Source organism: Halomonas cerina (assembly GCF_014192215.1).
Lineage (GTDB): Bacteria > Pseudomonadota > Gammaproteobacteria > Pseudomonadales > Halomonadaceae > Halomonas > Halomonas cerina.
In genome coordinates this window covers 1-56,777 of the sequence record NZ_JACHXP010000020.1, presented here as the reverse complement: position 1 = coordinate 56,777, position 56,777 = coordinate 1, and the positions used below count along the sequence as shown (strand labels likewise).

General features: G+C 66.6%; 53 protein-coding genes (1 of these 53 running past the window's edge). 29 read left to right on the top strand and 24 right to left on the bottom strand.

The window, feature by feature from the left end:
- Positions 1 to 113 carry the final stretch of a sigma-54-dependent transcriptional regulator gene (locus tag FHR94_RS16345; protein WP_183327241.1) on the top strand. It extends 1,270 nt beyond the left edge of the window, so only the last 113 of its 1,383 coding nucleotides appear in the window; the start codon falls outside the window, past its left edge; it ends in the stop codon at positions 111 to 113.
- Here FHR94_RS16345 and FHR94_RS16340 read toward each other — a convergent pair.
- The 3 genes from FHR94_RS16340 to FHR94_RS16330 all read right to left on the bottom strand — a co-directional run bounded on the left by FHR94_RS16340 (position 89) and on the right by FHR94_RS16330 (position 2,762).
- Positions 89 to 760, bottom strand: a complete 672-nt coding sequence (locus FHR94_RS16340) for a metal-dependent hydrolase (RefSeq protein ID WP_183327239.1) — start codon at positions 758 to 760, stop codon at positions 89 to 91. The two genes, FHR94_RS16345 and FHR94_RS16340, sit on opposite strands and share 25 nt — an antisense overlap.
- Positions 761 to 853: 93 nt before the next feature.
- Positions 854 to 1,405 (bottom strand): gamma carbonic anhydrase family protein, encoded by a 552-nt coding sequence (locus FHR94_RS16335; protein ID WP_183327237.1) that lies wholly within the window; start codon positions 1,403 to 1,405, stop codon positions 854 to 856.
- A 16-nt stretch (positions 1,406 to 1,421) separates the two neighbouring features.
- A complete protein-coding gene (locus FHR94_RS16330) occupies positions 1,422 to 2,762 on the bottom strand; it encodes a sodium-dependent transporter (protein WP_183327235.1) in 1,341 nt (446 codons plus the stop codon).
- Between the two features lie 107 nt (positions 2,763 to 2,869).
- Between FHR94_RS16330 and prlC the strand changes: the two genes are divergently transcribed.
- From prlC to lpdA, 6 genes are all read left to right on the top strand, one after another.
- Positions 2,870 to 4,918 (top strand): oligopeptidase A, encoded by a 2,049-nt coding sequence (gene prlC, locus FHR94_RS16325; protein WP_183327233.1) that lies wholly within the window; start codon positions 2,870 to 2,872, stop codon positions 4,916 to 4,918.
- 51 nt (positions 4,919 to 4,969) lie between these two features.
- Positions 4,970 to 5,215, top strand: coding sequence for a YheV family putative zinc ribbon protein (locus tag FHR94_RS16320; protein ID WP_183327231.1), 246 nt, complete (start codon positions 4,970 to 4,972; stop codon positions 5,213 to 5,215).
- A gap of 349 nt (positions 5,216 to 5,564) precedes the next feature.
- Positions 5,565 to 5,720, top strand: a complete 156-nt coding sequence (locus FHR94_RS16315) for a hypothetical protein (protein ID WP_183327229.1) — start codon at positions 5,565 to 5,567, stop codon at positions 5,718 to 5,720.
- Positions 5,721 to 5,756: 36 nt separating this feature from the next.
- The gene (aceE, locus tag FHR94_RS16310; protein ID WP_183327226.1) at positions 5,757 to 8,420 is read left to right on the top strand and encodes a pyruvate dehydrogenase (acetyl-transferring), homodimeric type; all 2,664 of its coding nucleotides are present in this window, start codon (positions 5,757 to 5,759) and stop codon (positions 8,418 to 8,420) included.
- A gap of 17 nt (positions 8,421 to 8,437) precedes the next feature.
- Positions 8,438 to 9,988, top strand: a complete 1,551-nt coding sequence (aceF, locus tag FHR94_RS16305; RefSeq protein WP_343064679.1) for a dihydrolipoyllysine-residue acetyltransferase — start codon at positions 8,438 to 8,440, stop codon at positions 9,986 to 9,988.
- 14 nt (positions 9,989 to 10,002) lie between these two features.
- Complete coding sequence (gene lpdA / locus FHR94_RS16300) at positions 10,003 to 12,108, top strand: dihydrolipoyl dehydrogenase (protein ID WP_183327224.1); 2,106 nt, start codon at positions 10,003 to 10,005, stop codon at positions 12,106 to 12,108.
- A gap of 273 nt (positions 12,109 to 12,381) precedes the next feature.
- On the opposite strand, the gene FHR94_RS16295 is transcribed toward lpdA, so the two are convergent.
- A complete protein-coding gene (locus FHR94_RS16295) occupies positions 12,382 to 13,455 on the bottom strand; it encodes a TAXI family TRAP transporter solute-binding subunit (protein ID WP_183327221.1) in 1,074 nt (357 codons plus the stop codon).
- 390 nt (positions 13,456 to 13,845) lie between these two features.
- Between FHR94_RS16295 and FHR94_RS16290 the strand changes: the two genes are divergently transcribed.
- Together FHR94_RS16290 and FHR94_RS16285 are read left to right on the top strand one after the other, a co-directional pair.
- On the top strand, positions 13,846 to 14,835 hold the full coding sequence (locus FHR94_RS16290) for a TAXI family TRAP transporter solute-binding subunit (RefSeq protein ID WP_183327219.1): 990 nt from the start codon (positions 13,846 to 13,848) through the stop codon (positions 14,833 to 14,835).
- Positions 14,836 to 14,945: 110 nt separating this feature from the next.
- Positions 14,946 to 17,135 (top strand): TRAP transporter permease, encoded by a 2,190-nt coding sequence (locus tag FHR94_RS16285; protein ID WP_183327217.1) that lies wholly within the window; start codon positions 14,946 to 14,948, stop codon positions 17,133 to 17,135.
- 89 nt (positions 17,136 to 17,224) lie between these two features.
- Here FHR94_RS16285 and sodC read toward each other — a convergent pair whose 3' ends face one another.
- Positions 17,225 to 17,755, bottom strand: a complete 531-nt coding sequence (sodC, locus tag FHR94_RS16280; protein WP_183327215.1) for a superoxide dismutase family protein — start codon at positions 17,753 to 17,755, stop codon at positions 17,225 to 17,227.
- Positions 17,756 to 17,921: 166 nt separating this feature from the next.
- Positions 17,922 to 18,764 carry a methylenetetrahydrofolate reductase [NAD(P)H] gene (gene metF / locus FHR94_RS16275; RefSeq protein ID WP_183327212.1) on the bottom strand — a complete coding sequence of 281 codons (843 nt, stop codon included), beginning with the start codon at positions 18,762 to 18,764 and terminating at the stop codon, positions 17,922 to 17,924.
- Positions 18,765 to 18,916: 152 nt separating this feature from the next.
- Here metF and FHR94_RS16270 point away from each other — a divergent pair, with 152 nt between their 5' ends.
- The 3 genes from FHR94_RS16270 to FHR94_RS16260 all read left to right on the top strand — a co-directional run bounded on the left by FHR94_RS16270 (position 18,917) and on the right by FHR94_RS16260 (position 20,768).
- Positions 18,917 to 19,855, top strand: coding sequence for an AEC family transporter (locus tag FHR94_RS16270; protein ID WP_183327210.1), 939 nt, complete (start codon positions 18,917 to 18,919; stop codon positions 19,853 to 19,855).
- A 91-nt stretch (positions 19,856 to 19,946) separates the two neighbouring features.
- Positions 19,947 to 20,303, top strand: a complete 357-nt coding sequence (locus tag FHR94_RS16265; protein ID WP_183327208.1) for a DUF6152 family protein — start codon at positions 19,947 to 19,949, stop codon at positions 20,301 to 20,303.
- Positions 20,304 to 20,309: 6 nt separating this feature from the next.
- Positions 20,310 to 20,768, top strand: a complete 459-nt coding sequence (locus tag FHR94_RS16260; RefSeq protein ID WP_183327206.1) for a hypothetical protein — start codon at positions 20,310 to 20,312, stop codon at positions 20,766 to 20,768.
- Positions 20,769 to 20,786: 18 nt separating this feature from the next.
- Here the strand turns inward: FHR94_RS16260 and ahcY are convergent, their stop codons facing one another.
- The 3 genes from ahcY to metK all read right to left on the bottom strand — a co-directional run bounded on the left by ahcY (position 20,787) and on the right by metK (position 25,269).
- Positions 20,787 to 22,193 (bottom strand): adenosylhomocysteinase, encoded by a 1,407-nt coding sequence (gene ahcY, locus FHR94_RS16255; protein WP_183327204.1) that lies wholly within the window; start codon positions 22,191 to 22,193, stop codon positions 20,787 to 20,789.
- A gap of 75 nt (positions 22,194 to 22,268) precedes the next feature.
- On the bottom strand, positions 22,269 to 23,957 hold the full coding sequence (gene ligB / locus FHR94_RS16250) for an NAD-dependent DNA ligase LigB (protein ID WP_183327202.1): 1,689 nt from the start codon (positions 23,955 to 23,957) through the stop codon (positions 22,269 to 22,271).
- A 91-nt stretch (positions 23,958 to 24,048) separates the two neighbouring features.
- Positions 24,049 to 25,269 carry a methionine adenosyltransferase gene (metK, locus tag FHR94_RS16245; RefSeq protein ID WP_183327200.1) on the bottom strand — a complete coding sequence of 407 codons (1,221 nt, stop codon included), beginning with the start codon at positions 25,267 to 25,269 and terminating at the stop codon, positions 24,049 to 24,051.
- A 323-nt stretch (positions 25,270 to 25,592) separates the two neighbouring features.
- Between metK and tkt the strand changes: the two genes are divergently transcribed.
- Positions 25,593 to 27,596 (top strand): transketolase, encoded by a 2,004-nt coding sequence (tkt, locus tag FHR94_RS16240; RefSeq protein ID WP_183327198.1) that lies wholly within the window; start codon positions 25,593 to 25,595, stop codon positions 27,594 to 27,596.
- A 70-nt stretch (positions 27,597 to 27,666) separates the two neighbouring features.
- On the opposite strand, the gene FHR94_RS16235 is transcribed toward tkt, so the two are convergent.
- From FHR94_RS16235 to FHR94_RS16225, 3 genes are all read right to left on the bottom strand, one after another.
- Positions 27,667 to 28,719 carry a class I fructose-bisphosphate aldolase gene (locus FHR94_RS16235; RefSeq protein WP_183327196.1) on the bottom strand — a complete coding sequence of 351 codons (1,053 nt, stop codon included), beginning with the start codon at positions 28,717 to 28,719 and terminating at the stop codon, positions 27,667 to 27,669.
- Positions 28,720 to 28,849: 130 nt separating this feature from the next.
- Positions 28,850 to 29,239, bottom strand: a complete 390-nt coding sequence (locus FHR94_RS16230) for an Hsp20/alpha crystallin family protein (protein ID WP_183327194.1) — start codon at positions 29,237 to 29,239, stop codon at positions 28,850 to 28,852.
- A 36-nt stretch (positions 29,240 to 29,275) separates the two neighbouring features.
- Positions 29,276 to 29,728 (bottom strand): Hsp20/alpha crystallin family protein, encoded by a 453-nt coding sequence (locus tag FHR94_RS16225; protein ID WP_183327263.1) that lies wholly within the window; start codon positions 29,726 to 29,728, stop codon positions 29,276 to 29,278.
- Between the two features lie 181 nt (positions 29,729 to 29,909).
- On the opposite strand from FHR94_RS16225, the gene FHR94_RS16220 reads away from it, so the two are divergent.
- From FHR94_RS16220 to FHR94_RS16195, 6 genes are all read left to right on the top strand, one after another.
- Entirely contained in the window at positions 29,910 to 30,275 is a 366-nt protein-coding gene (locus tag FHR94_RS16220; protein WP_183327192.1) for a CidA/LrgA family protein, read from the top strand.
- A complete protein-coding gene (locus FHR94_RS16215) occupies positions 30,268 to 30,978 on the top strand; it encodes an LrgB family protein (protein ID WP_183327190.1) in 711 nt (236 codons plus the stop codon). Before FHR94_RS16220 ends, FHR94_RS16215 begins: the two co-directional genes overlap by 8 nt.
- A gap of 71 nt (positions 30,979 to 31,049) precedes the next feature.
- The gene (locus tag FHR94_RS16210; RefSeq protein WP_183327188.1) at positions 31,050 to 32,093 is read left to right on the top strand and encodes a type I glyceraldehyde-3-phosphate dehydrogenase; all 1,044 of its coding nucleotides are present in this window, start codon (positions 31,050 to 31,052) and stop codon (positions 32,091 to 32,093) included.
- Between the two features lie 37 nt (positions 32,094 to 32,130).
- Positions 32,131 to 33,309 carry a phosphoglycerate kinase gene (locus tag FHR94_RS16205; protein WP_183327186.1) on the top strand — a complete coding sequence of 393 codons (1,179 nt, stop codon included), beginning with the start codon at positions 32,131 to 32,133 and terminating at the stop codon, positions 33,307 to 33,309.
- A 70-nt stretch (positions 33,310 to 33,379) separates the two neighbouring features.
- Complete coding sequence (gene fba, locus FHR94_RS16200; protein ID WP_183327184.1) at positions 33,380 to 34,444, top strand: class II fructose-bisphosphate aldolase; 1,065 nt, start codon at positions 33,380 to 33,382, stop codon at positions 34,442 to 34,444.
- Between the two features lie 332 nt (positions 34,445 to 34,776).
- Positions 34,777 to 35,058, top strand: coding sequence for a hypothetical protein (locus FHR94_RS16195; RefSeq protein WP_246390014.1), 282 nt, complete (start codon positions 34,777 to 34,779; stop codon positions 35,056 to 35,058).
- A 94-nt stretch (positions 35,059 to 35,152) separates the two neighbouring features.
- On the opposite strand, the gene FHR94_RS16190 is transcribed toward FHR94_RS16195, so the two are convergent.
- Entirely contained in the window at positions 35,153 to 35,443 is a 291-nt protein-coding gene (locus FHR94_RS16190) for a DUF4235 domain-containing protein (RefSeq protein WP_183327182.1), read from the bottom strand.
- Positions 35,444 to 35,592: 149 nt separating this feature from the next.
- Here FHR94_RS16190 and FHR94_RS16185 point away from each other — a divergent pair, with 149 nt between their 5' ends.
- From FHR94_RS16185 to FHR94_RS16175, 3 genes are all read left to right on the top strand, one after another.
- Complete coding sequence (locus tag FHR94_RS16185) at positions 35,593 to 36,165, top strand: COG4315 family predicted lipoprotein (protein ID WP_183327180.1); 573 nt, start codon at positions 35,593 to 35,595, stop codon at positions 36,163 to 36,165.
- 45 nt (positions 36,166 to 36,210) lie between these two features.
- Positions 36,211 to 37,242 (top strand): sodium:calcium antiporter, encoded by a 1,032-nt coding sequence (locus FHR94_RS16180; protein WP_343064678.1) that lies wholly within the window; start codon positions 36,211 to 36,213, stop codon positions 37,240 to 37,242.
- Between the two features lie 149 nt (positions 37,243 to 37,391).
- Positions 37,392 to 38,078 (top strand): HAD family hydrolase, encoded by a 687-nt coding sequence (locus FHR94_RS16175; RefSeq protein ID WP_183327178.1) that lies wholly within the window; start codon positions 37,392 to 37,394, stop codon positions 38,076 to 38,078.
- 135 nt (positions 38,079 to 38,213) lie between these two features.
- On the opposite strand, the gene FHR94_RS16170 is transcribed toward FHR94_RS16175, so the two are convergent.
- Entirely contained in the window at positions 38,214 to 39,974 is a 1,761-nt protein-coding gene (locus FHR94_RS16170) for an NAD-binding protein (protein WP_183327176.1), read from the bottom strand.
- 64 nt (positions 39,975 to 40,038) lie between these two features.
- Positions 40,039 to 40,422 carry a DUF6394 family protein gene (locus FHR94_RS16165; protein WP_183327174.1) on the bottom strand — a complete coding sequence of 128 codons (384 nt, stop codon included), beginning with the start codon at positions 40,420 to 40,422 and terminating at the stop codon, positions 40,039 to 40,041.
- Positions 40,423 to 40,682: 260 nt separating this feature from the next.
- Here FHR94_RS16165 and FHR94_RS16160 point away from each other — a divergent pair, with 260 nt between their 5' ends.
- A complete protein-coding gene (locus tag FHR94_RS16160; protein ID WP_183327257.1) occupies positions 40,683 to 41,057 on the top strand; it encodes a translation initiation factor Sui1 in 375 nt (124 codons plus the stop codon).
- Here the strand turns inward: FHR94_RS16160 and FHR94_RS16155 are convergent.
- On the bottom strand, positions 41,038 to 41,916 hold the full coding sequence (locus FHR94_RS16155) for an NAD-dependent protein deacetylase (RefSeq protein WP_183327172.1): 879 nt from the start codon (positions 41,914 to 41,916) through the stop codon (positions 41,038 to 41,040). The two genes, FHR94_RS16160 and FHR94_RS16155, sit on opposite strands and share 20 nt — an antisense overlap.
- Positions 41,917 to 42,015: 99 nt before the next feature.
- Between FHR94_RS16155 and FHR94_RS16150 the strand changes: the two genes are divergently transcribed.
- The gene (locus FHR94_RS16150) at positions 42,016 to 42,927 is read left to right on the top strand and encodes a nuclease-related domain-containing protein (protein WP_183327170.1); all 912 of its coding nucleotides are present in this window, start codon (positions 42,016 to 42,018) and stop codon (positions 42,925 to 42,927) included.
- A gap of 15 nt (positions 42,928 to 42,942) precedes the next feature.
- Here the strand turns inward: FHR94_RS16150 and FHR94_RS16145 are convergent, their stop codons facing one another.
- The 7 genes from FHR94_RS16145 to glnA all read right to left on the bottom strand — a co-directional run bounded on the left by FHR94_RS16145 (position 42,943) and on the right by glnA (position 50,334).
- The gene (locus tag FHR94_RS16145; protein WP_343064677.1) at positions 42,943 to 43,758 is read right to left on the bottom strand and encodes a ribonuclease T2 family protein; all 816 of its coding nucleotides are present in this window, start codon (positions 43,756 to 43,758) and stop codon (positions 42,943 to 42,945) included.
- Positions 43,759 to 43,787: 29 nt separating this feature from the next.
- Entirely contained in the window at positions 43,788 to 45,137 is a 1,350-nt protein-coding gene (locus FHR94_RS16140; protein ID WP_183327168.1) for a deoxyguanosinetriphosphate triphosphohydrolase, read from the bottom strand.
- A 75-nt stretch (positions 45,138 to 45,212) separates the two neighbouring features.
- A complete protein-coding gene (gene glnG / locus FHR94_RS16135; protein WP_183327166.1) occupies positions 45,213 to 46,625 on the bottom strand; it encodes a nitrogen regulation protein NR(I) in 1,413 nt (470 codons plus the stop codon).
- On the bottom strand, positions 46,618 to 47,664 hold the full coding sequence (gene glnL / locus FHR94_RS16130; RefSeq protein WP_183327164.1) for a nitrogen regulation protein NR(II): 1,047 nt from the start codon (positions 47,662 to 47,664) through the stop codon (positions 46,618 to 46,620). Before glnL ends, glnG begins: the two co-directional genes overlap by 8 nt.
- Positions 47,665 to 47,827: 163 nt before the next feature.
- Complete coding sequence (locus FHR94_RS16125; protein ID WP_183327162.1) at positions 47,828 to 48,010, bottom strand: hypothetical protein; 183 nt, start codon at positions 48,008 to 48,010, stop codon at positions 47,828 to 47,830.
- 69 nt (positions 48,011 to 48,079) lie between these two features.
- Positions 48,080 to 48,655: a DUF4124 domain-containing protein gene (locus tag FHR94_RS16120; protein ID WP_183327160.1), complete on the bottom strand. Its 576-nt coding sequence runs from the start codon at positions 48,653 to 48,655 to the stop codon at positions 48,080 to 48,082.
- A gap of 272 nt (positions 48,656 to 48,927) precedes the next feature.
- The gene (glnA, locus tag FHR94_RS16115; RefSeq protein WP_183327158.1) at positions 48,928 to 50,334 is read right to left on the bottom strand and encodes a glutamate--ammonia ligase; all 1,407 of its coding nucleotides are present in this window, start codon (positions 50,332 to 50,334) and stop codon (positions 48,928 to 48,930) included.
- 67 nt (positions 50,335 to 50,401) lie between these two features.
- Between glnA and FHR94_RS16110 the strand changes: the two genes are divergently transcribed.
- The 5 genes from FHR94_RS16110 (at position 50,402) to FHR94_RS16090 (ending at position 56,618) form a co-directional block, all read left to right on the top strand.
- Positions 50,402 to 50,707 carry a hypothetical protein gene (locus FHR94_RS16110; protein ID WP_183327156.1) on the top strand — a complete coding sequence of 102 codons (306 nt, stop codon included), beginning with the start codon at positions 50,402 to 50,404 and terminating at the stop codon, positions 50,705 to 50,707.
- Positions 50,708 to 50,880: 173 nt separating this feature from the next.
- Positions 50,881 to 51,414 (top strand): glycosyltransferase, encoded by a 534-nt coding sequence (locus FHR94_RS16105; protein WP_183327154.1) that lies wholly within the window; start codon positions 50,881 to 50,883, stop codon positions 51,412 to 51,414.
- Between the two features lie 149 nt (positions 51,415 to 51,563).
- A complete protein-coding gene (locus FHR94_RS16100) occupies positions 51,564 to 52,739 on the top strand; it encodes an endonuclease/exonuclease/phosphatase family protein (protein WP_183327152.1) in 1,176 nt (391 codons plus the stop codon).
- A gap of 141 nt (positions 52,740 to 52,880) precedes the next feature.
- Positions 52,881 to 54,731, top strand: a complete 1,851-nt coding sequence (gene typA, locus FHR94_RS16095) for a translational GTPase TypA (protein ID WP_183327150.1) — start codon at positions 52,881 to 52,883, stop codon at positions 54,729 to 54,731.
- A gap of 258 nt (positions 54,732 to 54,989) precedes the next feature.
- On the top strand, positions 54,990 to 56,618 hold the full coding sequence (locus FHR94_RS16090) for a thiamine pyrophosphate-binding protein (protein WP_183327148.1): 1,629 nt from the start codon (positions 54,990 to 54,992) through the stop codon (positions 56,616 to 56,618).
- 99 nt (positions 56,619 to 56,717) lie between these two features.
- On the opposite strand, the gene FHR94_RS20155 is transcribed toward FHR94_RS16090, so the two are convergent.
- On the bottom strand, positions 56,718 to 56,777 hold a 60-nt coding region (locus tag FHR94_RS20155), incomplete at its 5' end, for an IS3 family transposase (RefSeq protein WP_143748604.1).

The window sequence follows — 56,777 nt, the reverse complement described above, 5'->3', positions numbered from 1 at the left end:
GCCGGATCAGGGAAGCCTGCGAGCAGCTGGGACTGCCGCGCAAGACCCTCTACGACAAGCTCAGGAAGTATGCGCTCAGGGCCGAGGACTACCGCCAGAGACTCGAGCCCTGAGCCATCAACACCAGCAACGGCTCCCAAGGCGGCAACCAGGGCACCAGGCCGGCCGCCATGATCAGCATCAGCATGGCATTACACGGCTGACGGTAGACGAACAGCTTGAAGGCGGTACCGAAGGAGCGCTTGATGCGCGCGCCGACCAGATCGACGCTGTAGAGCTCATCGAGCAGCAGATGAATCAGGCAGCCCACGATCAGGGCCAGCCCCTGGGCCCAGGCCAGGCTCGCGTCTTGCGCCAGGAACTGATAACTGGCCGCGCTGACCGTCATGCCGCACAGCAGGGACGCCAGCAGCGAATGCCAGATGCCGCGATGAACGGAGAAGCGCTTGAAGACCCGGCTGAGGAGATAGCGCACGCCGACATAGAGCCCGCCGCACACCGCCAGCAGAGCACCCGGCCCGAGCCAGGGACGCAGCAGCAGGGCCCCGGCCACCACCGCCAGCACGGCCGCCACAGTGAAGATCAGGCGCACGGCACGGGAGTGGTCGGAGTCGATGTCCGGCAGGATGCCGCCGAAGGCGGTGAGCACCGCCAGCGGCAACGCCTCGCTCGGCGTCCAGAGTCCGGCCTGCCAGCCACCGACGGCCAGTAGCGCGCCGCCACCGACGGCGAAACTCAGGTGGGTACGAAAACCGGCCATGCGTGACACACTCGACAATAACACTGGATACAAATCCAGATTATGCGCAACATGGCGAGATAAAACAATCAGTTGCCAAACGGCGACAGTGTTTCAGCCGGCCTGGGCCGCCAGGTACTGGTCCTTCAGTTTGACGTAGTTACCGGCGGTATAGGGGAAGAAGGCCCGCTCCGATTCCTTGATCGGTCGCAACACCTTGGCCGGGTTGCCGGCATAGACATGGCCGCCCGCCAGTCGCTTGCCCGGGGTGACCACGGCGCCGGCGGCGATGATCACCTCGTCCTCGACTACCGCACCGTCCATGACAATGGCCCCCATGCCCACCAGGACCCGGTTGCCCAGGGTGCAACCATGCAGGATTACCCGGTGGCCGATGGTGACGTCGTCACCGATGGTCAGCGGGAAGCCGTCAGGATTGAAGTCGCTGGCGTGAGTGATGTGCAGCACGCTGCCGTCCTGGATGCTGACCCGCGCGCCGATACGGATGCGGTGCATATCCCCGCGAATCACCGCCATGGGCCACACCGAGCAGTCGTCGCCCAGCACCACATCGCCCAGTACCAGGCCGGCCGGGTCGAGATAGACCCGCTCGCCCAGCTGCGGGGTCGTGCCCTTCCAGGATCGAATGGCCATCGTCTCGCTCATCGTGTACCTCCAGTCATCAGATCAGTCCCGATGCCAATACTACCAGCGTCAGCGGGATCGACACCCAGCGCACCAGGATCCGCCAGGCGCGAAAGCCGCCTGTGCCGGCGCCCAGGGCCCTCAGGGCGACCGGCTCGGGCAGCACCCAGGCAGCGAAGACGGCGATCAAGAGCCCGCCCACCGGCAGAAAAAGCTCCGGTGGAATGGTGCTGACCAGCTCGAAGGGGTTCATGCCGAATAGCACTCGGACCTCGGCCAGGCTCGAGAAGGAGAGTACCGAGAGCATGCCCAGACCCCACACGGCCACCCCGACGACGGCGGTGGCCGCGATACGACCCAGCCCCCAGCCCTGCAGGGTGGCGACCATCGGCTCGGCCAGGTTGATCGAGGAGGTCCAAGTGGCCAGCAGCAACAACAAAAAGAACAGCGACAGCCACAGCGCCCCGCCGGGCAGTTCGGCGAAGGCCACCGGCAGGGTGACGAACATCAGCCCCGGCCCTTCGCCCGGGTCCATGCCCTGGGCGAACACCACCGAGAAGATGGCAATCCCGGCCAGCAGCGCCACGGTCACGTCCAGCACCGCCACCGCGGCGACGGCCCGGGGCAGGCTCTGGTGATCGGGCATGTAGGCGCCGTAGGCCATCAGCGCACAGGCGCCCACCGCCAGGGTGAAGAAGGCGTGGCCCATGGCCTGCAGCATGACCAGAGGAGAGAACGCCGAGAGGTTAGGCAGGAACAGCCAGGCCAGGGCCGAGCCGAAACCCTCGGTGGTGGCGGCGTGGCCGGCCAGCACCAGCAGCAAGGCGTAGAGTAGCGGCATCAGCAGATTATTGAGCCGCTCCAGCCCTTTGGCCACCCCGGCGGCGACCACCAGCATGGTCATCAGCAGGAAGAGGCTGTGGTTGAGGGTCAGCCGGGTGGGATCGGCGAGAAAGGCCGCGAAGCCCGCGCCGACCTCCTCCGCGCTGGCGCCAACGAAGCCGCCGCTGATCGACGCCACCAGGAACTCGATGGACCAGCCCGAGACCACCGAGTAGAAGGAGAGAATACAGAACACCGTGAGGGCCCCGAACAGCCCCAGCCAGCGCCAGTGAGGGGTGGCTCCTGCCTGGACCGCCAGATGCCCCAGTGACTGCATGGGACTGCGTCGCCCGGCGCGACCGATCAAAATCTCGGCCATCATCACCGGCAGGCCCAGCAGCACCACGAAGGCCACGTAGAGCAGCAGGAAGATGGCCCCGCCGTTCTCGCCGGTGATGTAGGGGAAACGCCAGATATTGCCCAGCCCCACCGCGGCCCCGGTCACGGCTAGTATGAAGGCGCGCCGGCTGCTCCAGCGCTCCAGGGTCTCGTTCATCATGCCACTCCGGCTTGGCTTGCAAGGGGCCGCAAGCCTAGCACATTGAAACCTGCCGCGGCCGCCCGCATCTAACCTTCCTGACTATCATCGGATCCGAGGTGCGCATGTCCCGCAACCCGTTGCTCGAACCCCATGAGCTGCCCCCTTTCGCCGAGATCCGCGCCGAACACGTGGTGCCGGCCATCGAGGAACTGCTGGAAGAGAACCGCACCGCCATCGAACGGCTCGTCGCGCAGGCTGCTGAGCAGGCGCCCACCTGGGAGAGCCTGGCGGCCCCGCTGGAGGCGCTCAATGACCGCCTCTCGCGGACCTGGTCGCCGGTCTCGCACCTCAACGGCACCATGAACAGCCCCGAACTGCGCGAGGCCTACCAGGCCTGCCTGGGCAAGCTCTCCGACTACAGCACCTGGCTGGGTCAGCATGAGGGGCTGTTCCAGGCCTGGCAGGCATTGAAGGACGGCCCCGCCTGGGTCGAGCTCGACGAGGGCCAGCGGCGCACCGTGGACAACGCCCTGCGTGATTTCCGCCTGGCCGGCGTCGACCTGCCCCCGGCGCAGAAACGCCGCTACGGCGAGATTCAGTCGCGCCTCTCCGAACTCGCCAACACCTTCTCCAACCAGCTGCTGGATGCCACCCAGGCCTGGTACCGGGATCTGCCCGATACCCGCCGGCTCGGCGGCCTGCCCGACAGCGCCCTGGCGACACTGGCAGCCAACGCCGAGGCCAAGGGGCAGGAGGGCTATCGCATCACCCTGGACTTCCCCAGCTTCTTCCCGGTGATGACCTACGCCGACGATCGCGCGCTGCGCGAAGAGGTCTACACCGCCTTCGTCACCCGCGCCTCCGACCAGAGTCCCCGGGCCGGGCAGTTCGACAACGCCCCGCTCATGGAGGAGATTCTCGCCCTACGTCGAGAGCTCGCCGAGCTGCTGGGCTTTACCACCTACGCCGACTATTCGCTGGCCACCAAGATGGCCGACTCCCCCGAGCAGGTGATCACCTTCCTCGAGGATCTGGCGGCACGCGCCATACCCCAGGCCCGAGAGGAGTACGCCGAGCTGGCGACCTTCGCCCGCGACACCCTGGGCATGGACGCGCTGGCCCCCTGGGACGTGGGCTACGCCAGCGAGAAGCTGCGCGAGGCCCGCTACGCCATCTCCGAGGAGCAGCTGCGCCCCTACTTCCCGGCTCCCCGGGTGGTGGACGGCCTGTTCCAGGTGGTCGAGCGGCTCTACGGGGTCCGCTTCGAGGAGGACCGGGAGGCGCCGCGCTACCATTCCGACGTGCGCTACTTCCGCATCATGGAGGACGACGCGCCGATCGCCGGCTTCTATCTCGATCTCTATGCCCGAGAGGGCAAGCGCGGCGGTGCTTGGATGGACGAGTGCCGGGTGCGCCGCCGGGACGGCGATACCCTGCAGCTACCGGTGGCCTACCTGACCTGCAACTTCACCCGCCCGGTGGGAGATACGCCGGCGCTGCTGACCCACGACGAGGTCACCACCCTCTTCCACGAGTTCGGCCACGGCCTGCACCACATGCTGACCCGCCAGACCGTCGCCGATATCTCCGGCATCAATGGCGTGGCCTGGGACGCGGTGGAGTTACCCAGCCAGTTCATGGAGAACTTCTGCTGGGAGCGCGAGGGCCTGGACCTGATCGCCAGCCACGTGGAGACCGGCGAGCCGCTGCCCGACACCCTGTTCGAGAAGCTGCAGGCGGCCAAGAACTTCCAGTCGGCCATGGGCATGGTGCGCCAGCTGGAGTTCTCGCTGTTCGACTTCCGCCTGCACCAGGAACTCGCCGCGCCTACGGCGGCCCAGATCCAGGCGCTGCTCGACGAAGTGCGCGACGCCATCTCAGTGGTGCCGCGAGCCAACTTCAACCGCTTCCAGAACGGCTTTGGCCACATCTTCGCCGGTGGCTATGCGGCGGGTTACTACAGTTACAAGTGGGCCGAGGTGCTCTCCGCCGACGCCTGGAGCGCCTTCGAGGAAGCGGGTATCTTCGACCCCGAGACCGGGCGGCGCTTTCGCACCGAGATCCTCGAGCGCGGCGGCTCCCGCGACGCCGCCGAACTGTTCCGCGCCTTCCGTGGCCGCGAGCCCAGCGTCGAGCCGCTGCTTCGCCACAGCGGCATTCGTGCCGCCTGACCAAACGTCACGCCGCCGGGATCCCCCGGCGGCCCCCTTTCAGGAGTCCCCATGGCCGTCCAGAAACGCTTTATCGCCGGTGTCGTTTGTCCCCGCTGCGCCGAGATGGATCGCATCCGCGCCTGGGAACAGAACGGCATCCGCTACCGCGAGTGCGTCAGCTGCGACTTCTTCGAGCAACTGCCCATCGAAGACGAGGTCCTGCCGGAGCTCGAGACCCGGGTCAACCGGGAACACGAGGAGCAACAGGCCTCCGACCTTCAGACCGTGAAGATCCTCGACCCCAAGGGCCACTGAGACCTCGCCACACCCTCTCCGCCCGACCAGCGACGCCGGCAACGTGCTGTCTGACCCAACACCGCCAGGCTTGCTGTGCGGACTTCCGCACAGCTGCCTGGCAGCAGGGTGCGAGAATCCGGAACATCCCCGCGCCACGCATCTCGATCAAGGTCGAGCACACAACTGCTATCCACTTGATGAAAGAGAAAGAATTTCTCCCCTCCCCCCATTGCTCTAGTGTTCGTTGAAAGTCGCATCCACTCGATGGCGGCTAGTCGCGACATAGCTGCCAGACTGATGCAGCAGGCTCACGGCCTTTCATGTCCGTCGAGAACATCACCAACGACAACAGCAATGGAGTCACACCATGCGTCTTCTTTCTCCCAAGTTGCTCGCCAGCACCCTGGCCGGCTCCCTGCAGGGGGCCGCCAAGCCGGTACATGAGCTCAACCACACGGTCGCCGCACGAGGTATCGCCAACATGAGCGCCTTCGCCGTGGTCGAGGCACGGACCGATCGATAACGAAAACAATGCCGACCCAACCAAGGGAGACGATCCATGGCCTTCGAAAACTACAATGACTTCGATCCACAGGAAACCCGCGAGTGGCAGGAAGCCGTCGACGTGGTGGTGGAGCGGGTGGGTCCCGAGCGGGCCACCTATCTGCTGCACAGGGCGGTGGAAGAAGCCTACCGGACCGGCGCCGAGGCGCCGGACACCACCCGCACGCCATACGTGAACACCATTCCGCCCCACAAGGAGGCCAAGCTACCCGGCGACGAGGCCTTGCTGCAGCGACTGACCGCCTATCTGCGCTGGAACGCCATGGCCATGGTGGTGCGTGCCAACAAGAAACCCGCCGAGCCCGGGGGGCATATCGCCAGCTACGCGTCTTCGGCGGTGATGTATGAGGTAGGCTTCAACCATTTCTGGCATGCCCCCAGCGACAATCACGGCGGGGACATCATCTACGTGCAGGGCCATTGCGCGCCGGGTATCTACGCACGGGCGTTTCTCGAGGGACGGCTCTCCGAGGAGCAGATGGAGAACTTCCGCCTGGAAGTGGACGGCAAGGGGCTCTCCTCCTATCCCCACCCCTATCTGATGCCGGACTTCTGGCAGGTCTCCACCGTGTCCATGGGGCTGGCGCCGATCATGGCCATCTATCAGGCCCGCTTCATGAAGTACCTTCAGCATCGGGGGCTGGCCGACACCGAGGGACGCAAGGTCTGGGCGTTTCTGGGTGACGGCGAGATGGACGAGCCCCAGTCCCAGGGTGCCATCGCCCTGGCCAACCGGGAGAAGCTGGATAACTTGATCTTCGTGATCAACTGCAATCTGCAGCGCCTGGACGGTCCGGTGCGCGGTAACAGCAAGATCATCCAGGAACTGGAAGGCAACTTCCGGGGCGCGGGGTGGAACGTCATCAAGTGTCTGTGGGGGTCGGGCTGGGACGAACTGCTGGCCAAGGACACCCAGGGGCTGTTGCGCCAGCGCATGGAGGAATGCATCGACGGCGAGTACCAGAACTTCAAGGCTAAGGGCGGTGGCTACATCCGCGAGCACTTCTTCGGCAAGTATCCCGAACTCAAGGAAATGGTCTCCCACCTGTCGGACGACGACATCTACTACAAGCTGATCCGCGGTGGCCACGACCCGCAGAAGGTCTACGCGGCCTACCACGCGGCGGTCAACACCACGGACAAACCCTCGGTGCTGCTGATGAAGACCGTCAAGGGCTACGGCATGGGCGAGGGCGGCGAGGGCCAGAACATCACTCACCAGAAGAAGAAACTGGGCGAGGATCACCTCAGGTACTTTCACAAGCGCTTCGACCTGCCCTTGAGTGACGAACAGGTCACCCAGGCGGCGTTCTTCAAGCCCCCCGAGGACAGCGCCGAGATGCAGTTCCTGCACGAGCAGCGCAAGGCGCTGGGGGGCTACCTGCCCCAGCGCCGGCGCAACGGCGATCTGCTCAAGGCGCCCCCCCTGGACATGTTCAAGCAAGTGCTGGCGGACACCGGTGAGCGCACCATGTCCACCACCATGGCGATGGTGCGCATCATGGTATCCCTGGCCCGGGACAAGACCCTGGGGCCACGCCTGACCCCGCTTGTTGCCGACGAGTCACGCACCTTCGGCATGGAGGGCATGTTCCGCCAGATCGGTATCTACGCGCCTGAAGGGCAGAAGTACGTGCCCATGGACGCCGAGGAGATCATGCCCTACCGGGAGGACCAGAAAGGCCAGATCCTGCAGGAAGGCATCAACGAGGACGGGGCCATGTCGTCGTGGATCGCCGCGGCCACCTCGTACAGCAACCACGGGGTCACCATGATCCCCTTCTACGTCTACTACTCCATGTTCGGCTTCCAGCGCGTCGGCGATCTGGCCTGGGCGGCCGGCGACATGCTGGCGCGGGGATTTTTGATCGGCGGCACCTCGGGACGCACCACCCTCAACGGCGAAGGGCTTCAGCACCAGGACGGGCACAGCCAGCTGTTTGCCCAGTTCATCCCCAACTGCATGGCCTATGACCCCACCTTTCACTACGAGGTCGCGGTAATCGTGCGCGACGGCCTCAAGCGCATGTACGAGGACCAGGAGGACGTCTTCTACTACATCACCACCCTGAACGAGAACTACCACCATCCGGCGCTGCCCGAGGGGGTCGAAGAGGACATCATCAAGGGCATGTACCCGTTCAGCAAGGCCGAGGGCAAGGGGCCGCGGGTCCAGCTGCTGGGCTGTGGCAGCATCCTCAACGAGGTGATTGCGGCGGTGGACCTACTACGCGACGACTGGGGCGTGGTGGCCGACGTCTGGAGTTGCCCGAGCTTCAATGAACTGGCCCGCGACGGCCATGCCGTCAAGCGCTGGAACCGGCTGCATCCCGGAAAGAAGCCGCGCAAGAGCCACGTCGAGCAGTGCCTGGAAGGCACCGAAGGCCCGGTCATCGCTTCCACCGACTACATCCGGCTGTTCGCCGACCAGATCCGATCCTTTGTCCCCCGGCGCTACGAGGTGCTGGGCACCGACGGCTTCGGCCGCTCCGACAGCCGCGAGGCCCTGCGCCGCCATTTCGAGGTGGATCGTCATTACGTCACCCTGGCCGCGCTGCAGGCCCTGGTCGACGAGGGCCAGCTCAAGAGCGGCAAGGTCCGGGACGCCATCGCCAAGTACGGCATCGACCCTGAAAAGCCCAACCCCCTGTACGCCTGAGCCGGAGGAGAACAACAGTGGCCATCCAAGAAATCAAGGTACCGGACATCGGCGACTTCACCGATGTGCCGATCATCGAGATCCATGTCCAGGCCGGTGACAGCGTCCAGGTCGAGGACCCGCTGATCACCGTGGAGTCCGACAAGGCCTCCATGGACGTGCCCGCGCCCCAGGCCGGCACCGTCAAGGAGGTCAAGGTCAAGGTCGGTGACACGGTCTCCGAGGGTTCGACGATTGTGATGCTGGAGTCGGAGGGTGAGGGTGGCTCACCCTCCCCCGCCGAGGGAGAGAAGGCATCGGCACCGTCCGGCGGCGGGGTGGAGGAGATCAAGGTCCCCGACATCGGCGACTTCAGCGATGTGCCGATCATCGAGATCCATGTCCAGGCCGGCGACAGCGTCCAGCCCGAGGACCCGCTGATCACCGTGGAGTCCGACAAGGCCTCCATGGACGTGCCCGCGCCCCAGGCCGGCACCGTCAAGGAGGTCAAGGTCAAGGTCGGTGACACGGTATCCGAAGGCAGCCCGATACTGCTGCTGGAGAGCGAGGCAGGAGCGGAAGAAAAGAGCGCGCCACCCGCCGACGAAGCAGAGAAGCCACCGCAACCGGCGACTGCCCCCTCCAGCGCACCTTCGACCGGCCAGATTGCGGATTTCAGCCGGGTTCACGCCAGCCCCTCGGCTCGCCGCCTGGCCCGCGAACTGGAGGTGGATCTGACCCGCGTGCCGCCGACCGGCCTCAAGGGCCGAGTCACCCAGGAGGACATTCAGAACTTCGCCAAGGGCGGCGCCCCGGCGGCGGCCCCGGCCGGTGCTCCGGCTGCCGGGGAGGGCATGGATCTACTGCCCTGGCCCAAGGTCGATTTCAGCAAGTTCGGTCCGGTGGAAACCCAGCCGCTATCACGCATCAAGAAGATCTCCGGTGCCAATCTGCATCGCAACTGGGTGAGGATTCCCCACGTCACCAACCACGACGAGGCCGACATCACCGACCTGGAAGCCTTCCGCGTGCAGTTCAACAAGGACAACGAGAAGGCGGGCATCAAGGTCAGCATGCTGGCGTTCATGATCAAGGCTGCGGTCGCGTCCTTGAAAAAGTTCCCCGAGTTCAATGCCTCACTGGACGGCGACAATCTGATATTCAAGCAGTACTACCATATCGGTTTCGCCGCCGACACGCCCCAGGGTCTGGTGGTGCCGGTGATCCGCGATGCGGATCAGAAGAGCGTGGCCGAGATCGCCCAGGAAATGGGGGCGCTGGCCAAGCTGGCCCGCGACGGCAAGCTCAAGCCCGATCAGATGCAGGGCGGCTGCTTCACCATCTCCTCGCTGGGCGGGATCGGCGGGCACTATTTCACGCCCATCATCAATGCCCCCGAGGTGGCCATCATGGGCGTATGCCGCTCCTATTGGAAGCAGGTCTCGCCGGACGGCAAGCAGTCGGACTGGCGGTTCATGCTGCCCCTGTCGTTGTCCTGGGACCACCGGGTGATCGACGGCGCCGCCGCGGCCCGTTTCAACGTCCATTTCGCCAGCCTGCTCGCCGATATGCGGCGCATCATCATGTAAGGGGAAACGACACCATGGCAATCGAAATCAAGGTGCCCGACATCGGTGACTTCAAGGACGTCGAGGTCATCGAGGTGCTGGTCAAGCCGGGCGATGCGATCGACATCGAGACGCCGCTGATCACCCTGGAGACCGACAAGGCCTCCATGGACGTGCCGTCCCCGCAGTCGGGCACGGTTGGAGAACTCAAGGTCAAGGAGGGGGACAAGGTCTCCGAAGGCTCGACCATTCTGATGCTGGAACCGGCCGAGACCGGGTCCCGGGTGGCGGACCACGACCCGCATCCAGCGGTCCATGAAAAAGGGGTTGGCTCCGCAGCGCCCGGCGATGCCGGCGGTGGTTATGGCGGCGGCAGCCTGGAAGAGGTTCGGGTGCCGGACATCGGCGATTTCGGTGATGTTCCGATCATCGAAGTGCTGGTACGCGCAGGCGACACGATCCGTGCCGAGGACCCACTGATCACCCTGGAGTCCGACAAGGCCTCGATGGACGTGCCCGCGCCCAAGGCCGGCAAGGTCAGCGAGGTGCTGGTGTCAGTCGGCGACACGGTCTCGGAAGGCACGGCAATCCTGATGCTGGAAGCGGAAGGGAAAGGCTCTGCCTCCCAACCCTCTGTCGCGCAGGGAACGGGAGAGAAGGCAGCCGCCGCGCCCGCCCCACAAGCGGCCACCCATACCGGCGGGGCCGATATCGAGTGCGAGATGCTGGTGCTCGGCGCCGGCCCGGGCGGCTACTCGGCCGCCTTCCGGGCCGCCGATCTGGGGATGAAGACCGTGCTGGTGGAGCGCTATGCCAGCCTCGGCGGGGTGTGCCTAAACGTCGGCTGCATCCCCTCCAAGGCGCTGCTGCATGTCGCGGCGGTCACCGACGCGGCCAATGCCATGGCCGATCACGGCATCGCCTTCGGCAAGCCGAAAATCGATCTCGACAAACTGCGCGGTTGGAAGGAAAAGGTCGTCGGCCAGCTCACCGGGGGTCTGGCCGGCATGGCCAGGGCACGCAAGGTCCAGGTCGTGCGCGGGGTCGGGACCTTCCTCGACCCGCATCACTTGGAAGTGGCCCTGACGACCGGCGACGGCCAGGAGCAGACCGGCGACAAGCAAGTGGTAAAGTTCGACAAGTGCATCATCGCCGCTGGTTCGCAGTCGGTGAAACTGCCCTTCATTCCCGACGACCCCCGGGTGGTCGACTCCACCGGCGCGTTGGAACTGACCTCCATCCCGAAGCGCATGCTGGTCATCGGTGGTGGCATCATCGGCCTGGAGATGGCCACGGTCTATTCTTCCCTGGGCACCCGCATCGACGTGGTCGAGATGCTCGACGGGCTGATGACCGGCGCCGACCGCGATCTGGTCAAGGTCTGGGAAAAAGTCAACACGCCACGCTTCGACAAGGTGATGCTCAAGACCCGGACCACCGCCGTGAAAGCCCAAAAGAGCGGCCTCAAGGTCAGCTTCGAGGGCGACAACGCCCCCGCCGAGCCACAGCTGTACGACATGGTCCTGCAATCGGTCGGGCGCAGCCCTAACGGCAACAAGATCGGTGCAAAAAACGCCGGCGTGGCGGTCGACGAGCGCGGCTTCATCAATGTTGACAAGCAGTTGCGCACCAACGTCGGGCACATCTTCGCCATCGGCGACATCATCGGCCAGCCGATGCTGGCCCACAAGGCGGTGCACGAGGCGCATGTCGCCGCCGAGGCCGCGGCCGGACACAAGAGCTTCTTCGATGCCCGACAGATCCCCTCGGTGGCCTACACCGACCCGGAAGTCGCCTGGGCCGGCAAGACCGAGACCGAATGCAAGGCCGAAGGCATCAAGTACGGCAAGGCGATTTTTCCCTGGGCGGCCAGCGGACGGGCGATCGCCAACGGGCGTGACGAAGGTTTCACCAAGTTGCTGTTCGACGAAGACACCCACCGCATCATCGGTGGGGCGATCGTCGGCACCCAGGCGGGGGATCTGATCAGCGAGCTGTGTCTGGCCGTCGAGATGGGCTGCGACCCGGTCGACATCGGCAAGACCATCCACCCGCATCCGACCCTGGGCGAATCGGTGGGGATGGCCGCCGAACTGTTCGAAGGCGTGTGCACCGATCTGCCGCCACAGAAGAAGCGATAAGGTGACTATCATCGGGCTGCAGTTCTGATCCCCCGGTGGTGGGTGGTGCCGTGACAGGCTCTTGCCCGGTACGACGCGGCGCCGCCCGGTTGCCCCACTGACGACCTGGCGGGCAGACGCCTGTCATCATCGAATGGCCAGGTACACGGTTGTGTGCCATCTGGCACGCCTCCCACTCGTCGTCATCCGGCCCGCCATCGGGAAGCAGGATTCCCTGGCAGCTATCGAGCGACATGGGCATCCTACTGGCTTCGTAAAAGGCTGCCGGGGCTATTATTGCTCGGCGCTCTCCTCGGCCCGGCCCCCCGTTTCGCCTTCCATTTCGGCCTCCTCTTCTTCTCCCTGCTGGCGCATCTCGGGCGGCATCATCGCCTCGGACACCTCGAGCCCCTGCTCCCGGTAATAGCGCACCGCGCCGGGATGGAACCAGATCACATTGTTCTTCTCCATGTGCTCCGGCCGGGTCTCGGCCGCTGCGGGGTGGATCTCCTGCATGGCGTCGTTGTCCTCGAGCACCAGTGCCATGAGTTCATGGACGAAACCCTCATCGAGATCCTTGTGGCCGATGGCGAAATTCCAGAAGGCCACCGAGGCCTGGGGGGCATCCATCGACGCATAGGTGTCGGCAGGGATCTCGTAGGGAGTCACCGGAAAGGCGTCCACCAGGGTCGCCTGCTGCTCCTCGGTCAGGCCGAACATCCGTACCGCCTGGCGACTCTCCACATGCTCGAAGGCCTGGATAGGCAGGCCGGCACAGAAGGCGAAGGCATCGCTGAGGCCGCCGAGCATGTAATCCGCCGACAGGCTGGCGCCGGCATACTGCAGGCGGACATCCTCAACCCCCAGTTCATCGAAGAACCGCTCCCAATAGGTGGCGCAGGTGCCGCCCATGGGTCCCACCCCGACACGGGCCCCACTGAGGTCATCGATGCTTTCGATGCCTGAATCGGCCTGGGTGACTATGTGGAAGGGGGTTCGGTACATGGGAAAGAGGGCACGCACGTTGCGCATCTTCTCACCATCGGCGAACTCGGCCTCGCCCTCCCAAAGCTCCTTTGCCGGCCCCAGGGTGACAAAGCCCAGCTCCGCTTCACCCGTGTGGACCAGGATCATGTTGTGGTAGGGCCCGCCGGTGGTACGCGTATCGGCGAGTATGTCGAACTCATCGGTGATGCGCGCGGACAGGCCGTGGCCGTAGATATGGTAGGTGCCGCCGATGGAGGCAGTAGCCACCCTGATCCGCTCCGGCCAGTCCGCACGTTCCTGGGCCATGGCCGTGGTCCCCCCGATCAGCAGGCCACCGGCCGCGACAAGGGTGGGAAGGCAGAAAACGCGTTCGTCAGTCATGGCATGTCTCTCGATTGAGGTGTGGATCACTTCTTTCCACAAACCTAGCTGACTATCTGGCCGAGTGCCGCCGACGCCTGACGGCACCCCTGGCGCGAGGACCTGTGCGGAAATCCGCATACCACGACACCTGCTCCGTGCGGGATCCCGGCCCCACTCGGCCGATCATGCTTCGACCAAGGTCGAAGCATGATCTCGCAACTGAATGAAATGCAAGATGTTCCAATAAATGGGCATGACCATTGCTGGATAATGGACGTTGATGCCACCCCGGCCAGGATCACGGCAGGTCCCGCAACCGGTGACCATACTGGGGGACGACGGCATGCAGCCCCGGGGCACGACCGCCCGGGCATTTAACAAGAGCACAACAGCAACAGGAGAGACATCATGCGTCTTCTTTCCACCAAACTGCTCGCCAGCACTCTCGCCGGCTCCCTGCTGGTGGCCGCCTCGGCCTCGGCCCAGTCCGACCGCAGCGACTGGCCGGAGAGCTTCACCGTGGGCACCGCCAGCCAGGGCGGCACCTACTATGTCTATGGCTCCGGCTGGGCCAACCTGATCGCCGACGAGTTGGGCATCTCCGGTGGCGGCGAGGTCACCGGCGGCCCGACCCAGAACCTGGCCCTGGTGCATGGTGGCGATGTGGCCTTCGGCCTGACCACCATGGGGCCGGCCGCCGACGCCGTGAAAGGCGAGAGCCCGCTGGCCCCGGGCGTGGCAATGGACAACGTCTGCGCGCTGTTCCCGATGTACGAGACACCGTTCTCCATCGCCGCCCTGGCCGACAGCGGCATCGAGTCGATCTCCGATATTCCCGACGGCGCGAGCATCGGTTTCGGCCCCGCGGCCTCCACCTCCGATACGTACTTTCCCGCCATCCTGGAGACCCTGGGCGTGGAGTTCGACCGTCGCAATGGTGGCTGGTCCGACCTCGGCGGCCAGTTGCAGGACGGCCTGATCGACGTCATCGCCTTCGCCGCCGGCATCCCGATCCCGGCCATCAGCCAACTCGAGGTGCAGACCGACGTCAACATCATCGAGTTCACCGAAGAGGAGCAGGCCAAGGTGTTAGAGGAGTTCCCGGTCTCCGCGTTCTCGATCCCGGCCAGCACCTACCAGACCCTCGAGGAGGATGCTCGCGCCGTCTCCATGTGGAACTTCGCTATCGCCGGCTGTGACCTGCCGAAGGACTTCGTCTACGAGGTCACCAAGGTCACCATGGAAAACAACGACAAGATGCGTAACGTACACCGCTCCGCCGAGACGACGGTCCCGGAAAACATCAAGTACAACACCGTACTGCCCTTCCACCCGGGTGCCGTGCGCTGGTACGAGGAGAACGGCTACGAAATCCCTGACGAGCTCAAGCTCGACTAGATTTTGTCCGAAAGGCCGGGCCGCCTAGCGCCTGACCCCATGCTCCGTGTCGCCCTCGGCACGGGGCGTGACCCGCTCCCCACCGTTCCCACATCAAGGGGTTTCCCCTCATGAATCACACACCCGAGAACCGCCCCGGCAACGAGGAACCCGTCGCCGCGGCGTCCGAGTCCGTTGCCGACGGGGCCGACGACGAAGTCGTCGAATCGAATCGACGCCTGTATGGCGGCTGGCGATGGTTACTGTTTGCCGGCCTGGCCATCGCCTACTGCGTCTTCCACCTGGTCACCCTGAACATGTTCCCCATGGAGACCTGGTCGTTCCGCATCATTCACATCGCCGGTGCCCTGATCCTTGGTTTCGGCTTCTATGCGGGGGCACGCTTCGCCGATCAGCCGGGGGCCCCCGCCGGACGCGTGCTCACCTCACTCGGCTATGTGCTGCTGGTACCGGCAGGCTACGCCCTGGTGCGCACCGTCATGATGTATCAGGAGATGCAGGCGGGGGCGATGCGCATCGCCCCCGAGGTGGAGACCTGGCACTTCGGCTACCCACTGATACTTGCCACCGCAGGGGCGATCGTACTCTCCTGGGGCCTGCGCGAGGCCCGCCACCGGATCAACCCGGCCGACCTGGTGCTGATGGTCTGCGCGCTCGCGGTGGCAGGCTACCTGCTGGTGATATTCAACAGCCCGCTGCGTGCCTCCACCGGCACCTCCTTCGCCCCGGTGGGCCTCACCTGGGCGGGCATCGCCGGCTCGCTGCTGATCCTCGAGCTGACCCGTCGCGTGGCCGGCCTGGCACTGGTGATCATTTCGGCGATCTTCCTGACCTATGTGTTCGCCGGCCCTTACCTGCCGGGCTTCCTCGGCTACCCGGGCCTCTCGGTGGGGCGCTTCTTCAGCCAGGTCTACACCGACACCGGCATCCTGGGTCCGACCACCGCGGTATCATCCACCTACATCATTCTGTTCATCATCTTCGCCGCCTTCCTGCAGGCTTCGAAGGTAGGGGAGTACTTCATCAACTTCGCCTTCGCCGCCGCCGGACGCGCGCGAGGCGGCCCGGCCAAGGTCGCGATCTTCGCCTCCGGGCTGATGGGCATGATCAACGGCACCAGTGCCGGCAACGTGGTCTCCACCGGCTCGCTGACCATCCCGCTGATGAAGAAAGTGGGCTACCCGGGCCGCAGCGCCGGGGCCATCGAGGCCGCCGCCTCCACCGGCGGGCAGATCATGCCGCCGATCATGGGCGCGGGGGCCTTCATCATGGCCGAGGTCACCGGCATCCCCTATACCGAGATCGCCGTGGCGGCGCTGATCCCGGCCATCCTCTACTTCCTGTCGGTCTACTGCATGGTGGACTTCGAGGCGGCCCGCAAGGGCATGCGCGGCATGCCCAAGGAGGAAATTCCCAAGTTCCGCCGCCTGGTCAAGCATGTCTATCTGTTCGCACCGATCATCATCCTGATCGCCGCGCTGTTCATGGGCTACTCGGTGATCCGCGCCGGCACCCTGGCCACCGCCTCGGCCGCCGTGGTGAGCTGGTTCTCGCCCAACAAGATGGGTCTGCTCGCCATCCTGCGAGCGCTGCATCTGGCCGGCACCATGGCGATCCAGATCATCGCCGTGTGTGCCTGTGCCGGCCTGATCGTCGGCGTCATCGCCATGACCGGCGTGGGCGCGCGCTTCTCCTCACTGCTGCTCGGTCTGGCCGGTGTCAGCCAGCTGTTGGCGCTGTTCTTCGCCATGTGCATCTCGATCTTGCTGGGCATGGGCATGCCCACCACCGCCGCCTATGCGGTGGCCGCCTCGGTGGTCGCCCCGGGCCTGATCGAGATCGGCATCCAGCCGCTGGTGGCGCACTTCTTCGTGTTCTACTTCGCGGTGGTCTCGGCCATCACCCCGCCGGTGGCGCTGGCCTCCTATGCGGCGGCGGGCATTTCCGGCGACAACGCCATGGGGACGTCGGTGGCCTCCTTCAAGGTCGGTCTGGCCGCCTTCATCGTGCCCTTCATGTTCTTCTACAGCCCGGCCATGCTGATGGAGGGCAGCTGGATGCAGATCCTGAGGGTGGGCGTGACCGCCACCCTGGGCATCGTGCTGCTGGCCGCTACCGTCCAGGCCTGGTTCTTCGGGCCGGTGAAGGCCTGGCAGCGCCTGGTGATGCTGGTCGGGGCATTATGCATGATCTATGGTGGCATCTACACCGATGTCGTGGGACTTGCCATCGGGGCAGTGCTGTTCATGATGCAGCGCGGTCGCCATGGCGGTGGTGGCCAACCGGTCTCCGCCGGCTGATCCGTCTCGTCCACCGGAGTGCGAAGGGCCCCGCCACTGGCGGGGCCCTTCTGCGTCCTGGTCGATGTCGGCGCTGGCTAGCGCCCTGCTCAGGAAGCGAGCACACCGCAGGCTACGCGAGCGCCACCGCCGCCCAGCGGCTTCGGCTCGTCGGCGTAGTTGTCGCTGCCCTCGTGGATCATCAGGCTACGCGCCTTCAGGTCGTCGAGACTGAGCCGAGGCGCTAACACCGGCAGCGTCGCCTTCCCGTCCGCGTTGACAATCAGCACCGGCAGATCACCGAGATGGCCATCGCCATAGGGACCTTCATGGCTCCCGGTCTCGTCGGGATCGTAGTGACCGCCCGCCTCGGCGGCTGCCGTCTTATCATCCGGCCCGCAGCTGGCGTTCTCGTGGACATGGAAGCCGTGGGGGCCGGGGGACAGTCCGCTCAAATCCGGCGTCAGCAGCAGGCCATAGTCGGTGTCCTCGAGTGTGACGGTACCGATGGCCTCCCCGACGCCATCGGCATTGACCTTGTTGATCTCGACCTCCTGGTGCTCGCTGGCCTGAGCCTGGCCGAGACCCGCGGCGAGCAGCAGGGAGGCAAGGGCTCCCGCAATCATATTGGCATGGCGCATCTGGCGTCTCCTGCTCCTGATTCCATGGACATGTCAGAAACAGGCTAGCCCCAGATCCGCCGGACCGCCAAGGCAGCGTCGGGCTCGGTGATCGAGGATCCGCCGTCCTGTTGAGGCCGGCGTAGAGAGGCAAGTGCAGCCCGGCGGCACGACCGCCCCGCCCGGTTCAGGCGGAGATATTATTCAGCACCTTCAGGGTCGGCTCGGCCTGGTTAAGGGTATAGAAGTGCAGACCCGGGGCCCCGCCGTCGAGCAGGCGCTGGCAGAGCCGCGAGATCACCTCCTCGCCGAAGGCCGCGATGGCCTCGCTGTCGTCGCCGTAGGCCTCGAGCTGCTTGCGGATCCAGCGCGGGATCTCGGCGCCGCAGGCATCGGAGAAGCGCGCCAGCTTGGCATAGTTGGTGATCGGCATGATGCCGGGCACGATGGGGGCCTCGACGCCCAGGGCGCGGGCCCGCTCGACGAAATGGAAATAGGCGTCGGCGGTGAAGAAGTACTGGGTGATGGCGAAGTTTGCCCCGGCCTTCATCTTGCGGGCGAAGTTCTCCAGGTCTCGGTCGAGACTCGGCGCCTGGGGGTGCGATTCCGGATAGGCGGCCACGGCGATCTCGAAGTGTTCGCCGGTCTCCTCGCGGATGAACTCGACCAGCTCGTTGGCATAGCGCAACTCGCCGATACCACCCATCCCGGAAGGCAGGTCACCGCGCAGGGCCACCAGGCTGTCGATCCCCTCCTCGCGGTAGCCCGTCAGCAGGTCGCGCAGCACCGCCTTTTCGCTGCCGATGCAGGAAAGGTGCGGCGCGGTGGTGATTCCGGACTCGCGCACCGCCCGTACGCTGTTGAGCGTGCGATGCTGGGTGGAGCCGCCGGCCCCGTAGGTGACCGAGAAGAAGCGCGGCTGGCGACGAGCCAGGGCATCGCGGGTGCGCATCAGCTTGTCGTGTCCGGCCTCGGTGCTGGGCGGGAAGAATTCGAAGCTGATCCCCAGCGGATGTTCCTGCGTGCTCATCGGCTCACCTTGTTGAAGCGTTTGCATGTTGGTGCCATTGTGCCGCCTCGCCTGGGCCGTCGACCAATGAAAGTTTCGCGCTGCTGCATCAATATGCTTCACGTTAGCGCCCGATAGGCATCGGGCCTCGTGTGCTCTGACAGGCAAGGATGATGACTGTAATCGACCCTAGCGCCCTGATGGGGCCTCTCTGGACTCTGCTGGCCTTCGTGGCGCTCGGTTGGCTGGCGGCCAGACGCCTGACCGTGGATCCGCGCCCCATTGCCACCCTGCTGATCTACCTGATCGCGCCCCTGACCTTCTTCCGCGCCCTGGTGCAGGGTGGCCCCACCCCGGCCGACCTGCTGCTCACCGCGAGCCTCTTCATCGCGGCAAGCCTGATCGCCCTGGCGGTGCATCGCCTGGCCCGACACCGTCTGGGCAGCGAGGAAAGCGCCCTGCTGGCCTTCTCCTCGGGGACCGGCAACACCGGCTACTTCGGCCTGCCGGTAGCGCTGGTACTGCTGCCCCCGACGGGCGTGACCCTCTATCTCTTCTGCCTGCTGGGGGTGACGCTCTACGAGTTCACGGTGGGCTTCTACCTCAGTGCCCGGGGACGCTTCTCGGTGCGCCAGAGCCTGACCCGGATCGCTCGCCTGCCGCTGGTCTATGCTTTCCTCGCCGCGCTGCTTAGCGAGACCGCCGGGCTCGAGGTGCCAGCGGCAGTCATGGAGGGTCTCACGGTCTTCCCGGCCACCTATACCCTGCTTGGCATGATGCTCATCGGCATGACGCTGGGCCGGGTCACGATCCACCACCTGGACTGGCGATTCATCGGCATCGGCGTGGTGATCCGCTATGGGCTCTGGCCGCTGCTGGCCCTGGCCGCCGTGATCGGGCTCCAGGCCATGATCAAGCTCTCGCCGGAGCTCGCCCTGGCCCTGCTGCTGATCGGCGTGGTGCCCATGGCCGCCAACGTGGTGGTGGTGGCCATGGAACTCGGCATCGCGCCGGAGAAGGGCGCGCTGGCGGTACTGCTCACCACCCTCGCCGCGCCCCTGCTGCTCCCGTTCTACCTGGGACTGCTGATGGACCTTGCCGGACTGCCATGAGGGGGCACAGCGAGGGTTGGACGGTCCAGGCCTTGCAACCGGCGCATGCCCCACTAGCCTGAGAGGAGAGTCGTCCCCGGAGGAGCCGATCATGCAACGACGACACTTCCTGCTGGCCACGGCGGCACTCGCCCTGCTGCTGGCCTTCTCCCAGGCCCAGGCCCACCACGGCTGGACCGGTGGCGAGACCCGCGAGCTCGTCGGTGTGATTACCGACGTCCAGCTAGGCAATCCCCACGGTGTGCTCATCCTGGACGTGGACGGCGAGACCTGGACGGTAGAGGTCGGCCAGCCCTGGCGCAACGACCGGGCCGGTCTGGGTGAGGGCGACCTCGCCACGGGCGTCGAGGTCCGCGTCTCCGGAGAACACTCCGGCGAGCGATTGCTCAAGGTCGAGCAGCTATGGATCGGCGACGAGCATTTCGTGCTCTATCCAGATCGCATCTGATGCCCCATGGCCGCGCTGCTGGCCTGGCTGGCGGAGACGGGTCCGGCCGTCTGGATGGGTCAGTCACGCTGGGGCTATGCGAGCGTTAACACCCTGCACGTGTTGGGCATCGCCCTGCTGGTCGGCGCGATCACCGCCCTCGATCTTCGCTTGCTGGGCTGGCAGCGCCAGCTTGCCCTGCCCGCCCTGGCCCGCCTTCTGCAACCGGTGGCCATCACCGGCCTGCTGCTGGCGCTGACCACCGGCACCCTGTTGTTTCTCGCCGACCCCACCGGCTATACGGCCATGCCGCTGTTTTGGATCAAGCTGGCCCTGGCCGTGCTGGCCATCGCCAATGCGCTGCTGCTCAATCTGGGGCCGGGCCTGGCCCACGCTTCCCTCCGACGTCTGCGCCTGGCCGGGGGCCTCTCCCTGGCCCTGTGGCTCGCCACCCTGGCCGCCGGCCGCTTCCTGGCCTTCGTCTGATCCGCGAGACGCAAGCCGCTAGTAGCGATAGTCACCCGGCTTGTAGGGCCCCTCGGCTGGCACCCCGGTGTAGTGCACCTGGGCCTCGTTCATGCGGGTGATCACCCCGCCGAAGCCTTCCACCATGTAGCGGGCCACCTCCTCGTCCAGGTGACGGGGCAGCACGGTCACATCGAGGGCGTCGCGCCGGTCCGATTCGGGCAACTCGGCGAAGCCTCCCTCGAAGAGGTGGATCTGCGCCAGCACCTGGTTGGCAAAGGAGCCGTCCATGATCCGAGAGGGATGACCGGTGGCGTTGCCCAGGTTCACCAGGCGCCCCTCGGAGAGCAGGATCAGGTAGTCGCGACTCTCCGGGTCGAACTTGCCGGGCTTGCTGTCACGATAGACCTTGTGGACCTGGGGCTTGACCTCCTCCCAGTGCCAGTGGCGGCGCATGTGGGCGGTGTCGATCTCGCTGTCGAAATGGCCGATGTTGCACACCACGGCGCCCTTCTTCAGGGCATGCAGCATGGCCGCATCACAGGCGTCGATGTTGCCGGTGGCGGTGACCACCAGGTCGATGCGCGACAGCAGGTCGCGGTCGATGCTCTCCTTGCCCCGGTTGAGGCCGTCGGCATAGGGGGAGACCACCTCGAAGCCATCCATGCAGGCCTGCATGGCACAGATGGGGTCGATCTCGCTGATCTTGACGATCATGCCCTCCTGGCGCAGCGAGGCCGCCGAGCCCTTGCCCACGTCGCCATAGCCCACCACCAGGGCCTGCTTGCCGGCCAGCAGGTGGTCGACGCCGCGCTTGATGGCGTCATTGAGGCTGTGGCGACAGCCGTACTTGTTGTCGTTCTTCGACTTGGTCACGGCGTCGTTGACGTTGATCGCCGGGACCCGCAGCGAGCCGGCGCGCAGCATCTCCTGCAGGCGATGCACGCCGGTGGTGGTCTCCTCGCTGATGCCGTGCACCGCGTCGAGCAGCTCCGGACGCTTGTCGTGGAGCAGGGCCGTCAGGTCACCGCCGTCGTCGAGCACCAGGTTGGGGGTCCAGCCGTCCGGCCCCTCCACGGTCTGCTCGATGCACCACCAGAACTCCTCCTCGGTCTCACCCTTCCAGGCGAACACCGGGGTACCGGCGGCCGCAACGGCGGCAGCGGCATGATCCTGGGTGGAGAAGATGTTGCACGACGACCAACGCACCGTGGCTCCCAGGGTGACGAGGGTCTCGATCAGCACCGCGGTCTGGATGGTCATGTGGATGCAGCCGGCGATGCGCGCCCCCTTGAGCGGCTGGGCCTGCCGATACTTCTCGCGGATCGCCATCAGCGCGGGCATCTCGGTCTCGGCGATGCGGATCTCGCGCCGCCCCCAATCGGCCAGCGAGAGGTCGGCGACCTTGTAGTCGGTGGCGGGCGCGGAAACGGCGGGCTGGTTCATGGATGGACATCTCCTTCACGGACGAAAAGCGTCTCCTCACTATAGGCAGTGAGCCCAGAACCGGACAACCAACGCTCAGAACCCCGCGACGCCGACCCGGGCCAGCCGCCGGGCCAAGGCCTGCACCTCGGGATGGGCGAAGAAGGCTACCAGGTCGCCGGCCCGCTCAGGCCCGACGCCCGGCTCGGCGCGCCAGCGGCGCTCACCGCGGGTGGCCAGCGACGCCCAGTTCTCGATGGCGGCGGGGGCCAGCCCCGGCGGTGGCCCCAGGGCCTCCAGCCAGGCGGCGAAGGGACGCTCTTGCGCCTGCGCGAAGGTCGCCTGCAGGCGTGCCGCCCGTATCTCGCCGATGCCGGGCACCGCCTCCAGCGCTTCCGCCTCCAGGGTCAGCCAGTCCAGCAGCCCCGTGACCAGGCCAGCGTCCATCAGAGACTGCCAGGTTCCCGGCCCCACGCCAGGCAGGTCGAGTCCCTCGGGCCCGCCCAGCCAGGTAAGCCGCTCGAGGAACTGGGCCTGGCAGCCGGGCGCGAGGTGCCAGCAGCTCAGGGCATGGTACGCTTCGGGGTCGGGTGGGGAGAGCGCCGGGCGTTGGACAGCGCGCCACACCACACCTTCCAGACGCGGAATGGTCAGGCCGGCCAGGACGATCGCCACCTGATCGCCAGGCCGGATATCCAGCGCCTGCCACCTGGCCAGCGACCCCACCGCCACCCGGCGGATCACCCGGCCGTCCAGTTCGACGGGCATCAGGTGCAGCAGCGGCGAGAGCCGCCCGGTACGGCCGATGCGAAACTCGACCCCGCGCACCTCGGCCAGGGCCTCCCGCGGCGGATGCTTCCAGGCCGCGGCCCAGACCGGCGGTTTGGCCTGCCATGTCGTGCCCGGGGAGCGGCCACCCTGGCGCAGCACGACGCCATCGGTGGCGAAGGGCAGCGGGCCGCGATACCAGGCCTCACGCCAGTACCTGACCTCCGCCAGGCCATCGACCGCCAGGGTGAGGGAAGCCGACGCCGGGAAGCCCAGACGCGCCACCTCGGCAAGGCGCGCTTCCATCGTGGCAGGGCCATCGGGCCAGTCCCAGACGAACAGCCCGATGCGGCTGGCCTCCTTCGCGTTGAGATGCTCGCGAGCCAGCAGGCCGGCCACCGTGCTGCGGGCCCCGGCGCTGCCCACCTCGGCCTGCACATGCTCCGTCAGGCGCAGGAAGTACTCGCCTTGCAGCACCAGGTCAGCGTCGGTGGGCAGGGTCTCCGGCACGGCAGGCAGACGCCGAGCCGTCGACGTCCAGTCCTGGCCGCGTCGTCCGTCGCCGCGACTGATGGCGCGCACCAGCCGACCGGCCTCGTAGACCAGGGTCACTGCCACCCCGTCGACCTTGGGCTGCAGCCAGATGTCCTCACGGCGAGCCAGCCAGGCGCGCACCGCGGCCGCCTCCGCCAGCTTGGCCAGGCCGGTCTGGGGCACGGGATGGCGGGCCTCGCCGGCGGAGCCAGTCACCGGTGGCAAGATCTCGGGCAGCACACCGGGAAAGCAGCGTCGCCAGACATCGAGGCGCACGCGGGCCTGGTCATAGACGGCATCGCTCACCGGCGAGCGGCCGTCATGGCGGTAAGCACGGTTCCATGCAGCCAGGCGGCCCTGCAGGGCCGTGAGCTCCCGCTCGGCACGGGAGGCCGACCAGTCCGGGCAGTCGGCCAGCAGCGGAGGCGACACGAGACACAGGAACAGGATGAGCCAGAGGAAGGAAGCGAGACGGCAGCGCATATCGAGGCCTCGAGGCAGATGTGCCTCGACCCTAGCAAAGGGCCCCGCACGGCGCTGCCGGCGGGGCCCTCAAGATGCCGTAGGCGATCGCCTACAGACCGGCGGCGGCGCGCAGCGCCTCGGTCCGGTCGGTCTTCTCCCAAGGGAAGGCGGTGAAGGTCTCGGTGTGGGTCTCGCCGTGGGTGTCGGTCCAGGTGTAGGAGGTCTCGAAGGGCTCACGACCGAAGTGGCCGTAGGCGGCGGTGAGCTGGTACATGGGATGCAGCAGATCGAGCATGCGAGTGATGGCGTTGGGCCGCAGGTCGAAGTGCTCACGGACCAGGGCGACGATGCGCGCATCGCTGATCTTGCCGGTGCCGAAGGTGTTGATCGATACCGAGGTGGGCTCGGACACGCCGATGGCATAGGAGACCTGGATCTCGCACTTCTCGGCCAGTCCCGCGGCCACGATGTTCTTGGCCACGTAGCGCCCCGCATAGGCGGCGCTGCGGTCGACCTTGGAAGGGTCCTTGCCGGAGAAGGCGCCACCACCATGGCGGGCCATGCCGCCATAGGTGTCGACGATGATCTTGCGGCCGGTCAGGCCGCAGTCGCCGACCGGACCACCGATCACGAACTTGCCGGTGGGATTGATGTGGTACTGGGTGGAGTCGGTCAGCCACTCGGCGGGAATCACCTGCTCGATGATCTCGCGACGTACCATCTTGCGCAGCTCCTCCTGGTCGATCTCCGGGTCGTGCTGGGTAGAGAGCACCACGGCATCCACAGCACAGGGCTTGCCGTGCTCGTCGTAGCGGAAGGTGATCTGGCTCTTGGCGTCCGGGCGCAACCAGGGCAGCAGGCCATGCTTGCGCAGTTCCGCCTGGCGTTCCACCAGCCGGTGGGCGTAGTGGATCGGCGCCGGCATGTAGCTCTCGGTCTCGTCGGTGGCGTAGCCGAACATCAGCCCCTGGTCGCCGGCTCCCTGATCCTCGGGCTTCACGCGATCGACGCCCTGGGCAATATCCACGCTCTGCTTGCCGATCAGGTTGAGCACCCCGCAGGTCTCGCCGTCGAAGCCGACGTCGGAGGAGGTATAGCCGATGTCGGTGATCACCCGGCGCACCAGATCCTCGAGGTCGACCCAGGCCGCGGTGGTGATCTCGCCAGCGACGATGGCCACGCCGGTCTTGACCAGCGTCTCGCAGGCGACGCGAGCCTGCTTGTCCCGGGCGATGAGGGCATCGAGCACCGCATCGGAGATCTGGTCGGCGATCTTGTCGGGATGGCCCTCGGAGACGGATTCGGAAGTGAACAGGGAGTATTCGCTCATGGCGTTCTCGGCCCTTTGTGTAGCAGCAGTCTGAAACCGCGAGGCACCGCGGCGCAGTCTAGACGTCGCCCGGCACGGTGCCACGGTCAGGGCAATGGCCGTCGCGGGCGACCGGTATCGAGGGCCCGAGTCTACACGCTGCTCCCGCACCTGGCACCCGCGATTTGATGCAGGGCGGCAAGTCGGCGACAATAGGCGCCCGAATTCGACTGCGCCGCTTCCCGTCCTGCGGCGCATCCCAGCCAGAATCCACGTCCGGCCACGCCCCCTGGCCAGACCGTGTCACCGCATACTATATCTGCCGCAGGCGAGGAGCTGACCCCATGCCGTCCCGTTTCGAACTGGCCAATGCCATTCGCGCCCTATCCATGGACGCCGTCCAGAAGGCCAAGTCCGGCCATCCCGGTGCGCCCATGGGCATGGCCGACATCGCCGAGGTGCTGTGGAACGACTACCTGCAGCACAACCCGGCCGACCCGCACTGGCCCGACCGGGACCGCTTCGTGCTCTCCAACGGCCACGGCTCCATGCTGCTCTACTCGCTGCTGCACCTCACCGGCTACGAGCTCGGCCTCGAGGATCTGCAGAACTTCCGTCAGCTGCACTCGCGCACGCCAGGCCACCCCGAACTCGGCTATACGCCGGGCGTGGAGACCACCACCGGCCCGCTGGGCCAGGGCCTGGCCAATGCCGTGGGCATGGCGCTGGCCGAACGTACCCTGGCCGCCCAGTTCAATCGCCCCGGCCACACCATCGTCGACCACCATACCTGGTGCTTCGTGGGGGACGGCTGCCTGATGGAGGGCATCTCCCACGAGGTCGCCTCGCTGGCCGGCACCCAGGGGCTGGGCAAGCTGATCACCGTCTACGATGACAACGGCATCTCCATCGACGGCGAGGTCGAGGGCTGGTTCACCGACGACACCGCCAGGCGCTTCGAGGCCTACGGCTGGCATGTGGTCCCCCACGTCGACGGTCACAACCCCGACGAGGTCAAGGCGGCCATCGAACTGGCGAAGCAGCATGACGACCGGCCCAGCCTGATCATCTGCCAGACCATCATCGGCTTTGGGGCGCCCAACAAGCAGGGCAAGGAGGAGTGTCACGGTGCGGCGCTGGGCGAAGAGGAAGTCGCCGCGGCGCGCGAGCGCCTGAACTGGCCCCATGCTCCCTTCCACGTGCCCGAGGCGATCTACCGGGGCTGGGATGCCACCGAGGCCGGCCAGACGCGCCAGGCCGACTGGCAGGCGCGCCTCGAGCGCTACGCCGAGGCCCATCCTGAGCTGGCCCGGGAGTTCCAGCGCCGGATCCAGGGCGAGCTGCCCACGGCGCTGACCAGCGAGGCGCTGATCGAGCAGGCCCAGGAGAAGGGCGAGACCACCGCCTCGCGCAAGGCGTCGCTGTCCTGCCTCAACGCACTCGGCCCGCAGCTGCCCGAGCTGCTCGGCGGCAGCGCCGACCTGGCGCCCTCCAACCTGACCGTCTGGGACGGCGCCCAGGCGATCTCCGCCGACGCCCCCGGCGGCAACTACCTGCACTACGGGGTGCGCGAGTTCGGCATGGGGGCGATCATGAACGGCATCGCCGTGCATGGCGGTTTCGTGCCCTTTGGGGCCACCTTCCTGATCTTCATGGAATACATGCGCAACAGCGTGCGCATGGCGTCGCTGATGGGTCAGCAGACGCTCTATGTGTTCACCCACGACTCCATCGGGCTGGGCGAGGATGGCCCCACCCACCAGCCGGTCGAGCAGCTCGCCACCCTGCGCTCGACGCCGAACCTCTCCACCTGGCGGCCCTGCGACGCCGTGGAGACCGCCGCCGCCTGGAACGCCGCCCTCAAGCGCCAGGCCGGCCCCACCGCCTTGGTGCTGTCGCGTCAGAACCTGCCCCACCAGGCCCGCCGCAAGCCGCAGCTAGCCGAGATCCAGCGTGGTGGGTACGTGCTGAAAGAGAGCGCGGGCACCCCCGAGCTGATCCTGATCGCCACCGGCGCCGAGGTCGGCCTGGCCATGGACGCCGCCGCCGAGCTCGAGGCCCAGGGCCGCGCCGTACGCGTGGTCTCGATGCCCTCTACCGACGTCTTCGACGCCCAGGACGCCGCGTACCGCGAGCGCGTCCTGCCCAGCGCCGTGACCGCGCGCCTGGCCATCGAGGCCGGTCACCGAGACCTCTGGTACAAGTACGTGGGCCTGGACGGCCGCGTGGTCGGCATGAGCACCTTCGGCGAGTCCGCCCCCGCCGGCGACCTGTTCCAGCACTTCGGCTTCACCGTCGACAACGTGGTGGCCGAGGCCAGCGCGCTGCTGGACGCCGCTGACGACTGATCGTTGCCTGGCACGGCAGAGACAAGGGCACGGCGTTGGCCGCGCCCTTTTTATGGCGCGATTGGCGCCGTCAGGCGAGGGTGACATCCGGTGACAGGTACACGTCCTGGATGGCATGGAGCAGCGCCACGCCCTCCTTCATTGGCTTCTGGAACGCCTTGCGTCCTGAGATCAGGCCCATGCCACCGGCGCGCTTGTTGATCACCGCGGTGCGCACCGCCTCGCCCAGGTCCGAGGCACCCTTGGAGCCGCCGCCGGAGTTGATCAGCCCCGCGCGCCCCAGATAGCAGTTGGCCACCTGGTAGCGGGCCAGGTCGATGGGGTTGTCCGAGGTCAGCTCGCTGTAGACCTTGTCATGGGTGTGACCGAAGCCGATGTCGCGGTAGCCACCGTTGATCTCGGGCAGCTTCTGCTTGACGATATCGGCCTTGAGGGTCGCCGCCATGTGGTTGGCCTGGCCGGTGAGATCGGCGGCCACATGGTAGTCGGTGCCCTCGTGCTTGAAGGCCGGGTTGCGCAGGTAGGCCCACAGCACCGTGACCATGCCCAGCTCATGGGCCCGTTCGAAGGCCTCGCTGACCTCCATGATCTGGCGGCGGCTTTCCGCTGACCCGAAGTAGATGGTCGCCCCCACCGCCACACAGCCCATGTCGAAGGCCTGCTCGACCCGGGCAAACAGGGTCTGGTCGTACACCGCGGGATAGCTCAGGGTCTCGTTGTGGTTGAGCTTGACCATCATCGGGATGCGGTGGGCATAGCGCCGCGCCACCGAGGCCAGCCCGCCCAGGGTCGAGGCCACGGCGTTGCAGCCCCCCTCGAGGGCCAGTTCGACGATGTTGGCGGGGTCGAAGTAGAGGGGGTTGGGAGCGAAGGAGGCACCCGCCGAGTGCTCGATGCCCTGATCCACCGGCAGGATGCTCAGATACCCTGTCCCCCGCAGCCGCCCGTGATCGAACAGCGCCTGCATGTTGCGCAGCACACGGGGGCTGCGATCGCTGTCGGTCATCACCCGGTCGACGAAATCCGCCCCCGGCAGGTGCAGCTGCTCCTTGGGGATACCGGTGCAGGTGTGTCCCAGCAGATCCTCGGCCTGGTCGCCCAGCAGCGTGGCAATGTCGGTCATGTCGTTCCTCTCCTTGGGTGCTCGAAGACGCTCTTCCTAGCGTAGCGGACGAGTCTGGCATGCGGGAGGCATGCCGGCCAACGCCGGCGCCCACCTCGTCAGAGGTGGGCGCCGGCGAGCCAGGGGCGGCTCAGGTCGTCTGGACCTCGATGCGCCGCCGCCGATGGACCTCCTTCTTGGGCAGTACCAGATGCAAGACACCATTGTCGATGCGCGCCTCGATGGCGTCGGCATCGATCTCCTGGCTCAGCGTGAAGCGGCGCGCGAAACGCTGCGCCCGAACCTCCGCATAGAGGGCACGCATCCCCTCCGGCATCTCGAGCTGTACCTCACCCTCCAGGCTCAGCACGTTGTTGTCCACCTCGATATGCAGCCCCTCACGGCTCACGCCGGGCATATCGGCGATCACGTGCAGGGCGTTGTCCTCCTCGAAGATGTCCACCGGCGGCAGCAGGGTCTCGAGTCGTGGCTCCCGCTCGGCCGGCTCCCGGGGAGCCTCATGCTTGGTGATATCGTTCATCTCTCACCTCCTCCCAGTCTCTGGGTACCGTGGCACTTAGGACGCCTGGACCTCGATCCGGCGCGGCTTGAGCTCCTCGCGCTTGGGCAGCACGATTTCGCACACCCCGTTGCGAAAGCGTGCCTCGGCCCGCTCGATGTCCAGGCCATCGGGCAACGCCACGGAGCGACTGAACTCCCCATGCGGTCGCTCGCGCCGGAAGTGGGTTTGCTGCGCCTTCTCCTCCGCCGCGGGCTCGCGCCGGCCGGCCACGGTCAGCACGTTGTCCTGGAGGCTCACGTCCAACTCCCCTGCCGAGAGGCCGGCAGCGAACACATAGACCCGCACGGCCTCGTCGGTGCGCCCGACGTTGATCATCGGGAAGCTGCCCCGCGGAACCGAGCGGATATCGGCAGGGCCTCCCTCGGGGAACACCTCGTCCATCAACTGCCGAACCCAGTCCAGGCCCTGGGGCCGGCCGATATCGAAACGCCTGAGATCTCCGAACATCACGAACACCTCCTAACGTCACAAGGACTTATGTCGCCAGTTGGTCATGACTCGGCGCCATGACCTACCGGTGGGGAGCGGCACACTTAAGCTGACACCGTCCCCGTAATCTGCACAATAGGAACGCTTCGGCGCTTTTCAAGTCCTCGCGCCGCCTTTGACATCGATGACAAGGAGTCCCATGCCGGCACTGCGCGGTTTTCTCTGGCTGCTCGGCTTTTGGCTGCTCGGCGAGAGCCTGGTGACCCTCTCGGGCCTGCCGGTCTCCGCCGGCGTGGTGGGTATGCTGCTGCTCACCGCCTGGCTGATGCTTCACGGCGGCGGATTCGACGACATCGCCGCCGCGGCGCGACCGCTGATCGCCATGCTGGCGATGCTGATCATGCCCGGCGTGGTCGGCGTCTTCTTCCTGCTCGACGCCGTCGCTAGCCAGTGGGCGGCGATCCTGGCGGCCCTGATCGGCGGCACCCTGCTCAGCGTGCTCACCACCCTGTGGCTGATGCGCCGCCTGATGGACGCGCCCCAGGAGGGACCGCACGATGCCTGAGCTGCTCGATCACCTGCTGGCCACCCCGATCCTGGCCATCGCCCTGACCCTGGCCGCCAACGTCGCGGGCATCCGCCTGCTCAGGGCGGTCGGCGCCCCGGCCTGGTGCCCCCCGATCCTGGTTGCCGCGCTGCTGCTGGCCGGGGTGCTGGCCGCCCTGTCCATCGACTATGCGGACTACCGCCGGGGCGCCGCCTGGCTGATGCTGCTGCTGGGTCCCGCCACCGTGGCGTTGGGCCTGCCCCTGCATCAGCAGATGCCGCAGGTCCGGCCCCTGTGGCGCCCGCTGCTGGCTTGCCTGCCCGTGGCGGCCCTGCTCGCCGCCGGCTATGCCGTGGGCATCGCCTGGCTGCTCGGCGCACCGCCCGAGATCCTCGCCTCGCTGGCCCCCAAGTCGGTGACCGCGCCCATCGCCATCGGCATCACCGAACAGATCGGCGGCTCGGTGTCGCTGATGATGGGGGGCCTGCTGGTCACCGGGGTGGCGGCCATCGGCTTCGTCGCCCTGTTCGCCCGACAGCTGGGCATTCGCGATGAGCGCATCCTCGGTCTGGCGCTGGGCCTCAACGGCCACGCCCTGGGCACGGTGCGCGCCTTCGAGATCGGTCCCACCGCCGGCGCCTTCGCCTCGTTGGGGATGAGCCTGACCGGCATCTTCAGTGCGCTGTTCCTGCCGCTGGCGTGGCGACTGGTCGGCCCCTAGAAGACGATCGAGGCGCAAATGCGCTAGAATCGCCGGCTCCTGTTATCCGGCTCGGAGTCATCGTCACCGCCATGGCCCATCGCATCGCCATCAACGGTTACGGCCGCATCGGCCAGTGCGTGCTGCGTGCCCTCGTGGAGCGCGCCGACCCGCATCTCGAGGTGGTGGCGATCAACGAGCTCTCCGGGCTCGACACCATCGCCTACCTGACCCGCTACGACACCACCCATGGCCGCTTCCCGGGCCGGGTCGAGGTCGAGGGCGACCGCCTGGTGATCGACGGCCGCGCGATCCAGGTGCTCTGCGAGCCGGACCCCGACCGCCTGCCCTGGGCCGCGCTCGGTATCGACCTGGTGCTGGAGTGCTCCGGCAGCTTCAAGGACCGCGCCACCGCCGAGCGGCATCTTGCGGCCGGCGCCGGGCGGCTGCTGTTCTCCCAGCCGGCGGAGAGCGATGTCGACGCCACCATCGTCTCCGGCATCAATGACCAGCGCCTGGCCCCCCACCACCGCATCGTCTCGGCGGCGTCCTGCACCACCAACTGCCTGGTACCGGTGCTCACCGTGCTCGACGAGGCACTGGGTATCGAGCACGGCGTGACGACCACCATCCACTCGGCGATGAACGACCAGCCGGTGATCGACGCCTACCACCAGACCGACCTGCGCCTGACCCGCTCGGCGATGCACTCCATCGTGCCGGTGGACACCGGCCTGTCCCGCGGCATCGACCGCCTGATGCCGCACCTCCACGGGCGTTTCGAGTGCCTGCACATGCGAGTGCCGACGATCAATGTCTCGGCCATGGACCTGTCGCTGTGCGTACTCACCGACACCGACGCCACCACCGTCAACGCCCTGCTGCGCGAGGCCAGCCGGAACCGGCTGGCCGGCCGGCTCGGCTATACCGAGGAGCCCATGGCCTCGGTCGACTTCAACCATGACCCCCGCTCGGGTATCGTGGACGCCACCCAGACCCGGGTGGCCGGTGGCCGCCTGATCAAGCTGCTCTGCTGGTTCGACAACGAGTGGGGCTTCGCCAATCGCATGCTCGACGTCAGCCAACGGCTGGCCGCCTTGCCTTCGGCGCGGCCGGGGGCCGGCGACGACGCCTGACACCCCTTCGGCTTTCCCAGACGAGGAACCTGCTTCCATGAACGTGCACAAGATGACCGACCTCGACCTCCGCGGCCAGCGGGTACTGATCCGCGAGGACCTGAACGTGCCCATCAAGCACGGTCAGGTAACCAGCGACGCCCGCCTCAAGGCCAGCCTGCCAACCATCCGGGCCGCCCTGGAGGCCGGTGCGCGAGTGATGCTGATGAGCCATCTGGGGCGGCCCACCGAGGGCGAGCCGGCCGAGGAATTCTCGCTGGCCCCGGTGGCCAACCGTCTGGGTGAACTGCTGGACCGTCCGGTGCGCTTGGTCAAGGCGTACCTTGACGGCGAGGTCGAGGTCGCCGACGGCGAGGTGGTGCTGCTCGAAAACGTGCGCTTCAACACCGGCGAGAAGCAGGACGACGAAACCCTGGCGAAGCAGTACGCCGCCCTGTGTGACGTCTATGTGATGGACGCCTTCGGCACCGCCCACCGCGCCCAGGCGTCCACCCACGGCGTGGCACGCTTCGCTCCGGCCGCCTGCGCCGGCCCGCTGCTCGCCCGCGAGCTCGAAGCCCTGGAGCAGGCGCTGGCCACGCCGAAGCGACCACTGGTCGCCATCGTCGGCGGCTCCAAGGTCTCCACCAAGCTCGAGGTGCTTAGCGCGCTGTCCGAGAAGTGTGACCAGATGATCGTCGGCGGCGGTATCGCCAACACCTTCATCGCCGCGGCCGGCTATAACGTCGGCAAGTCGCTGCACGAGCGTGAGCTGATCGACCAGGCTAAAGCGCTGATGGATAAGGTCGAAATCCCGCTGCCCAGCGATGTGGTGGTGGCCACCGAGTTCTCCGAGCAGGCCACCGCGGTGGTCAAACCTGTCGATCAGGTGGCCGACGACGAGATGATCCTCGACATCGGCCCCGACACCGCCGGCCGCCTCGGCGGCCTGCTCAAGGACGCCGGCACCATCCTGTGGAATGGCCCGGTGGGCGTGTTCGAGATCGACCAGTTCGGCAAGGGCACCGAGGCGCTGTCGCTGGCCATCGCCGAGAGCGCCGGCTTCTCCATCGCCGGCGGTGGCGATACCCTGGCGGCCATCGACAAGTACGCCATCGCCGATCGCGTCTCCTACATCTCCACCGGCGGCGGCGCCTTCCTCGAGTACGTGGAAGGCAAGACCCTGCCGGCCGTGGCGGCCCTGGAAGCCGCCTATCAGGCCGCCCAGGCCACGTAACCCAAGCGACGCTCAACCCCGATGACCGGCGCGGCCCTCGGCCGCGCCGTCCTTACGTAAAGGTAGGACCATGGCACTGATCAGCATGCGCCAACTGCTGGACCACGCCGCCGAACATGGCTACGGCGTGCCGGCCTTCAACGTCAATAACCTCGAGCAGATGCGCGCCATCATGGAAGCCGCCGACGAGACCGACTCCCCGGTGATCGTGCAGGCCTCCGCCGGCGCCCGCAAGTACGCCGGGGCCCCCTTCCTGCGCCACCTGATCCTCGCCGCGGTCGAGGAGTTCCCGCACATTCCGGTGGTCATGCACCAGGACCACGGCACCAGCCCCGCGGTGTGCCAGCGCTCCATCCAGTTGGGCTTCTCCTCGGTGATGATGGACGGCTCGCTCAAGGAAGACGGCAAGACCCCCGCCGACTACGACTACAACGTCGACGTCACCCAGCGCACCGTCGAGATGGCCCACGCCTGCGGTGTCTCCGTGGAGGGTGAGCTGGGCTGCCTGGGCAGTCTGGAGACCGGCATGGCCGGCGAGGAAGACGGCGTGGGCGCCGAGGGCAAGCTCGACCCTGACCAGCTGCTCACCGATCCGGAAGAGGCCGCCGACTTCGTCAAGGCCACCGGCGTCGATGCCCTGGCCATCGCCATCGGCACCAGCCACGGTGCCTACAAGTTCACCAAGCCACCCACCGGCGACACCCTCTCCATCCAGCGCATCAAGCAGATCCACGAGCGCATCCCCGAGACCCACCTGGTGATGCACGGCTCCTCCTCGGTACCCCAGGAGTGGCTGGAGATCATCAACGAGTTCGGCGGTAAGATCCCCGAAACCTATGGCGTACCGGTCGAGGAGATCGTCGAGGGCATCCGCCACGGCGTGCGCAAGGTCAACGTCGACACCGACCTGCGCCTGGCCTCTACTGGCGCCGTGCGCCGTTTCCTGGCCGAGCACCCGGCCGAGTTCGACCCGCGCAAGTTCCTCAAGGCCTCCGTCGCGGCCATGAAAGACATCTGCAAGGCTCGCTACGAGGCCTTCGGCACCGCCGGCAACGCCTCGAAGATCACCCCGATCAATCTCGAGCAGATGTTCGAGCGCTACGCGCGCGGCGAACTGGATCCGAAGATCCGCTGACCGACGCCGCGCCGAAGCGGCCGGCACGCGCCCATGCTAGCACCGGCAAGACGGCGGCACTCCGCCGTCTTGGCCTTTCCGCCCTCTTCCTTTCCTTGTCCATCGCGGCCGACGACCGGCCTCGGCGGTGAGGGCACGCCCACACAATAATGCTTATGTTGCATTGCAACATAAGCCAACGTATCATTGCCGCCTACAGCATGCCATGTGCACGGCACGCTTCCCCTACTCTCCCTCGGCTCCGGTACCTTCCCATGCTGCCAGCGTCTCTGCTTTATCACGGCGTGCCGATCACCCCCGCCGCGATGGTCGATATGTGGAGGGTCAGCACCATGGCCCTCGAGTTATGGACCACCTCGCTTGAGACGATCGCCATGCGGCACCGGCTCTGGCACACCCTCTCCCCTGCCAGCCCCCGGATGCTGCAGGAAAACCAGCGCATGGTCAGCGAGAAGCTGGAAGCCAGCCTGGAGATCGGTGTCGAACTACACCGGGCGATACTCGGGGCGGTGAATGGACGTCCCACCCCTTGGTGGGTGACGGGTCGCCGCACCCTGGGGCCCCTGCATCGTCGCACCACGGCCAACTCTCACCGGCTCTCCCGCGACCACTGAGGCCTGCAGCGCCCGGCCAGGCTTTCTTCCTGGTCTCACTCAGCACACGTCGCTGTGCCGACCTTGGCACCACCTCACCCAACCCCCGGCCGGATTATCGCCCCAGCCGCCGCAGGGCCCGCCGTCGATGGCCCGAACCGGCGGTCCGGCGCACGGCCTCGCTGCCGGCACGACGTCCCACGACCCGGGCCACGCCCATCAGGATACCGGTGGCTGCCCCCCACAGCAGCGCCTGGCGCCAGCCAACGTCCGGCTCGGCAGGGTTCGCCGGCGGTGCCTCGCCTACCTGTCGACGATACACCTTGGCCGCGCCCTTTCGGGCCATCACCCCGGCGGCCACCGCTGCCGCGGAGCTCGCCAGGGCCCAGAGGGTCTCCTGTTTCATCATCTGCCTCGCCATCCTCGAAGTGACTGGTCGGGCGGAGAGTCGTCCCGTTCTTCACCGTCTGCGCTTCATGCTAGCCCAACAAGCGCCTTGAAACCTGCCGCCCGAGCTACCTAGAGTGAAAGCGTATTCACCCGGGGGAGGTCGAGATGACAGCAAGTACGCTACCACGCTGCCTGGCAGCAACCCTGATGCTCGGCGTGGCCGCCCTGCTGCCGACTATGGTCACCGCACAGACATCCGGCATGGACGGAGACGCCGCAGGCGTGGCGGGCCAGAGCCCACAGGCCGCGACGAAGGACCTGCAGAGCCGGCCCGACCCTGTCGAGCAGGCCCGGCTGGAAACCCGCGAGCAGGCCCCCTTCGGGCGCTATCTCACCGACCAGGACGGCATGAGCCTTTACCTGTTCGAGAAGGACGAACGGCATGGGCAGAACAGCCTCTGCGACCAGACCTGTGCCATCGCCTGGCCGCCCTATGCGTCGAAGCAGCCACCCGAGGCCGGTAAGCACGTCGATGCCGACAAGTTGGGCACTATCACGCGCGAGGACGGCACCCGGCAGGTGACCTATGCAGGCTGGCCACTCTATTACTTCAGCGGCGACAAGGCGGCCGGGGATGCCCTCGGCCAGGATGTCATCCACCTGGGGGCCGAGTGGTATCTGCTGTCTCCCGACGGCGAGAAGATCGAGCAAGGGGAGCGCAAGAATCCCTCCCCCTGACGCGCCCGACCCCGAGGCTCGCCTGATACCCACAGGCGCCTGGCGGTGAGCACCTTGCCGCTGTGGGCCGCGCTGCTGCTGTTTGGCGGCTGCGCCCTGGTCATCGGCGTCGTGGGAACTCGCCTGACCGGGATCGTCGACGACCTGGCGGATCGCACCGGGCTGGGCGAGGCCATCGCCGGCGCCGTGCTGCTGGGCATGGCCACGTCGCTGGCGGGCCTGGTGGTGTCGGTCTCGGCGGCGCTGGCCGACCGACCGACCCTGGCGATGAGCAATGCCCTGGGCGGCATCGCGGTCCAGACCCTGTTTCTGACCATCGCCGACATCCTCCATCGGCGGGCCAACCTGGAGCATGCCGCCGCCTCCCTCGGCAACCTGCTCCAGGGCGGTTTGCTGCTCTGCCTGCTGGCGCTGGTGCTGGTGGGACGCTTCGCTCCAGAGTGGACCCTCTGGCAGGTACATCCGGTCACCCCGCTGCTGGTGATCGTCTACCTGTTCGGCCTGCGCCTGGCAGACCGTAGCCGCGATGACCCCATGTGGCGTCCCGCCCAGACTCGCGACACCCAGCCCGACGTGCCCGAAGCCGGGGCCAGGGAACGTCCGGCAGCGCCCCTCTGGCTGATCTTCATCGGACTGGCGGCGCTGCTTGGCGTCAGCGGCTGGCTGCTCGAGCGCAGTGCCGCGGTCATCGCCGTCGAGACGGGGCTCGGACAGTCGGTGGTCGGGGCCCTGATGACCGCGGTGGTCACCTCGCTGCCGGAACTGGTCACCTCGATCGCGGCGGTACGCCGCGGCGCCCTGACCCTGGCCGTGGCCGGCATCATCGGCGGCAACGCCTTCGACACCCTGTTCGTGGCTGCCTCGGACATCGCCTATCGGGGCGGCTCCATCTATCACGCCATCCCCGACTCGGTCTCGCTATGGGTGGCCCTGTCGCTGCTGATGACCGGCATCCTGCTGGTGGGCATGCTCCACCGCGAACGCCACGGCCCCGCCCATATCGGCTTCGAGAGCGTGGGCATCATGGCCTGTTACCTGGCCGGCGCCCTGGTACTGCTGATGACCGGCGAGGGATGAGGAAAAGGAGGGAGGAAGAAGGTTGCGGGCCCGCCACTAGGAAAACACTGTTCACAAAGTAAGGAAACTGGGCTTTAATGATGGCCAGGACGCTTCGGGTTCTGCAAGACTGACATTATATCCTGATGACCGTATCGTGAGGTCCGGTGATGCCACGCCCCCTCTGCCTGCTGTTCGATTGCGACGGCACCCTGGTCGACAGCGAGCCCCTGCTCGCCGCCGAGATGGAGACCAGTCTGACCGCCGCGGGTCTGCCTTTTCAGGCCAGTGACTATATGGGAGAGTTTCGCGGGGCACGCTTCCGACGCATCGTCGCCGAACTGGAGAGCCGACATGGCGAGGTCGACCCGGACCGGCTCGAGGTGCTGGAACGCGACATGCGCGCCAACCTCAACCGCCGCCTGGCCATCGAGCTCACGCCCATCAACGGGGCCACCGAGGCCCTCGCGGCCCTGGCCAGTCACCCCTTGGGGGTGGTCTCCAACGGCCCGGAAAACAAGATCCGCACCTCGCTTGAGGCCACCGGCCTGTCGGAGGTGTTCGGTGACCACCTGTTCAGTGCCTACACCGCCAATTGCTGGAAACCCGACCCCTGCCTCTATCGCTATGCCGCCGCCGGAATGGGCTATTCGCCCGAGGAGTGTGTGGCCATCGATGACGCCTTGGTCGGTGTGCAGGCCGCCCTGGCCGCCGGCATGACGGTGATCCATCTCAACCGCTTCCCGGATGCGGAGGAGACCCCGGAGGGGGCCATCATGATCAGCAGCATGTTCCAGCTACCTACCGTCATCTCGCGGCTGGAAGCCACCCGCGCCCTGGCGACCTCCCAGGCCTGATCTTCCTGGTCCTGACAAGTCCCCAAGCCAGGTATCTCGTGTCTCGCCCGAAGCCGCTGGACACGCCGAGGATGATGCGGGGGCATTGCCAGACTCATGCCCTAGGAGCCCGTCGCGCTCACGCGGCCGATGATGTCATGGCCGGGGCCGACGACCGTTCGACTTATGCTCGCTTCGATGACGCGTCAGCCTGTCTGCAAGCCATGCGAACACGTACCCGCGCGGTTCATCGACCCCCGTTACGACATACCGAAGCGTATAGGGGTTATGGAGGGTTGCCTGCAGCAACGGCTCTGCCCGATGGACACCGCAGAAGAGAACCTCGTCGCCGACGCCAAGCGAAAAATCCTTGTCCGGCAACATGATCGATTGCCCCGCCCGGCGAACGGCGAGTGCTTCGCAGGGGAGCCCTTCCGGGAAGGAGCGCGCATCGCGACACAGCGCCTCCAACGCCAAGGCCCCCCCGGCATCCAGGTATTCGATCACCGCCGGCGCTTCGCCCGGGACCAGCTTGACCGACCACAGGTGGGGAGGTTCCGCGCCCACGGCCGCCTGCAGACGGGCTACCAGTTCTTTCGTCAGGGCTGGTTCGCGTTCCGCGAGCCAGTCGATCAGCTCCTGGACGAGAGGCGAGATCAGCAGCTTCAGGATCCGGCGCGCTGTTGTCAGGCTGTGCTGGAGGACCAGGTCGGCGCGTGCGGCATCGAACGCGACCTGATTCTCATGACTGTTCTGACGCACGATACGGAACGCCTCCGGATTGAGCTCCGTCACCGCCAACAGCGTACTGAGATTGTCGGAATCGCGATTCGTCGCGGCGACGACCCCGGCCGCGTCGTCAATCCCCGCGGTCATCAAGGCCGAATGATCGGCGTGTGCCTGGACCATGACCGTATCGTCTCCCGCCCCTTTGGCGTCCACTTCCGGATCGATAATACGTACGCCGACGCCATGGGCCTGGAGATAGCGATGGATGCAGTGCCCCATCCGTCCGTACCCGCACAGAATCCAGTTGCCCCGCGGAACCTGTACCGGTACCCCGAGTTGGACGCCGCGTGCCCCCACGAACCACGCATTGAGGTTGTGCAACTGGGGGCGTGCGATCGCCCAGTAGAGGAGTTGGGCGAAGATCTCGAACGGGTTGACGACCGTGACATTGTCCAGCGCGCGCAGATTGGCCTCGTGACGGGCCGAGGTCGAACGACAGATGACCCGGAGCCGTGGATTCAGGTGCCGTGCCATCACCACGATCTTGAGATTGGCGTTGTCATCGTTCGTCAGCGCGACCAAGGCCCGGCAGGCGGGGTGTTCGACACCCGCGGCCAGGAGGTGTTTCGGCGCGCTGGCGTCCGCATGCAGTCCCGGCATCGCGACCGTATAATCGCGCACGCCCAGTGCCTTGATACGTTCCGGGTCGGAATCGAGTATCACAGCGCGCATATAGTGATCGCTCAGGCCCCGAGCCAGCAGACTGCCGGTATCGCCGAAACCGCAAAGGATGACGAAAGGTGCCACGTTGCGTTCGACCTTGCGCGCGAACCGGAACCTATCCATGGCCTGTATGAAATGGGGATTCTGAACCAGGCTAATCAGGGATCCGATCGCATAGAACCACGCGATGACGCCGGTATAAAGGCAGAAGATGGTCCACAGGCGCTGCTCGTCACTGAAGCCATCCGGCAGTTCGCCGAAACCGGTCGTGGTCGCCGTGTAGGTAAAGAAATAGAAGGCGTGGAAGAGATTCATGTACGTCGTCTCACCATCGACGACCCGGCCTGGCACCAGGGCCATGCCCATGATGCCCACCGAATACACGAACAGCAGCGCGAACAGCGGCCGGCGCATATAGCGCAGGACGATCATCGCCACACGATCGAGATCGGAGGTCTGCGTCACGCGTTCACCCCTCCTTCTGCCTGTCCCCGATCGCGGCCGCCATGCTGAACCGGTCCGCGCCGTGCTAGCGCCGCGAGAGCAGCGTATCGCCCACCAGGATCACCGCCGCGACAATGTTCGCGACCAGCGCTCCCGTTGCGATCGAGACGATATCGGCCATGTCTTCAGGCCTCAGTCCCCCCCCGCCACCGGGTTCTGCGACGATCCAGACAACGCGCGCCGTGATCAGCAGCAGGCCGGCAACCAGGCCGGACGCCAGCAGCAACGCCCCGGTCTGCGAGCGATCCCCCAGTTTCAGGCCGATCGCGACCAGATTGACGATGATGGCGAGCGTAAGAATCCAGACATTGTGGTGGGCGGGTGCCTCGAGACCACCCGCGACGAACGCGTAATTGAGGCTCAGGGTAAGGACGATAAAAAAGCCGAATACGACGCGTTCGAGATTCACGGGCCTGCTCCTGACCGGGACGCGCCGTCAGTATAGGCATGAGCCTTCGGTGACCGCGAACGCCACGCCGTGATGGGCCCGGGTAGCGACTGGATTTCGGCATCCGGCGTGTCCCGGGCTCGCCGAGGTGATGTCGTCCAGCCTGACCGACACCGGCCAGCCCCTCCCGCCACACCACCTGCGGACAGCTGCCGCGGATGCAGACCACCGATGGCGAGGCTATCATCGCCCGGACACTCTACGAACGCGAGGAGGCCGACATGGCATCCCTCAAGGACCAGCTCAGTGGCCTGGTCTACTCCACCGAGCACGGCGACCTGTGCCCCGACTGTGGCTACCCCATCGCTGACTGCCGCTGCGCCGAGGCGGCCGAGGAGGCTCGCCTGGCGGGCCTGGACGGCATCGTGCGGCTGCGCCGCGAGACCAAGGGACGCAAGGGCAAGGGGGTGACCCTGGTCGAGGGCGTGCCACTCAAGGCCGACGACCTCAAGATCCTGGCCAAGGCCCTCAAGAAGCGCTGTGGCACCGGTGGCGCTCTCAAGGCAGGGGTGATCGAGATCCAGGGCGACCAACGCGAGCTGCTCAAGGCCGAACTCGAGTCTCGTGGCTACACGGTCAAGCTGGCCGGCGGCTGAGCGCTGCGCCGTCCCCGGCCTCCAGCCTCTCGCACAGCGTTCCCAGGGCCTCCGCCGGGGCCTGGACCTTGAACGTATAGAGGTCATCGGCCCGGGTGCGCCCCCGGTTCAGACAGGCGATCGGCTGGCCATGGCGTGCCGCGGCACGCGCGAAGCGATAGCCCGAGAACACCATCAGCGAGGAGCCCACCACCAACAGGGCATCGCTGTCGGCCAACAGCGCGAAGGCGTCCTCCACCACCGCGCGCGGCACGCTGTCGCCGAAGAACACCACATCGGGCTTCCAGATGCCGTCGCCGCAGCGCATGCAGGTCGGCACCCGAAAGGTGGAGAAGTTGGTCTCTAGGTCGGCGTCGCCGTCGGGCCCCACCTCGGCCCGAGCGGCCAGCCAGGTGGGGTTGCGGGCCTCGAGGTCGGCATGCAGGGCGTCGCGCCGGCGCCGCGCGCCACAGCCCATGCAGCGCACCACATCGGCCCGCCCGTGGAGGTCGATGACCCGTCGCGAGCCGGCCCGCTGGTGCAGGCCGTCGACGTTCTGGGTGATGACCCCGGTGACGTGTCCCAGCGCCTCGAGCCGCGCCAGGGCCCGGTGAGCCGGGTTGGGCGCCGCTTCCTGCAAGGTTCGAAAGCCGATCAGCGCCCGGGCCCAGTAGCGCTGGCGCGCCGCGTGGCTTGCCATGAACACCTGGTGCTGCATGGGCGGTGGACGCTTCCAGTCCCCTCGGTCGTCACGGTAGTCGGGGATCCCGCTGGCGGTACTCACGCCCGCCCCGGTGAGCACCGCCAGCCGCGGATGGGCGGTGATGAAGGCCGCCAGGGCCCCCAGGTCGTGCTCCATTGCGGTCTCAGCCTGCTGCATGCCCTGCTCCTCGCCGAACGCCACACGACCAAAGAGCATGGCCCCCAGGGGGCCGGGTTGTCTAGAATAGGCCGGTCTCCCTGAGGGCAAGGACTGCCGATGGCCTGGCTGGAATACCTGCTTCCCCTGATCTTTTTGTTTCCCCTCGCCGCGACCGCCGTGATCGTGCTGGTCCTGCGCCACCTGCACGATGCCCGGGTGCGCTCGCCCTTTGATGCCCACCGCCTGCGCGAACCGGGCCAGGCCCTGCGTGATCGCCTCGATCGCGCCTTTGCCGGGCTCTTCCTCAACGGGGCACTGGGCCCCATCGTCACCCTGGCCCCACTGGTCTACGGCATGGGCCGGATGCTGTTCTCGAGCCGTCATGACTGGCTCGAGTGGGCCCTCTACGGGGCCCTGAGCACCCTGCTGGTGCTGCTGTTCTGCCTGCGGTTGATCCGCGACTTCCAGCGCATCCGCCGCCTCAAGCTGGGCCTGGCCTGCGAGCTGGCCGTGGGCCAGGAGTTGGAACGTCTGATCCGCCCCGAGGCCCACCCCTACGTTGTCTTCCACGACCTGCCCGGCGACACCGCCACCCTCGATCACGTGGCCGTCACGCCCCATGGGGTGTTCGTGGTCGAGACCCGCGCCCGCACGCCGGCCATCGGCCCCGACGGCCGCGAGATCGCCCGGGTCACCGTGGAGCCGGAGCGGCTGCGCTTTCCTGGCTGGAGCGAGCGCCAGCCCCAGCGCAAGACCCGTCAGGTCACCCGTTGGCTGGCCGAGTGGCTGGAGGCGCAGGTCGGGCGGCCGGTGCCGGTGAAGGGGGTGCTGGCGCTACCCGGCTGGGACGTCGAGGAAGGCGAAACCGAAGGTGACCTGCTGGTGGTCAGCGGCGAGGCCCTGGCGCGGCGGCTCGCCGCCTGCCGGCCGGGACGCCTCGATAAGGCCACCCACGATGCGGTGATCGCGGCCCTTCACCAGCGGGCCTCGCTGATGCAGAGTATGTCTCTCGCCGCCCCCGAGATCTGAGGCGCGCCAACCGGCTCAATCGAAGTCCGCGATGCGCACCCGGCCGGCGCAGCGGCCGCGCCCCAGCCGCACCAGGCTGTCGGCGGCCGGGAAGTCACCGAGCGCCTCGGCGTCGATGCCGAGGCGTATCTCGGTGAGCAGGCGATGGCCACGCCCGCCGCACTCCAGGCGCAGCGCCCGCCCGGTCCCCGTGCCGAAGGCCGCCTCGAAGGCATGGATCAGGTCGTTGCGCGCCACCTCCCCGCCCCGGTGGATCATCAGGTAGTCGACGAAGGCACTGGCGTTGACCCGCTCGACTAGGGTCACCGCGGCGGCGAAGTAGTCCGTCTCGGGCAGCGACAGGCAGGCGGCATGCTTGGCGAACTGGTAGCGGTCCAGGCAGCTGGCCCGCCCCGGCATGGCCGCGTCCAGGGCCTCGCCCAGTGCCTTCGATAGCGCGAGGGGCGGATGGGCCCGACAGAAGCCCCCGTCGGGCTGGGGCTGCTCGAGGAAGCAGCCTTCCCGCCACCAGCGGCGCCGGTCGGTGCCTCGCCCCCGAAACCGCGACGGCAACGACGGCCACAGGCCATGCAGCACGAACCCCTCCTCGGCCCCGTGGCGCAGGGCCGGCTCCCGGCACTCCCGTGGCGGTCGGCTACGGCTCTCACAGAAGCCCGGGTGCCAGGTCAACGCCAGGGTATAGTGGGCGAAGCCGTCGCGCTCCAGCCGCTCCAGGGAAGGCTCGGCGCTAGCCAGGCCGGCCCCGCCCAGCAGCCACGCCACGGCCAGCCACAGCGCTGCAAGGCCCCTTGCCGCGCGCCATCCCCGTCGGCGCTCATCGCCTGCTGCCACCACGGCTCTTCCTCCTCCTGCGATGATCCCTAGCGCTCGCCCCGCAGGCGCCCGCCCATCTCCTGGGCCAGGTCCACGGCATAGTGGTCGGTCATGCCACCGATGAAGTCGAGCATGCGCCGGTAGCTGTCGTAGAGCGACCAGGAGGGACGCGGGGTATTCTCGCCGATCAGCGCCAACACCCGCTGGTGCTTGAAGCTCGAGCGCCCGTGATGGTGCAGCTCGAAGGCGGCGCCGATGAAGGCCTCGAGCAGGATGCCCAGCGTCGTGTAGGCGCCGATCTCCAGCTTGGCCTTGCGCTCGTTCTGAAAGATACGCTGGCGGGCCAGCTGCTTGGCGGCCTTCACCCCCCAGTCCAGATCCGGGTGGCAGAGCTCCAGCAGGTCGCGCTCCAGGGTGCCGCCGAGCAGCGCCGCCTCGTGCTGCACGAACACTCGGCCCACGTCGTTAACCGCCCGCTCCATGGCCGCGCCCCGCAGGGCGGCGATGCGCCGCCGCTGGGAGACCCCGCCGGCCTGCATGGCGGCATAGTCGGCCGGCTCACCGCCGGCGATCTGGGTCAGGATCTCGGCCACCTCATCGAAGCGCAGGATGCCCATCTCCAGGCCATCCTCCAGGTCGAGCAGGGCGTAGCAGATGTCGTCGGCGGCCTCCACCAGCCAGGCCAGTGGGTGCCGGCACCAGCGGCCCGGCCCCCGAGCCAGCAGGCCCAAGTGCTCGGCGACCTCACCGAGCAGCCCCGCCTCACTCTGGTAGCAACCGTACTTGCCGGCGCTCCCGCCATGGGCCACCGTCCAGGGGTACTTGAGCAGCGTGCCCAGGGTGGCCGTGGTGAGGCGCATCCCGCCGCGGAACTGGTTGTACTCGATCTGGGTGACGATACGAAACCCCTGGGCATTGCCCTCGTAGGTCAGCAGGTCCTCGCGCTCGAGGGCCGAGAGCCCCTCGAGAAAGCCATGGCCGTCCGCCTCGGCGCGCTTGAACCAGTCGCGAATGGCATATTCCCCGGCATGGCCGAACGGTGGGTTGCCGATATCGTGCCCCAGGCAGGCCGCCTGGACGATGACGCCGAGATCGGCGGGCGTGATCCAGGCCGGCAGCCGTGGCCGCAGCAGCTCGCCGACGCTCATGCCCAGCGAACGGCCAACGCAGCCCACCTCCAGCGAGTGGGTCAACCGGGTATGGATATGGTCGTTGTCGGTCAGCGGGTGCACCTGGGTCTTGCGCCCCAGGCGACGGAAGGAGCCGGCAAAGACGATCCGGTCGTGGTCCTTGTGGAAGGGGCTGCGCCCGATCTCGTCGCGACCGCCCTCACGGCCGTCGCGGGTATCGTGAAGCCGGCCCGGATCGAGCAGCCGCTCCCAGCTCATCTGCATCATGGGCGTCCTCTCCTTGAACCCCCCATTCTGCCCCCGGGAGCCACGGCTATCCAGCGCCGGACAGGTTGCTGGGCCTCACTCCCCTTCGGCCAGCGCGGGCAATAGCGTCTTGAGCTTGCGGGTCAGGGTATTGCGCCCCCAGCCCAGGAGTTCGGCGGCCTCGCCCTTGCGCCCACCGGTGTGCTTGAGTGCCGTTTCGATGAGGATGCGTTCGAAATCCGGCACCGCCTCCTCGAGCAGATGAGTGTGGCCCGCGTCCAGCGCCCGATCGGCCCAGTCGCGGAAGGCGCTGCGCCAGTCGCCGGCCACCGCCTCGGCGCTGTCCACCTCGCGCAACTCCTGCGGCAGGTCCTCGATCAGCACCTCGCGGCCGGAGGCCATCACCGTCAGCCAGCGGCAGGTGTTCTCAAGCTGGCGCACGTTCCCCGGCCAGGCCAGGCGCGTGAGGTGCGCCTCGGCATCGGCCGTCAGCACCTTGACGTCGGTGGCCAGCTCCTTGGCGGCTTCGGCGAGGAAGTGACGTGCCAGGCGCGGGATGTCCTCGCGGCGCTCGGCCAGGGTCGGCAGGTGGATGCGAATGACGTTGAGGCGATGGAACAGATCCTCGCGAAAGCGCCCGTCTTCCACCAGTGTTTCCAGGTTCTGGTGGGTGGCGGCGATGATCCGCACGTCGACCTTCACCGAGGTATGGCCGCCCACCCGGTAGAACTCACCATCGGCCAGCACCCGCAGCAGGCGGGTCTGGGTCTCAGCGGGCATGTCGCCGATCTCGTCGAGAAACAGGGTGCCGCCGTTGGCCTGCTCGAAGCGCCCCTGGCGCTGCGCCGTGGCGCCGGTGAAGGCGCCTTTCTCGTGGCCGAATAGCTCGGATTCGATCAGGTCGCGAGGAATCGCCGCCATGTTCAGCGCGATAAAGGGCTTGCCGGCCCGCGGGCTGTGCTGGTGAAGGGCCCGGGCCACCCGCTCCTTGCCGGTCCCCGACTGGCCATTGATCAGCACCGTGATATGGGAATGCGACAGCCGGCCGATGGCACGAAACACCTCCTGCATGGCCGGCGCCTCGCCGATGATCTCGGCATCGAGCCCCTCGGGCACGCTGACCGGGCGTTGGCGCTCCCGGGCATGGGCCACCGCACGGCGTACCAGCGCCAGGGCCTCATCCACGTCGAAGGGTTTGGGCAGGTACTCGAAGGCCCCGCCCTGGTAGGACGCCACGGCGCTGTCCAGGTCGGAGTGAGCGGTCATCACGATCACCGGCAGGTCGGGATGAACCTCCTGGACCCGGGCCAGCAGATCCAGACCATCGATGCCCGGCATGCGGATATCGGTGACCAGCACATCCGGCGGGTTCTCAAGCAGGCGGTCGAGCACGCGGTCGGCCCGCTCGATGGTCTCGATCTCCAGGTCGGGCTGGGCCAAGGCGCGCTCCAGCACCCAGCGAATGGCGCGGTCATCGTCGACGATCATGACGCGGGCGACATCAGTCATGGCGCTTCTCCAGCGGTATCAGCAGGCGGAATTCGGTGTGGCCGGGCTCGGAATCGCACTCGATCAGTCCCTGGTGCTGGTGCAGGATCGACTGGGCGATGGAGAGCCCCAGGCCGCTGCCCTCGGCGCGGCCGGAGACCATGGGATAGAAGAGGGTCTCGCGCAGGGCGACGGGAATCCCCGGCCCGTTATCGATGATCGTCACCTCGCAGACCAGCCGGTGGCGCTCGGCGCCCAGGGTGAACTGACGCCGCGCCCGGGTGCGCAGTACCAGGCGTGGCGAGGCGGTGGTGGTCTCGGTCATCGCCTCCACGGCGTTGCGGGCCACGTTGAGGATGGCCTGGATCATCTGCGACTCGTCGCCGATCAGGTCCGGCAGGCTGGGGTCGTAGTCACGCGCGATCCTCACCTCGGGCTGCTCGACGGTCAGCAGCGAGCGAACCCGTTCCAGCACCTTGTGGATGTTCATCGGTTCCTGGTGACTGACCCGGTTGGGGCCCAGCATCGAGTCCACCAGGTCGCGTAGCCGGTCGACCTCCTCGATGATGATGCGGGTGAACTCGGTCAGCTGGGGATCCTCGAGATCACGCTCCAGCAGCTGGGCGGCCCCGCGGATGCCACCCAGCGGGTTCTTGACTTCATGGGCCAGGCCCCGGGCCAGCACCTTGATGGTCTCCTGACGGGTCTGCAGCGCCTCCTCGCGGGAGATCCGCAGCAGCCGGTCGCGGGGCTCCACCTCCATCAGCAGCTCATTGACGGTCAGCGGCGTCACCGTGTAGTCCACGGTTAGCAGCTCGCCGGTCGACAGCGTGAAGCGAGCCTCCCGCTGGGTAAAGGGATGGAACTCGTCGCGGGCCTTGCCCAACAGCTCGCCGAGGGCGTTGTCATGGCTCACCAGCGCGGGCAGGGGCTGTCCCCGTACCCGGGTCAGACTGATCGCCAGCAATGCTTCGGCCGCCGGGTTCATCCAACGCAGGCGCAGCTCGTCATCCAGCAGCAGCACGGCAGTAGTGAGATGTTCCATCAAGCGTTGATACATGGTGCGTTCCCGGCAAGAATCGGTCGAAGACTGGCCATAAAGTGGTGCAAGAAGCGCGCCACTTCAGCGAGGCGCGGCAGGGCGGCGCGACAGGGTGGATCGGTGCGGAAGCTTTGCACCATTTTAGTGCACCAGGCAGGGGCACGCACACCGGCAAGGCGGCTCAGGGCGCGTCGGGATTCCGATGATGGCGCAGGCGGGGGCGATGCTGGCGTTCCTGGCGATCACGATCGCCCTCGTCGCGCAGGCCGTCGCCGTTCTGCAGCCGCTCGGCGTACTCGAGGGCGCTGCCTTCCTTCACCCGGTCGGCATGGTCGAAGGCATTGAAGCCCCCGTCATCGCGCACCGGGGGCGGATGACAGGGCCTGAAAGAGCCGTCCGGACACCGCGGCCGGGGTGTCCGGCGCGGGGGCAGCTAATTGGCCGGGTTGTTGGGGTTCTGGGGCAGGTTGACGCTGGCCCGCTGCACATAGAGGGTCACCGGCTCGGTGCGGTGGCGTACGGCCCCACTGGCATCCAGCAGTTCGGCCTGCAGGGTGTGTTCCCCGCGGTTCAGGTTGTTGAGCAGGAAGGTATCGGTATGCATGGCCGACTGGCTGATGCGACCGTCGAGAAGCAGCCGCACCCGATGATCGTCGCGCAGTGCCGGCCGGATGCCGAGTTGCACCTGGACGTTGCCGGCGGCACCGGTAGGCAGGGTCGACTCGTCATCCGGCGCAATGATGCCGAAGCGATCATAGGGCATGAATGGCTGGCCGGGGGAAGAACGGGCCACCTCGCCGTCGCCACGCTCCGGCGGGGCCAGGGTCGTGGCCTCGGGGCTAGGCACCACGGTGAGTGGCTCGAGCTGAACCTCTTCGCCGCCACGCGCCGGGTTGTCGGTGAACACCACATTGCCTTGGGCGTCGGTGGTCCGATAGATGGTCTGGGCCTGCGCCGACGACAGACCCAACGCCAGCCCCGCCACCAGCACCATGCATCGCTTATCCATGCCGCGTTCCTGCCTTGTCGGAGGGGAGCAGCGACGCCCGGTCGGCGGCCACTGCCGGATAGGATAAGCCTAGCCCAGAAGCCCCGCGCGAGGAACGGGCATACGGCGCCCCCGCCACACCTGACCGCAACACCGGCCTAGCCGGGCGTCGTGACGCTGGCATGAATGCCCCAGGCAAGGCCGCAGAGGCAAGGGCAGCCCCAAAGACAGGAGGCCCGCCATGGGCGGACCTCCTGAGCTGACGTGGCCCCGGGACGAGGTCCCGGGCAGGATCAGCAGCTGTAGTACATGTCGAACTCGACCGGGTGCGTGGTCATGCGCAGGCGCTCCACATCCTCGCCGAGCAGTTCGATATAGGCATCGATCATCTCGTCGGTAAAGACGCCCCCCTCGGTGAGGAAACCGCGATCGGCGTCCAGCGCCTCCAGGGCCTGGTCGAGGCTCGCGGCAACGGTCGGGATGGACTTGCCCTCTTCCGGCGGCAGGTCATAGAGGTTCTTATCCATGGCGTCGCCGGGGTGGATCTTGTTCTTGATGCCGTCGATGCCGGCCATCAGCATCGCCGCAAAGCACAGGTAGGGGTTGGCGGTCGGGTCCGGGAAGCGCAGCTCGACACGCTTGCCCTTGGGGCTCGCGGTATAGGGAATACGCAGGGACGCGGAACGGTTGCGGGCGCTGTAGGCCAGCATCACCGGCGCCTCGAAGCCAGGGACCAGGCGCTTGTAGGAGTTGGTGGAGGCGTTGGCGAAGGCGTTCAGGGCACGGGCGTGCTTGATGATGCCACCGATGTAGTACAGCGCCATCTCGGACAGACCCGCGTACTCGTCACCCGCGAACTGGTTCTGCCCTTCCTTCCAGAACGACTGGTGGACGTGCATGCCGCTACCGTTATCGCCCACCAGCGGCTTGGGCATGAAGGTGGCGGTCTTACCATAGGCGTGAGCCACGTTGTGGACCACGTACTTCATCTCCTGGAGCTCATCGGCCTTCTTGACCAGGGTGTTGAACTTCACGCCGATCTCGTTCTGGCCGGCGTTGGACACCTCATGGTGGTGCACTTCCACGCTCTGGCCGATGGCTTCCAGGGTGTTGCACATGGCACCGCGCAGGTCATGGAAGCTGTCCACCGGCGGCACCGGGAAATAGCCGCCCTTGACGCGCGGGCGGTGGCCTAGGTTGCCGCCCTCGAGCTGACGATCGGTGGACCAGGCACCTTCCTCGGAGGTGATCTTGTACATGGCGCCTTCGATATCGGCCTTCCAGTGCACCTCGTCGAAGATGAAGAACTCGGGCTCGGGACCGAAGAAGGCGGTGTCGCCCAGGCCGCTGGACTGCAGGTAGGCCTCGGCACGCTTGGCAATGGAGCGCGGGTCACGCTCATAGCCCTGCATGGTGGCCGGCTCGATGATATCGCAGCGCAGCACCAGGGTGGCATCCTCGGTGAAGGGGTCGAGGAAGGCGGTACCGTCTTCGGGGCGCAGGATCATGTCGGACTCGTTGATGCCCTTCCAGCCGGAGATGGAGGAGCCATCGAACATCTGACCATTCTCGAAGAACTCTTCGTCGACGTCACGAGCCGGGATGGTGACGTGCTGTTCCTTGCCGCGGGTATCGGTGAAGCGCAGGTCTACCCACTTCACATCGTGTTCTTCGATCAGGGCGAGCGTCTTGGCAGACATGGTGTCCTCCACTGTGAGTTTGGCTCGGTAACATAAGGATGATGTACGGTGCCGGTCAGGCCAGCGAGTGTTGTATCACGCCGCAGGCTTACTGCCCACGACCGCCATGCACGAACATGGCGCTGCCCAAAAGAAAGCAGGGAGCATGCCAGGATTGCACCATACTGGCATAAAAAATATTAAATCATTGATATATATCAATAAAAAAACATTCCTCTCTGAAGAGACATTGCCGAAGAGGATCAACGATCATGTCCTGTTCGGCCATCTCATTCCTTTTTTGCACCCTTTATGTGCAAAAAACGCCACCCTGCACCACGACAATGCACCAGGATATCGCCACGCTTTTCACTTAAGCGATCACTTAGATTAGCTGATGCCGTGGTATGGTCCCGAGTTGGATGACCCGATGGGGCATTTTCATCCTGGCCGATGATGGAAACTTATTCATACTGAACACTACGCTTCTTTACACGCCTGGTCCGCCGCTGCGCGCCCGGCGTCGGGTAGTGCCCGCTCACCCAGCATCGGAGTCCGCCTTCCCTCATGTTCATCAGCCTGGTCATGGACGCCCGCACCTCGGGGGCTCGACTCCCCCGTCAGCTCGACGCCCTGCGCCAGGCTGCACGGCAGTGCCCGCATCGTTCGGAGCTGCTGCTGGTGGATGACACCAGTGATCCGCGCCTTCCGGTGATGGCCAGTCGTCATGGGGCGCGCTTCACCGACTGCGAGCCCGGACCGCTGGGTAGTCGCCTGAACGCCGCCTTGAGCCTCGCCCAGGGAACGGTGATGGTGTTTCCCATGGCCCCGGAGCGCCTGCCGGCCGGCTGGTTGAGCGAACTGGTCGAGGGCCTGGCCGACCAGACCCTGGAGGCTGTGGTCCTGACCCGGCCCCTGCCGCAAGCGCTGAGGCTGCTCAACCACCTGCTGGGTCATCAGCAGGCCGGTACCCTGGCGGTGGAGCGGAGCTGGCTCGAGCGCATCGGCGGTTTCGACACCACTCTCGACGAGCACGCCCTGCCCGACCTGATCGCCCGCCTGCACGCCTGCCACGCCCGGATCCATACCCTGGCCAAGTGAACACGTGAAACCGCCGGCTGTCGCCGGACACAAGACGGTTTATATTGATGATGCGTTTGCTTCGGCGTGTTGGGGCAGCGGCGCGGCGGTCGACACCAGTACGACCGGGGCTGCGCCGGTCGCCGCTGCCGCGCGATTGATGAGGTGCCATGGCTGCAAAGCTCCTCCTCTGGACCACCCGCGTGCTGACGCTGCTGATGGTGGTGGTGAGCGTACTGCCGATGATCCCCAGCGGTCAGTGGTGGGCCCGGCTGTGGGAGTTCCCGCGGCTTCAGCTGGCTTGGGCGCTGGTCGTGCCACTGGTGCTGCTGGCGGTGCATGCGTGGTGGAATCGGCCGCGGCCAGAGCACGCGGCGTGGGTGGCGGTGATCCTCGCGACGGGGGCCTGGCAGCTGTCGCACATCCTGCCGTTCACGCCGGCCTGGTCAACCGAGGTCCCCGCCGCCGAGATTCAGCCCGGCGGGGCCCGGACGACCCTGAAAGTGCTGAGCGCGAATGTCACCTACACCAACGACCGCTACCCCGAGGTACTGGCGATGGTCCGACGGGAGGACCCGGACCTCCTGCTGCTGATCGAGGTCGATCGCGCATGGGCCGAGGGGCTGGCACCGCTGGACCAGCACTACGCACATCGGGTTGGGGAGGTCCGCAGCGAGGGGTTGGGGATCGTGCTCTGGTCGCGATTCCCGCTGCTGGAGCAGGAGGTCAAGCACCTGGTCTCCGAGCGCCGGCCGTCGATCTTCGCGACCGTGGACGTGCCGGGTATCGGGCCGGTACGCTACGTCGGCACCCACCCCGTCCCGCCGGGGCTCCGGGACCGGATCGCCCACAACGACGAGACGACCGAGCGGCGGGACAGCCGGGTCCGCGACGCGGAGCTGATGCTCGTTGCCCGCCACATCCGGAGAGACTCAGACAACCGCTGGATCGTCACCGGGGACTTCAATGACGTCGCGTGGTCCGACAGCACTCGGCTGTTCGCCGATCTGAGCGACCTGAAGGATCCCCGCCGCGGCCGACGGCTGTTGAGCACCTACCACGCGAAGCGGCCGCTGTGGCGATACCCGATCGACCACCTGTTCGTCTCCGATGGCTTCCATCTGGTCGACCTGAGCCGGGTGAGGGTGCTCGGCTCCGACCACTTCGCCGTCACCGCCACCCTCGCCGTCGCGAGGAAGGACCACGCGAAGCCGAAGGCCTCCGCCGAGGAGCAGCAGCAGGCCCGGGAGATGGTCGAAGAGGGTGCCGAAGACGCCGCCGAACACGGCGTCAGCTCGACGCAGGCGGGTCAAGGGGGGCCAGGGTCGAAGGGGTCGCCCCCCTAGCGCAGGGGCGTACACACAATATCCGCTACTCCCAGGCGCGGGCAGTCTGTACAATGCGCCGCCTACATCCCTGCCCCGCGCCTAGGGTACTTAACAAAACGTGTACATAGGTGCGTATATTATATTGGTGAGACACACCTCATGAGCACGAACGCAAGTCATACAGATATCAGCAGTCTTCGCAACATCGCCATCATCGCTCACGTCGACCACGGCAAGACCACCCTGGTCGACAAGCTGCTCAGCCAGTCCGGCACACTGGACCGCAAGGCCGAGGGGCAGGAGCGCATCATGGACTCCAACGACCAGGAGAAGGAACGCGGCATCACCATCCTGGCCAAGAATACGGCGATCGAGTGGCAGGCTCCCGACGGTCAGGACTATCACATCAACATCGTCGACACCCCCGGACACGCCGACTTCGGCGGCGAGGTCGAGCGCGTGATGTCGATGGTCGACTCGGTGCTGCTGCTGGTCGACGCCGTCGACGGCCCCATGCCGCAGACCCGCTTCGTCACCCAGAAGGCCTTCGACCAGGGCTTGAAGCCCATCGTGGTGGTCAACAAGATCGACCGTCCGGGCGCCCGCCCCGACTGGGTCATCGACCAGATCTTCGACCTGTTCGACAACCTGGGCGCCTCCGATGAGCAGCTCGACTTCCCGATCATCTACTGCTCGGCGCTCAACGGTATCGCCGGCCCCGAGCCGGAGGAGCTGGCCGAGGACATGACCCCCATGTTCCAGGCCATCGTCGATATCGTCGAGCCGCCCAAGGTCGAGCTCGACGGCCCCTTCCAGATGCAGATCTCCGCGCTGGACTACTCGAGCTACGTGGGCGTCATCGGCCTGGGCCGCATCACCCGGGGGGCGGTGAGACCCAATCAGCAGGTCGTCGTGGTCAGCAAGGAAGGCAAGGAGCGCCGCGGCAAGATCGGCCAGGTGATGACCCACCTAGGGCTCGAGCGGGTGCAGACCGAGCAGGCCACCGCCGGCGACATCGTCTGTATCACCGGCATCGACAACCTGGCCATCTCCGACACCCTGTGCGACCCGGCTGCCGTGGCGGCATTGCCGCCACTGTCGGTGGACGAACCGACTGTCTCCATGACCTTCCAGGTCAACGACTCGCCCTTCGCCGGCAAAGACGGCAAGTTCGTCACCAGCCGCAATATTAAGGACCGCCTCGACCAAGAGCTGATCCACAACGTCGCCCTGCGCGTCGAGCAGGGCGAGACCCCCGAGAAGTTCATCGTCTCCGGCCGCGGCGAGCTGCACCTCTCGGTGCTGATCGAAACCATGCGTCGCGAAGGCTTCGAGCTGGCCGTGGGCCGCCCCGAGGTGATCATCCGCGAGATCGACGGCGAGAAGCAGGAGCCGTACGAGGAGGTGATCATCGACTGCGAGGAGCAGCACCAAGGGGCCATCATGGAGGAGCTCGGCTACCGCAAGGGCGAGATGACCAACATGAACCCCGACGGCAAGGGTCGCGTGCGCCTGGACTTCATCATCCCCGCCCGCGGGCTGATCGGCTTCCGGGGTCAGTTTTTGACCCTGACCTCCGGCACCGGCATCCTCACCAGCCGCTTCGACCACTACGGTCCGCTGCGTCCCGACGCCGCCATCGAACGTCGCAACGGGGTGCTGGTCTCCATGGTGTCCGGCAAGGCCCTTGCCTATGCCCTCTACGCCCTGCAGGAGCGCGGCAAGCTGATCATCGACCACGGCACCGAGGTCTACGAAGGCATGCTGGTGGGCATCAACAACCGCGCCAACGACATGGTGGTCAACCCCACCAAGGGCAAGAAGCTCGACAACATGCGCGCCTCGGGCAACGACGAGAACATCGTGCTGACCCCGCCGGTGAAGTTCAGCCTCGAGCAGGCCATCGAGTTCCTCGACGACGACGAGCTCGTCGAGATCACCCCCCACCATATCCGACTGCGCAAGAAGCACCTCACCGAGAACGAGCGCAAGCGCGCCAGCAAGAAATAAGACACCCCCACCGATCGCGAAATAAGCATGCCCACCCGTCACGCGGCATGACCGAGGCCATGGCTACCGACGTCCTTGAGACAATCCATGCTGGCAAGCGGAGCAGCAGTGATATCGGGCTCGGGTGGCGGGCTACTTGACGGTTGCCGGCTCTGGCCTGAACATGGTCGCGGAGAAGGCGGACAACCGCGATAACGAAAATCCTGCGTCGGGCCGATCTGCCGACCTGCCAGCAGGCAATAGCAATGGTCACTGCACATGTCTGACGAAAAAACCTACGCCTACCAATCGATTGCGCAATCCATTCTGGACCACGGCGTCGATACATTGTTCGGCCTGATGGGTGACGCGAACCTCTTCATGGTCGATCACTATGTGCGATCGTGCGGAGGTACATTTGTCCCCGCCGCCTTCGAGGGCAGCTCGATCCTGATGGCGCTGGCCTATACCCATGTCTCGGGCCAGGTCGGCGTGGCAACGGTGACGCATGGACCAGGCCTGACCAACTGCGTCACCGCACTGACCGAGGGAGCCCGCGGCAACATCCCGATGGTTCTGCTATGCGGCGACACCCCGGTGATGAACCCCCAACACCTGCAGAGCATCGACCAGCGCGAAGTGGTCACGGTGACCGGGGCAGGATTTGAACAGATGCGCTCTGCGCAGACTGCGGCGGAGGATGTCGCCAACGCCTTCCACCGCGCCCGTGTCGAAAGACGCCCCATCGTGCTGAATATGCCAGTCGAGTTCATGTGGGAGGAGGCTTCGCACCAGAAGGTCGTGTATCCGGTCTTCACCACCCCGGCCTATGTGCCTGAAGGCGACGACCTCGATGAGGCGATCGGCATGATCGCCTCCGCCCGACGCCCGGTCATCCTGGCCGGGGCCGGCGCGACCGGCGCCCGCGACAAGCTGATCCGCCTGGCCGACCGGCTGCAGGCGCCGCTCGCGACCACGCTCAAGGCCAAGGGCCTGTTCAATGGCCACCCCGGCAATATGGATATCTTCGGCACGCTCAGCACGGATGCGGCCTATGATGTGATCGCCAAGGCCGACTGCGTGATCGCCTTCGGCGCGAGCCTGCACTACTTCACTACCGACCGCGGCAAGCTGATGGAGGGCAAACGCGTCGTGCAGATCAACGACGACCCCGCCGCGATTGGACGCAATTACCACCCCGATGCGGCACTAGTGGCCGATGCGGGGCTGACCGCCGACAACATCGTCTACTGGCTTGACGAGGCCGAGATCGAGCCGAGCGGCTTCACCGAGGAGCTGGACGCGGCGACGCTCACCGCCCATTCGCCGGGACAGGCTGACAAGGCTCCGGCAGGCTGCGTCAATTACATCCATGCACTCGACCGGCTGGAAGAGGCACTGCCGAAGGACCGCATCCTGACCACCGACGCCGGCCGCTTCATGACCGAGGTCTGGTGCCGTATCTCCGTTTCCGATCCGCGCAGTTTCCTGGTGACGGCGAATTTCGGCGCGATCGGCCTCGGCCTGCAGGAGGCGATCGGCGCCGCCCTCGCCGCCCCGGACCGGCCGGTCGTGCTGTTCACCGGCGACGGCGGGTTCATGATGGGCGGGGTGAACGAGTTCAACGCGGCCGTCCGTCTCGGCCTCAACCTGATCGTCATCGTCTGCAACGACAGTGCCTACGGCGCCGAGCATATCCAGTTCCTGGATCGCGACATGGATCCGGGCCTGTCGCAATTCAAATGGCCCTCTTTCGCCGATGTCGCCACAGCCCTTGGTGGCGAGGGGATTCGCGTGCAATCAGCCGAGGAACTCGAGGCTGCGATTGCGGCGATCGAAACACGTGACCGCCCGCTGCTGATCGAGCTCCCACTCGATCCCTACGATGTTCCACGGATGCGGATCTGAAGCAGGCCTAACTCGCAACACTGATACCCTATGCGGGCTAAGCGCCCCTCCAGAGCCCGCTTTCTGAACTGACCCCCAATCGTTGGACGGTTAGTTCTCTTAACCGGCGGCCATGGCCTGAGTCCTGTATTGCACGGGGCTCAGGCCTTTTAGTCTCTG

Coding starts and splice junctions, on each gene's coding strand:
- FHR94_RS16340 (WP_183327239.1), bottom strand. CDS start 760: ATGGCCGGTTTTCGTACCCACCTGAGTTTCGCCGTCGGTGGCGGCGCG.
- typA (WP_183327150.1), top strand. CDS start 52,881: ATGAGCACGAACGCAAGTCATACAGATATCAGCAGTCTTCGCAACATC.
- FHR94_RS16185 (WP_183327180.1), top strand. CDS start 35,593: ATGACAGCAAGTACGCTACCACGCTGCCTGGCAGCAACCCTGATGCTC.
- lpdA (WP_183327224.1), top strand. CDS start 10,003: ATGGCAATCGAAATCAAGGTGCCCGACATCGGTGACTTCAAGGACGTC.
- ahcY (WP_183327204.1), bottom strand. CDS start 22,193: ATGAACCAGCCCGCCGTTTCCGCGCCCGCCACCGACTACAAGGTCGCC.
- FHR94_RS16320 (WP_183327231.1), top strand. CDS start 4,970: ATGGCCGTCCAGAAACGCTTTATCGCCGGTGTCGTTTGTCCCCGCTGC.
- FHR94_RS16100 (WP_183327152.1), top strand. CDS start 51,564: ATGGCTGCAAAGCTCCTCCTCTGGACCACCCGCGTGCTGACGCTGCTG.
- FHR94_RS16215 (WP_183327190.1), top strand. CDS start 30,268: ATGCCTGAGCTGCTCGATCACCTGCTGGCCACCCCGATCCTGGCCATC.
- glnL (WP_183327164.1), bottom strand. CDS start 47,664: ATGTATCAACGCTTGATGGAACATCTCACTACTGCCGTGCTGCTGCTG.
- aceE (WP_183327226.1), top strand. CDS start 5,757: ATGGCCTTCGAAAACTACAATGACTTCGATCCACAGGAAACCCGCGAG.
- FHR94_RS16265 (WP_183327208.1), top strand. CDS start 19,947: ATGCAACGACGACACTTCCTGCTGGCCACGGCGGCACTCGCCCTGCTG.
- FHR94_RS16235 (WP_183327196.1), bottom strand. CDS start 28,719: ATGACCGACATTGCCACGCTGCTGGGCGACCAGGCCGAGGATCTGCTG.
- ligB (WP_183327202.1), bottom strand. CDS start 23,957: ATGCGCTGCCGTCTCGCTTCCTTCCTCTGGCTCATCCTGTTCCTGTGT.
- FHR94_RS16090 (WP_183327148.1), top strand. CDS start 54,990: ATGTCTGACGAAAAAACCTACGCCTACCAATCGATTGCGCAATCCATT.
- FHR94_RS16105 (WP_183327154.1), top strand. CDS start 50,881: ATGTTCATCAGCCTGGTCATGGACGCCCGCACCTCGGGGGCTCGACTC.
- FHR94_RS16230 (WP_183327194.1), bottom strand. CDS start 29,239: ATGAACGATATCACCAAGCATGAGGCTCCCCGGGAGCCGGCCGAGCGG.
- FHR94_RS16220 (WP_183327192.1), top strand. CDS start 29,910: ATGCCGGCACTGCGCGGTTTTCTCTGGCTGCTCGGCTTTTGGCTGCTC.
- FHR94_RS16210 (WP_183327188.1), top strand. CDS start 31,050: ATGGCCCATCGCATCGCCATCAACGGTTACGGCCGCATCGGCCAGTGC.
- fba (WP_183327184.1), top strand. CDS start 33,380: ATGGCACTGATCAGCATGCGCCAACTGCTGGACCACGCCGCCGAACAT.
- FHR94_RS16175 (WP_183327178.1), top strand. CDS start 37,392: ATGCCACGCCCCCTCTGCCTGCTGTTCGATTGCGACGGCACCCTGGTC.
- FHR94_RS16295 (WP_183327221.1), bottom strand. CDS start 13,455: ATGACTGACGAACGCGTTTTCTGCCTTCCCACCCTTGTCGCGGCCGGT.
- FHR94_RS16315 (WP_183327229.1), top strand. CDS start 5,565: ATGCGTCTTCTTTCTCCCAAGTTGCTCGCCAGCACCCTGGCCGGCTCC.
- FHR94_RS16190 (WP_183327182.1), bottom strand. CDS start 35,443: ATGAAACAGGAGACCCTCTGGGCCCTGGCGAGCTCCGCGGCAGCGGTG.
- FHR94_RS16150 (WP_183327170.1), top strand. CDS start 42,016: ATGGCCTGGCTGGAATACCTGCTTCCCCTGATCTTTTTGTTTCCCCTC.
- FHR94_RS16160 (WP_183327257.1), top strand. CDS start 40,683: ATGGCATCCCTCAAGGACCAGCTCAGTGGCCTGGTCTACTCCACCGAG.
- tkt (WP_183327198.1), top strand. CDS start 25,593: ATGCCGTCCCGTTTCGAACTGGCCAATGCCATTCGCGCCCTATCCATG.
- FHR94_RS16330 (WP_183327235.1), bottom strand. CDS start 2,762: ATGAACGAGACCCTGGAGCGCTGGAGCAGCCGGCGCGCCTTCATACTA.
- FHR94_RS16225 (WP_183327263.1), bottom strand. CDS start 29,728: ATGTTCGGAGATCTCAGGCGTTTCGATATCGGCCGGCCCCAGGGCCTG.
- FHR94_RS16155 (WP_183327172.1), bottom strand. CDS start 41,916: ATGCAGCAGGCTGAGACCGCAATGGAGCACGACCTGGGGGCCCTGGCG.
- FHR94_RS16205 (WP_183327186.1), top strand. CDS start 32,131: ATGAACGTGCACAAGATGACCGACCTCGACCTCCGCGGCCAGCGGGTA.
- FHR94_RS16120 (WP_183327160.1), bottom strand. CDS start 48,655: ATGGATAAGCGATGCATGGTGCTGGTGGCGGGGCTGGCGTTGGGTCTG.
- glnA (WP_183327158.1), bottom strand. CDS start 50,334: ATGTCTGCCAAGACGCTCGCCCTGATCGAAGAACACGATGTGAAGTGG.
- FHR94_RS16335 (WP_183327237.1), bottom strand. CDS start 1,405: ATGAGCGAGACGATGGCCATTCGATCCTGGAAGGGCACGACCCCGCAG.
- FHR94_RS16140 (WP_183327168.1), bottom strand. CDS start 45,137: ATGATGCAGATGAGCTGGGAGCGGCTGCTCGATCCGGGCCGGCTTCAC.
- prlC (WP_183327233.1), top strand. CDS start 2,870: ATGTCCCGCAACCCGTTGCTCGAACCCCATGAGCTGCCCCCTTTCGCC.
- metF (WP_183327212.1), bottom strand. CDS start 18,764: ATGAGCACGCAGGAACATCCGCTGGGGATCAGCTTCGAATTCTTCCCG.
- FHR94_RS16270 (WP_183327210.1), top strand. CDS start 18,917: ATGACTGTAATCGACCCTAGCGCCCTGATGGGGCCTCTCTGGACTCTG.
- FHR94_RS16285 (WP_183327217.1), top strand. CDS start 14,946: ATGAATCACACACCCGAGAACCGCCCCGGCAACGAGGAACCCGTCGCC.
- FHR94_RS16290 (WP_183327219.1), top strand. CDS start 13,846: ATGCGTCTTCTTTCCACCAAACTGCTCGCCAGCACTCTCGCCGGCTCC.
- glnG (WP_183327166.1), bottom strand. CDS start 46,625: ATGACTGATGTCGCCCGCGTCATGATCGTCGACGATGACCGCGCCATT.
- FHR94_RS16260 (WP_183327206.1), top strand. CDS start 20,310: ATGGCCGCGCTGCTGGCCTGGCTGGCGGAGACGGGTCCGGCCGTCTGG.
- metK (WP_183327200.1), bottom strand. CDS start 25,269: ATGAGCGAATACTCCCTGTTCACTTCCGAATCCGTCTCCGAGGGCCAT.
- sodC (WP_183327215.1), bottom strand. CDS start 17,755: ATGCGCCATGCCAATATGATTGCGGGAGCCCTTGCCTCCCTGCTGCTC.
- FHR94_RS16195 (WP_246390014.1), top strand. CDS start 34,777: ATGGCCCTCGAGTTATGGACCACCTCGCTTGAGACGATCGCCATGCGG.